General features: G+C 39.9%; 35 protein-coding genes, 5 tRNA genes and 1 pseudogene. 32 read left to right on the top strand and 9 right to left on the bottom strand.

Annotated elements, in window-relative coordinates:
• Positions 1-241: 241 nt before the first annotated feature.
• Positions 242-314, bottom strand: a tRNA-Lys gene (locus AB5150_RS12120).
• Between the two features lie 239 nt (positions 315-553).
• On the opposite strand from AB5150_RS12120, the gene trmB reads away from it, so the two are divergent.
• The 10 genes from trmB (at position 554) to AB5150_RS12070 (ending at position 11,529) form a co-directional block, all read left to right on the top strand.
• On the top strand, positions 554-1,201 hold the full coding sequence (gene trmB, locus AB5150_RS12115; RefSeq protein ID WP_015534422.1) for a tRNA (guanosine(46)-N7)-methyltransferase TrmB: 648 nt from the start codon (positions 554-556) through the stop codon (positions 1,199-1,201).
• 83 nt (positions 1,202-1,284) lie between these two features.
• Positions 1,285-2,415 (top strand): sensor histidine kinase, encoded by a 1,131-nt coding sequence (locus tag AB5150_RS12110; RefSeq protein ID WP_055145981.1) that lies wholly within the window; start codon positions 1,285-1,287, stop codon positions 2,413-2,415.
• Between the two features lie 138 nt (positions 2,416-2,553).
• Positions 2,554-4,245, top strand: a complete 1,692-nt coding sequence (argS, locus tag AB5150_RS12105) for an arginine--tRNA ligase (protein WP_055145978.1) — start codon at positions 2,554-2,556, stop codon at positions 4,243-4,245.
• Between the two features lie 1,363 nt (positions 4,246-5,608).
• Complete coding sequence (locus AB5150_RS12100) at positions 5,609-6,379, top strand: ParA family protein (protein WP_022217394.1); 771 nt, start codon at positions 5,609-5,611, stop codon at positions 6,377-6,379.
• Between the two features lie 12 nt (positions 6,380-6,391).
• Entirely contained in the window at positions 6,392-7,360 is a 969-nt protein-coding gene (locus tag AB5150_RS12095; RefSeq protein WP_022217393.1) for a ParB/RepB/Spo0J family partition protein, read from the top strand.
• A gap of 49 nt (positions 7,361-7,409) precedes the next feature.
• Positions 7,410-7,940 carry a DUF4446 family protein gene (locus AB5150_RS12090; protein WP_022217392.1) on the top strand — a complete coding sequence of 177 codons (531 nt, stop codon included), beginning with the start codon at positions 7,410-7,412 and terminating at the stop codon, positions 7,938-7,940.
• Positions 7,941-8,213: 273 nt separating this feature from the next.
• Complete coding sequence (gene serS / locus AB5150_RS12085) at positions 8,214-9,506, top strand: serine--tRNA ligase (RefSeq protein WP_368291935.1); 1,293 nt, start codon at positions 8,214-8,216, stop codon at positions 9,504-9,506.
• A 38-nt stretch (positions 9,507-9,544) separates the two neighbouring features.
• On the top strand, positions 9,545-10,417 hold the full coding sequence (locus AB5150_RS12080; protein ID WP_015534425.1) for a DUF3881 family protein: 873 nt from the start codon (positions 9,545-9,547) through the stop codon (positions 10,415-10,417).
• Between the two features lie 37 nt (positions 10,418-10,454).
• Positions 10,455-10,528, top strand: a tRNA-Arg gene (locus AB5150_RS12075).
• Positions 10,529-10,566: 38 nt separating this feature from the next.
• On the top strand, positions 10,567-11,529 hold the full coding sequence (locus AB5150_RS12070) for a 3'-5' exonuclease (protein ID WP_022217390.1): 963 nt from the start codon (positions 10,567-10,569) through the stop codon (positions 11,527-11,529).
• A 35-nt stretch (positions 11,530-11,564) separates the two neighbouring features.
• On the opposite strand, the gene rsmG is transcribed toward AB5150_RS12070, so the two are convergent.
• The 8 genes from rsmG to rpmH all read right to left on the bottom strand — a co-directional run bounded on the left by rsmG (position 11,565) and on the right by rpmH (position 18,541).
• The gene (rsmG, locus tag AB5150_RS12065; protein ID WP_368291933.1) at positions 11,565-12,272 is read right to left on the bottom strand and encodes a 16S rRNA (guanine(527)-N(7))-methyltransferase RsmG; all 708 of its coding nucleotides are present in this window, start codon (positions 12,270-12,272) and stop codon (positions 11,565-11,567) included.
• 45 nt (positions 12,273-12,317) lie between these two features.
• Positions 12,318-14,198, bottom strand: a complete 1,881-nt coding sequence (mnmG, locus tag AB5150_RS12060; protein ID WP_022217389.1) for a tRNA uridine-5-carboxymethylaminomethyl(34) synthesis enzyme MnmG — start codon at positions 14,196-14,198, stop codon at positions 12,318-12,320.
• Positions 14,199-14,235: 37 nt separating this feature from the next.
• Positions 14,236-15,615 (bottom strand): tRNA uridine-5-carboxymethylaminomethyl(34) synthesis GTPase MnmE, encoded by a 1,380-nt coding sequence (mnmE, locus tag AB5150_RS12055; protein WP_022217388.1) that lies wholly within the window; start codon positions 15,613-15,615, stop codon positions 14,236-14,238.
• 183 nt (positions 15,616-15,798) lie between these two features.
• Positions 15,799-16,425, bottom strand: coding sequence for an RNA-binding cell elongation regulator Jag/EloR (gene jag, locus AB5150_RS12050; protein ID WP_022217387.1), 627 nt, complete (start codon positions 16,423-16,425; stop codon positions 15,799-15,801).
• A complete protein-coding gene (locus AB5150_RS12045; protein WP_022217386.1) occupies positions 16,425-17,759 on the bottom strand; it encodes a YidC/Oxa1 family membrane protein insertase in 1,335 nt (444 codons plus the stop codon). Before AB5150_RS12045 ends, jag begins: the two co-directional genes overlap by 1 nt.
• Positions 17,760-17,770: 11 nt before the next feature.
• Positions 17,771-17,983 carry a membrane protein insertion efficiency factor YidD gene (gene yidD, locus AB5150_RS12040; protein WP_022217385.1) on the bottom strand — a complete coding sequence of 71 codons (213 nt, stop codon included), beginning with the start codon at positions 17,981-17,983 and terminating at the stop codon, positions 17,771-17,773.
• Between the two features lie 4 nt (positions 17,984-17,987).
• Entirely contained in the window at positions 17,988-18,329 is a 342-nt protein-coding gene (gene rnpA, locus AB5150_RS12035) for a ribonuclease P protein component (protein WP_022217384.1), read from the bottom strand.
• Between the two features lie 77 nt (positions 18,330-18,406).
• The gene (gene rpmH / locus AB5150_RS12030; protein ID WP_004852723.1) at positions 18,407-18,541 is read right to left on the bottom strand and encodes a 50S ribosomal protein L34; all 135 of its coding nucleotides are present in this window, start codon (positions 18,539-18,541) and stop codon (positions 18,407-18,409) included.
• Positions 18,542-19,212: 671 nt separating this feature from the next.
• Here rpmH and dnaA point away from each other — a divergent pair.
• The 22 genes and pseudogenes from dnaA to AB5150_RS11920 form a co-directional block, all read left to right on the top strand.
• Positions 19,213-20,580, top strand: coding sequence for a chromosomal replication initiator protein DnaA (dnaA, locus tag AB5150_RS12025; RefSeq protein WP_022217383.1), 1,368 nt, complete (start codon positions 19,213-19,215; stop codon positions 20,578-20,580).
• A gap of 398 nt (positions 20,581-20,978) precedes the next feature.
• A complete protein-coding gene (gene dnaN / locus AB5150_RS12020) occupies positions 20,979-22,085 on the top strand; it encodes a DNA polymerase III subunit beta (protein WP_022217382.1) in 1,107 nt (368 codons plus the stop codon).
• Between the two features lie 14 nt (positions 22,086-22,099).
• Positions 22,100-22,309 carry an RNA-binding S4 domain-containing protein gene (locus tag AB5150_RS12015; protein ID WP_015534430.1) on the top strand — a complete coding sequence of 70 codons (210 nt, stop codon included), beginning with the start codon at positions 22,100-22,102 and terminating at the stop codon, positions 22,307-22,309.
• A 32-nt stretch (positions 22,310-22,341) separates the two neighbouring features.
• Complete coding sequence (gene recF, locus AB5150_RS12010; protein ID WP_055222370.1) at positions 22,342-23,442, top strand: DNA replication/repair protein RecF; 1,101 nt, start codon at positions 22,342-22,344, stop codon at positions 23,440-23,442.
• Positions 23,443-23,444: 2 nt separating this feature from the next.
• On the top strand, positions 23,445-25,364 hold the full coding sequence (gene gyrB / locus AB5150_RS12005; RefSeq protein WP_368291931.1) for a DNA topoisomerase (ATP-hydrolyzing) subunit B: 1,920 nt from the start codon (positions 23,445-23,447) through the stop codon (positions 25,362-25,364).
• Positions 25,365-25,424: 60 nt separating this feature from the next.
• Complete coding sequence (gyrA, locus tag AB5150_RS12000; RefSeq protein ID WP_368291929.1) at positions 25,425-27,983, top strand: DNA gyrase subunit A; 2,559 nt, start codon at positions 25,425-25,427, stop codon at positions 27,981-27,983.
• Positions 27,984-28,208: 225 nt separating this feature from the next.
• Entirely contained in the window at positions 28,209-28,484 is a 276-nt protein-coding gene (locus tag AB5150_RS11995) for a hypothetical protein (RefSeq protein WP_015534433.1), read from the top strand.
• A 28-nt stretch (positions 28,485-28,512) separates the two neighbouring features.
• Entirely contained in the window at positions 28,513-29,355 is an 843-nt protein-coding gene (locus AB5150_RS11990; protein WP_368291927.1) for a fumarate hydratase, read from the top strand.
• 18 nt (positions 29,356-29,373) lie between these two features.
• A complete protein-coding gene (locus AB5150_RS11985) occupies positions 29,374-29,970 on the top strand; it encodes a Fe-S-containing hydro-lyase (RefSeq protein ID WP_118649525.1) in 597 nt (198 codons plus the stop codon).
• A 192-nt stretch (positions 29,971-30,162) separates the two neighbouring features.
• Positions 30,163-30,405 (top strand): hypothetical protein, encoded by a 243-nt coding sequence (locus AB5150_RS11980; protein WP_368291926.1) that lies wholly within the window; start codon positions 30,163-30,165, stop codon positions 30,403-30,405.
• A gap of 1,209 nt (positions 30,406-31,614) precedes the next feature.
• A tRNA-Ser gene (locus AB5150_RS11975) sits at positions 31,615-31,702 on the top strand.
• A 31-nt stretch (positions 31,703-31,733) separates the two neighbouring features.
• Positions 31,734-31,805 (top strand) — tRNA-Asn (locus AB5150_RS11970).
• A 17-nt stretch (positions 31,806-31,822) separates the two neighbouring features.
• A tRNA-Cys gene (locus AB5150_RS11965) sits at positions 31,823-31,893 on the top strand.
• A gap of 118 nt (positions 31,894-32,011) precedes the next feature.
• Entirely contained in the window at positions 32,012-33,481 is a 1,470-nt protein-coding gene (locus AB5150_RS11960; RefSeq protein WP_368291925.1) for an FHA domain-containing protein, read from the top strand.
• A gap of 140 nt (positions 33,482-33,621) precedes the next feature.
• The gene (locus tag AB5150_RS11955) at positions 33,622-35,313 is read left to right on the top strand and encodes a hypothetical protein (RefSeq protein ID WP_022217378.1); all 1,692 of its coding nucleotides are present in this window, start codon (positions 33,622-33,624) and stop codon (positions 35,311-35,313) included.
• An 18-nt stretch (positions 35,314-35,331) separates the two neighbouring features.
• Positions 35,332-35,655, top strand: coding sequence for a hypothetical protein (locus AB5150_RS11950; RefSeq protein WP_022217377.1), 324 nt, complete (start codon positions 35,332-35,334; stop codon positions 35,653-35,655).
• Positions 35,636-37,027 carry a hypothetical protein gene (locus AB5150_RS11945; protein WP_368291924.1) on the top strand — a complete coding sequence of 464 codons (1,392 nt, stop codon included), beginning with the start codon at positions 35,636-35,638 and terminating at the stop codon, positions 37,025-37,027. Before AB5150_RS11950 ends, AB5150_RS11945 begins: the two co-directional genes overlap by 20 nt.
• 14 nt (positions 37,028-37,041) lie before the next feature.
• The gene (locus AB5150_RS11940) at positions 37,042-38,238 is read left to right on the top strand and encodes an FtsW/RodA/SpoVE family cell cycle protein (protein WP_015534440.1); all 1,197 of its coding nucleotides are present in this window, start codon (positions 37,042-37,044) and stop codon (positions 38,236-38,238) included.
• A 30-nt stretch (positions 38,239-38,268) separates the two neighbouring features.
• A complete protein-coding gene (locus tag AB5150_RS11935) occupies positions 38,269-39,690 on the top strand; it encodes a L,D-transpeptidase (RefSeq protein ID WP_055145928.1) in 1,422 nt (473 codons plus the stop codon).
• A gap of 30 nt (positions 39,691-39,720) precedes the next feature.
• Positions 39,721-40,596 carry a hypothetical protein gene (locus AB5150_RS11930; protein ID WP_015534442.1) on the top strand — a complete coding sequence of 292 codons (876 nt, stop codon included), beginning with the start codon at positions 39,721-39,723 and terminating at the stop codon, positions 40,594-40,596.
• 248 nt (positions 40,597-40,844) lie between these two features.
• On the top strand, positions 40,845-41,504 hold the full coding sequence (locus AB5150_RS11925; protein ID WP_117549944.1) for a helix-turn-helix domain-containing protein: 660 nt from the start codon (positions 40,845-40,847) through the stop codon (positions 41,502-41,504).
• Positions 41,505-41,571: 67 nt separating this feature from the next.
• Positions 41,572-41,898, top strand: a pseudogene (locus AB5150_RS11920) (sensor histidine kinase); the annotation flags it as partial.

Genomic DNA, 41,898 nt, shown 5'->3' with positions numbered 1-41,898 from the left:
CCGCCGGGGGCTCGAACCCCGCACACCCTGATTAAGAGTCAGGTGCTCTACCAAATGAGCTAGCGGCCCGTATTTATTTGTTATGTTCGTCACAACAGAATAGATTATATATCAGTTCTGAGAATAATGCAAGTGTTTTTCTCATTTTTTTCAACTTTTCTGACATCCAGCAAATGATTTCAAACTGAGTGACAAAAAAATGAACCAGCCACAATTATATTGCAGTCAATCCACCTTGTAGTGGGCCGCCGGGGGCTCGAACCCCGCACACCCTGATTAAGAGTCAGGTGCTCTACCAAATGAGCTAGCGGCCCGTATTTATCATGTTGTGTTCGTCACAACAGATTAGAGTATACATTAGTTCTTTTTATAATGCAAGTGTTTTTTTCAACTTTTTTCATTTTTATTTGTTCGGTATTACTCTGCTCCTATCCCATACCAAAATTACCAGTTATATATATTGTTTGAATATCATTTTCGCCTATGTTATTATTATAAGGTATGACTTTTTCAATAAAAAGAAGATTTTTACAATAAATAGATGGAGATTACTATGAGACTGAGAAATGTAAAAGGATCAAGAGAGACTATCGCAGCAAATGACTATGTAGTGCACAATGAAACAGGCATGAAGGGGCATTGGCATGAGTTATTTGACAACGATAACCCTATACATATTGAGATAGGCATGGGCAAGGGACAGTTTATCATGGAGCTTGCAAGACGCAATCCTGATATCAATTACATAGGCATAGAGAAGTATTCAAGTGTCCTGGTGCGTGCCCTTGAGAAAAGAGAGCTTGAACCTGAGATGACGAATCTCTACTTTATAAGAATGGATGCCGAATATATAACTGACGTATTCGATACAAATGAAGTAGATAGAATATATCTCAATTTCTCGGACCCATGGCCAAAGGACAGGCATGCCAAGAGACGTCTCACATCTACACATTTTCTTGGTCTGTATGATCAGCTCCTCGCCCCTGAGGGAAGAGTTATATTTAAGACTGATAACAGAGGTCTCTTTGATTTCTCTCTGGAACAGGTTCCCGAGGCAGGATGGATCCTTGAGAACTACACATATGACCTTCACAATTCAGAATACAACGAAGGCAACATCATGACCGAGTATGAGACCAAATTCTCAGCAATGGGAACACCTATCAACAGACTCGTCGCATACAGAGAAAAGAAATAAACGTTGATTTTGCATTTGTTGACACACAGTTTTTGGTATACTACAATGAAGATTACAGCAAATTTATGGAAAGGAGTTTCATCATGGATACATCTTCTATAGAAAGTCTCAAATTGGTGCGCAAGACCAATCAGGATCTGTTGAATTTCTTCAATGATTCATATATCAGCAAGCTTGAGCAGGTTCAGTCACTCAAAACTGAAGATTTTGAACTCAAGGCAAAAATAGACCAGCTTATAAAGACATTAGATGTATACTCCTTCAAGACAAGCACTGGTCACAATGTATTTTCACCATTCTCAGTAGACACCACCTCACAGCAGGAAAAGGCTACTCAGATAGAGCTTCAGTTAAAAGAGCTTCAGGATATGCAGCAGACTCTTCATCTTCAGATCAAAGAGGACGAAGAAGAAACAGCATTGCTTAAGAAGCGTATAACTGATTTATCCACCTCCAACAGACATATAGATGATCTTCTGACGGAGGTGACTGAGGAAGTATCTACTATTAATAATGAAGATACAACAGAAACAGACGGACCAGATACTGATTCCCTGACAGCAGCGGATCACGGAAAAAATATCCTCAGATTGTACCAATATGAGAAAAAACAGCTTGCGGACAGGATTCAATCCGACATCACAGATGTTCTTGACTCCAATTCACACAAGCTGGATGTACTGTCCTGGCTTATAAGATCAGATATCAACAGAGCTAAGGTCACACTCGAAGAGCTCACCTCGTCAACGGCAAAACTTGCCGACCATGTAGATGAACTTGCCAATTCTCTCTCTGGAGAATCAGACAGCGAAGAGCCTGTATGGAATCATCTTGAGAAACTTTTCCAGGGTTACAGGGATGAACATCCTGAATGTGGCATATCATACGACATCAACTGTGCTGATTATGCCATGAATATTCCAGGTATTGTAGCTACATATCTTTTATCAATAACTAAAGATATTATGGACAACATATTTGTTCATTCAAATGCCAACAAGGTTTCAATCAAGATATATCTGAGCAGTAAGCTCATAGATGTATATATCAACGACAATGGCGTGGGTATAGACAACAATTATGATACCAACAGTCCATGGTACAGCAGTCTCCACAGAATCAAGGAGATCATATATCTGTTAAATGGAACTCTGAAGATCGATGGAGATTCAAAAACCGGAACAAATGTAAGATTTACTATTCCACTTGAATAATAACGTATCTGTTGAAAGACATATATTACTTAGTTTACAGGTTGGATATCTTAAAGTAGCAAAGTGTTATATTGTGTATATGTTGTTTTATCAACACATATATATTTCGAATAAAATAAACATAAAAGGAACATTATCATGAAAGAAAAAATTGCACAGCTTATCTCAAATAACGTAGAAGGAATCGAAATGTCAGATATCATGGCTTCAATCGAGATCCCCCCACGCCCTGATATGGGTGATTTTGCATTTCCTTGCTTCAGACTGGCAAAGGTGCTCAGAAAAGCCCCAAATATGATTGCAGCCGATATAAAGGAAGCCATAGGAGATGTAGATTTCATCGAGAAGATCGATGTAGCAGGTGCATACCTGAACTTCTATATCAAGAAAGATGTATTTGTAAAGACAATGATAGAGGCAGCCAACACAGATGACTTCGGCAAATCCGATATAGGCGAGGGACAGACCATATGTATTGACTACTCATCTCCTAATGTTGCAAAGAATTTCCATGTTGGCCATCTCAGAACTACAATAATCGGTAACTCTCTTTACAAGATTCATTCCAAGCTTGGATACAATGTTGTAAGAATAAATCACCTTGGCGATTGGGGCACACAGTTTGGTAAGCTTATCGTAGCTTACAAGGCATGGGGTTCAAAGGAAGCTGTTGAGAAGGATGGAATCTCAGAGCTCATGAAGCTGTATGTGAAGTTCCATGAAGAGGCTGACAAGAATCCAGAGCTTGTTGACGAGGCAAGAGCATGGTTCAACAAGATGGAAAATGGAGACGAGGAAGCACTCAGCATATGGCAGTGGTTCAAGGATATAAGTCTTGTTGAATACAAGAGAACATACAACCTCCTCGGAATGGATTTCGACTACTATCTTGGAGAGAGTTTCTATAGAGACAAGTGCCAGGCTGTTGTGGACAAGGTTAAGGCTGCCGGTCTTCTGAAGGAGAGCGAAGGTGCTATGATCGTTGATCTCTCAGATTACGATATGGCTCCATGTATCATAACCAAGAAAGACGGAAGCTCAATATACGCAACAAGAGATCTTGCTGCTATATTCTATAGAAAAGACACATATCACTTCTCAAAGTGCTTATATGTAACCGGTCAGGAGCAGAAACTTCATTTTGCACAGGTATTCAAGGTAGTTGAGCTTCTTGGAAACGAATGGGCAAAGGATCAGCTTGTTCACATTCCTTATGGTCTTGTAAGTCTTGAGGGAGCAAAGCTTTCTACCAGAAGCGGTAATATCATATACGCAGAGGATATTCTGAAGGATGCCATTGCAAAGAGTCTTGAGATAATCACCGAAAAGAGCCCAAATCTTCCAAACAAGGAGGATGTAGCCAAGAAAGTTGGTGTTGGTGCTGTTCTTTTCAATGACTTATATAACCAGAGAATCAAGGATGTATCATTTAGCTGGGATAAGGTTCTCAACTTTGATGGTGAGACAGGTCCTTATGTTCAGTATACACATGCAAGATGCTGCAGCGTTGTAAGACTTGCTGAGTCATTCGATCCATCAAAACCGGTTAACTACAGTCTCATTACAGAGCAGGATGCCATAGAGTTATTAAAAGAGATCAACAGATTCCCATCTGTGATCAAGGATGCTGCTGATAAGTATGAGCCATCTGTTGTAGCAAGATATGCAGTTGATGTTGCTCAGGCATTTAACAAGTTCTATAACTCAACAAGAATCAATGTAGATGATGTTGAGCTCAAGAATGCAAGAGTTATGCTCACATATCTCACTAAGAATACAATATCTGAGGCACTTGACCTCCTTGGAATCGAAGCTCCAGAGGCAATGTAATCAGTGTTTCTTCTATATTAATATATGACCAAATAACCTGGTTAAAGAAAAAGAGAATGTTTCACGTGAAACATTCTCTTTTTCTCATATATCTCCAGGAACCATTTTAAATTATATTGTCATAGATATTATTGTTTTTGATACTTTTCTCTAAATAATATTACTCATGATATTTCTGTTCTGAATATTCTTATCTGGCTGTCATTATTCGGAATATTATTGTTCTAAGTATTATCGTTCTGAGTATTATCGTTCTGAATATTCCATTCTGAATATTTCATTCTGAATATTTCATTCTGAATATTGTCTTCTAAACACTATCTTCCAGACATCATTGTTTCGAAATTATTATCCTAGATAATTTTGTTCTGAATATCTTTACTTCAGGTATTTTTTCTTATATCTGAATATTTTTAGGTATTCTTCTCTTGTTTTTCTAAGTTTTACAATTTCTTTGTGAAGAAATTGTTTATTACAATAACAAAATCATATTTCTAACCATATTACGTATTATATAATCTCTTCTGTTCTATTCCTTTATATACTTCTATATTCTACATTGCGTTTTTATGAATACAGAATCTTTAAAGCTGTTAATTAATAAATTATATGGTGATTTAAATAATTTCAATAAATAGATCATTTGTATATTTAATTTTGCTTTAATATTATATATATTTGAATGTTTCACGTGAAACTTTATGATAAACGTATTTCAACTCAAACTTCAGATATCGCATACATTTGTTTTCTACACTTATAAATCTTTTACATCTTGTTTGTTGTTTCTGCTACCTTATTATTCATTTACATTATTACAAAGTATTTTACAACTCAATTATCACTCCATGAACTACTTTTCTGATTTATTTGATAATATTCATGTTTCACGTGAAACATTTTCATCATTACATATAATATTTATATGTCTAAGTAATCCACATATAATAATTGTACTTTCTTGTCTATTATTCTGATTTTTCAAAGAATTTCCAGAACTTTCAAGCATAGTCAATACTTTACTTGCCTTTTTAACCATTAATTCAATTATAAAATGTTTCACGTGAAACTTTACCCATATAACGAATACAAAACATGCACCCACTATTTATCAGATTTTACACAGTTTAATTGCCACTTTGTATACGATATTATCCATTCATTAGATAATAGAATGTTTCACGTGAAACATTTTATTAAACATCATATTTTTTCTGTATTTTGTAGAATTAGCACTTTATAAGTGCTATAATAGACAAGCACTATTTATAACATAAAATATCATCATATTTTATCTATATTAAATAAGCAAACAACAATGTTTCACGTGAAACATTCTTTTTTTGAATGAAAAGGAGACAAAATGGGCAGAATTATAGCGATTGCTAACCAGAAAGGTGGCGTTGGCAAGACAACAACAGCCATAAACCTTGCCGCATGTCTGGCAGCAAAGGGTAAAAAGGTTCTGGCCGTTGATATGGATCCACAGGGCAATATGACAAGTGGATTAGGTGTAGACAGGGATTCTCTTGAATACACAGTCTATGATATGTTGAGAAATGAGTGCAACATAGGAGAATGTATGCTCATAAACGTATATCCTGGTCTTAATCTCATTCCTGCCAACAGAGAACTGGCAGGTGCTGAGGTTGAATTTGTCGGAATGGAGGATATGCAGCACATTCTTAAGACACATATCAAGAAGGTAAAGAACAAATTTGATTACGTTATCATTGATTGTCCTCCTGCACTTGGAATGCTTACTGTAAATGCTCTTACAGCAGCAAATACGGTACTTGTACCTATTCAATGTGAATTTTTCGCACTGGATGGTCTCTCACAGTTGGTATACACTATTGAACTGATAAGAAAAAATCTGAACAGACTTCTTACTATAGAAGGTGTTGTATTTACAATGTTTGACTCAAGAACCAATTTATCAGTTCAGGTTGTTGAAAATGTAAAAGAAAACCTCAAACAACACATATACAACACAGTTATACCAAGAAATGTCAGACTTGCTGAAGCGCCAAGTTACGGAATGCCAATAATTGAGTATGATCCAAGATCAGCCGGAGCTGAGCATTATATGATGTTGGCAGATGAAGTTATAGAAAATGACTACTATAGATAATGGAGGGCTAATATGGCACAGAAAAAAGGTTTAGGAAGAGGTTTGAACGACCTTTTAGGCACTTCAGAGGCTTCAAAGCCGTCCCGAAGTAGAAATAATCAGCAAAACTCCTCTGAAAACACAAGTAAAGAGGTAAAAACAGTTACCAAAGAGGTTGTGAAGGAAGTTGTAAAAGAGGTTGAACAGAAGATTAAGATCAATCTCATTGAGCCAAATAAGTCACAGCCAAGAAAGCAGTTTGATGAAGAGGCATTACAGGAATTATCTGATTCCATTAAGAAATATGGTGTTCTTGAGCCTCTGATTGTCACTAAAAAAGGCGATTATTATGAGATAATTGCAGGTGAAAGACGTTGGAGAGCTGCCAGAATGGCAGGAATAAAGGAAGTTCCTGTAGTTATACGTGATTATACTGACAAAGAAATAATGGAGATTTCTCTTATAGAGAATATTCAGAGAGAAGATCTGAATCCAATTGAAGAAGCTGAGGCTTACGAAGCTCTTATATCGGAATATAATCTCAAGCAGGAAGAAGTTGCAGAGAGAGTATCAAAAAGCAGATCAACAATAACCAATTCTCTCCGACTTCTGAAGCTTTGCGAGGATGTAAGACAGATGGTCATGTATAATATGATATCAACAGGACATGCCAGAGCACTTATTCCTATAGAAGATCCTAAATTACAGTACGAAACGGCTGCAATTGTATACGATCAGAAGCTCAGTGTTAGAGAAACAGAGGCATATGTAAAGGCAATTCTGGAGAAAAAGCCGGAAAAAGAGGAAAAACAGAAGCCTCAAAAGGATTTATCCGTCTTCTATTCTGATATAGAGAACAAATTAAAGTCAATTTTAGGTGCAAAGATAGCTATCAAGGCATCTAATAACGACAAAGGCAAAATTGAGATAAACTACTATTCTCAGGACGAGCTTGACCGAATAACAGAGATGCTTTACTCAATCAATAAAGAAATGATGTAGTAACCATCTGCATCATACATATGCACAATCAAGGAAGGACAATATTATAATGGAAAGTTCCATATTACAAAAAATAGGTATTGATCCTGCCTACATACTAATTGGTATGCTGGTTCTCATAATAGCCTTGTTTGTACTATTATTCATATTGATGGGCAATATTAAAAATAGAAACAAACAGATAAAAAGGCTGTTGAGCGGAACTCAGGCAGGTGATCTTGAAGATATTATCATGAAAAGATTCGCTGAGATGGATGCTGTAAAAAACAATTCCAAGCGACTCACAAAGGAACATAAGGAAATACAGAGTCATCTTTCAGCATGTGTCAGTAAAATTGGTCTTGTAAAGTATAATGCATTTGAAGGAATGGGTGGTAATCTAAGTTTTGCACTTGCTCTTCTGGATACAGAGAACAATGGTGTCGTACTCAACTGTATGCATACCAGAGAAGGCTGTTTTAACTATGCAAAAGAGATCATAGGTGGTGAAGCATATGTTGCACTGTCAGAAGAGGAAAAAGAGGCTATTGAACGAGCTAAAACCCTCGAGGATGAAATAGCTGAAAACAAACTAAAATAACCATATTTCAAAAAAATATTATACAAAACATGCAACGTACAAATGTGTATGAAACACATAAAATAGAAAAGCGTATAAAGCACAAAAGTATATAAAATACAAAAGCGTATAAAACAAAAAAGCGTATAAAACGTAAAATCGCTAAAACGATAAGAACAAGATTTATAAAATAAACAAGAAAATAAAAAGAAACAAAAACATGAAAATATATTATGTAGCTACATTATTATAATATATTTTCAAATAAATTTATATATTTAATAGGAGGATATCATGATTGATATTAAATTCTTAAGAGAAAACCCAGACGTAGTAAAACAGAATATAAAGAATAAATTCCAGAATGACAAACTTCCACTTGTCGATGAAGTAATAGAGCTTGACAAACAGGCTCGCGCTGCTCAGCAGGAAGCTGATACACTCAGAGCAAACAAGAATGCAATAGCAAAGCAGATCGGTGCTCTTATGGCTCAGGGAAATAAGGAAGAGGCTGAGAAAGTTAAGAAGCAGGTTGCTGAGACATCAGCAAGACTCAAGGAGCTTGAAGCTTTAGAGCCTGAGCTCAAGGAGAAGGTTAAGAAGATCATGATGATAATTCCTAACATCATTGATCCATCAGTTCCTATAGGAAAGGATGACTCAGAGAATGTAGAGGTTCAGAAGTATGGTGAGCCTGTTGTTCCTGACTTTGAGATTCCTTATCATGCAGATATCATGGAGGCACTTGGAGGAATTGACCTCGATTCAGCAAGAAAAGTTGCAGGAAACGGCTTCTACTATCTCATGGGCGACATAGCAAGACTTCACTCTGCTATTATCTCATACGCAAGAGATTTCATGATAGACAGAGGATTCACATATTGTATTCCACCTTTCATGATCAGAAGCAACGTTGTCACAGGTGTTATGAGCTTTGCTGAGATGGATGCCATGATGTATAAGATTGAGGGTGAGGATCTGTATCTCATCGGAACTTCAGAGCACTCAATGATCGGTAAGTTCATCGACACTATCATTCCTGAGGATGAGCTTCCAAAGACTCTTACAAGCTACTCACCTTGCTTCAGAAAAGAGAAGGGTGCTCACGGAATTGAGGAGAGAGGTGTATACAGAATCCATCAGTTTGAGAAGCAGGAAATGATCGTTGTATGTAAGCCTGAGGACAGCAAGATGTGGTTTGACAAGCTGTGGCAGAACACAGTTGATCTCTTCAGATCAATGGATATCCCTGTAAGAACACTTGAGTGTTGTTCTGGAGATCTTGCAGATCTCAAGGTTAAGTCTGTAGATGTTGAGGCATGGTCACCTCGTCAGAAGAAATACTTCGAGGTTGGAAGCTGTTCAAACCTTGGCGATGCACAGGCAAGAAGACTTCAGATCAGAGTAAAGGGCGAGGATGGCAAGAAGTATCTCGCTCATACACTCAACAATACAGTTGTTGCTCCACCAAGAATGCTTATCGCTTTCCTTGAGAACAATCTCCAGGCTGACGGAAGAGTCAGAATTCCAGAGAAGCTTCGTCCATACATGGGTGGAAAAGAGTATCTTGAGAAGACAGGAAAGTAATAATATAAATAAAAACATACAACAAGGGAGGTGTCGGAATGCATAGTTTTCTTCCATCTATAGGCTTTACTAACATAAAAAACAGACAGCAGCTTGAACCTATATACAGGCAGATTCTTGAATCGCCTGACAGGAAATTTATATCAACTATAAGTGCTGACACCTGTCTTGTACAATTCAGCAAAGACTTTGGGGAGAGATTTGGAATATCGCTTGTAGGTGAAATGTCAAAGGATGGCTCAATATCCATTGAGTATTATTTTCCTTACGTCACATCAAAGCTTTTGACCGATGACGAAAATATATACGTTGAGAAATATTCTGACAAGAGAGCATATGCCGGTGTTAGCAGTGATTTCAGTCTTGGAATGACTCTTATTTTCTTCATAACCAACATAGCAGACTATGAAAAATCATTGTGGATGAACAGATCAAACAAGTACTTTTCAAAGGCGTATTTTTCCGGTCTGTCAGTAAATGGTATGATCATTCTTGATGTGGATGATCACAGTGATAAAAATACATCCTACGGCAATGCAAAGAGAAGTAAACTCATCGAGGCTGCAAAGAAGGGTGATCCGGACGCAATAGAAAGTCTTACTCTTGAAGATATGGACACCTATAACACCATTGGAAGAAGGACTCACAAAGAGGATGTTCTGTCCATAGTGAAATCAAGCTTCATGCCTGTCGGTATTGAGACTGATCACTACGCAGTTATAGGAACTATCACATCATATATCGAGACAACCAACAGTTATACAAATGAATCGATATATCTGATTGATGTAGAAAGCAATGATCTGACATTTACCGTAGCGATCAACAAAAACCATCTTCTGGGTGAACCTGCTCCGGGAAGAAGATTCAAGGGTGATGTGTGGCTTCAGGGGCATATAGTTAATCCTTGACTATAAACTCTATAAATGTTACACTTATAATTGATGTGCATCTGTAGCTCAGCAGGATAGAGCGTCCGCCTCCTAAGCGGAAGGTCGTGGGTTCGAATCCCGTCAGGTGCACTATTTTTCACTAATAAATTTTCTAAAGGGACATGACTATGAATTATATTGTTATGGATCTTGAATGGAATCAAAGCTACAATGGGCATATGGGTGAACATCCACGTATGCCTTTTGAAATTATAGAGATTGGTGCCGTTAAGGTAGATAAGAATCTCAACATCATTGACGAATACTCAAGTCTTATCAAACCAAAAATTTATAAGAAATTACATTCAAAGATCAGAACAATTCTGAACTATGATGAGGATGACCTGAGTCTCGGAAGAGGATTCAAGGAAGTCTGTTCAGAATTTCTTGACTGGTGTGGAAAAGATTACATATTCTGCACATGGGGACCTATGGACCTCACAGAGCTTCAGACTAATATGGACTTTTATTATATGGACAAGCTTCCTAGGCCACTTAAGTTTCTGAATCTCCAAAGTATATATGCAAGCGTTACGAATACCTCAGGAATACCTCAGAGTATGAGTAAACTTGAAAAAGCGGTCAGTGAGATGAATATTCCAGAAAATGAACCATTTCACACAGCTCTCAACGATGCAAGATACACCGCACTTGTTATGAAAGAGATGAAAGCCAAGAATATAAATCAGCTTTACAGCTTTGATCTCTATATAACACCTAAGAATAAAGAAGAAGAGATTGAAGTATCTCATAATAACCAGTACGAATATATCTCAAGGGGTTTCAGAAATAAACATGCAGCACTGGACGATGAAAAAGTAACTCAGATTCGTTGTTACAAATGCAGCAAGAAGGTCAAGACACATATTGACTGGTTTGCAAATAGTCCATCATCGTACATGTGTGTTGGAAAATGCTGGATGCATGGTTATTTTTGTGGCAAGATAAAATTCAAATCTGTAAACAATAACTATTATGTTCACAAGACAATAAAACCTATCGACAAACAGGGTATAGAGGCAATTAAACAAAAACAGGAAGATATTCGTGAAAAAAGAAAAGAAAAAAGACATATGAAATCTTCAAACTAAAAAATAAAACAGCCATTTGAGGCTGTTTTATTTTTTTATGCTATTGGCTTTTTAGCAGCTCCCGCTTTTCTCGGGTACTTGTTGTCTGTATGTGCAATCTTCTTTACAAACACAAAGCTTCTCTGGTTATTGGTCTCCGGTATATTCGTATTAAATATGTTCTCGACCTGTCCCCCAAGAATCCTGATTGCTTTCTTTCCATCCCGCATCTCTTCCGGCAAAGCATTTGACTTATAAGATACAAAATATCCACCCGGCTTGACAAATGGAATACACCATTCCGACAGAGTTGCAAGATTGGCAACTGCCCTGGATACAGCCAGATCATATTTTTCTCTATGCATCTCATCTCTGCCTCCATCCTCTGCTCTTGAATGAACAGTGTGGATATCCTGCAGTCCAAGTTCATCTATAACTTCATCGAGGAACTTTAATCTCTTATTCAACGAATCCATAAGTGTTATATTCAGCTCTGGAAAAGCAATCTTCAGAGGAATTCCCGGAAATCCTGCACCTGTACCAACATCTATAACGTCAATATTCTCATGAAGATCTTTATACTTTGAAAAAAGCAGACTGTCAGCAAAATGCTTTATTATTACATCTTCCTTTTCAGTTATGGCTGTAAGATTCATTACCTTATTCCACTCAACCAGAATATCATAATATTTTGAAAATTGTTCTATCTGCTTATCACTCAATTCCAGACCAAACTGTTTTGTTATGGAATTTAATCTGTCCATATTGTTCTCCTTCAACAAATTATTCTGAATAACTTCTATACCAGTTTAGTCTCTACCCTTCATCTTGAGATACACCAGCAATACTGATATATCAGCCGGAGAAACTCCTGATATTCTTGACGCCTGTCCAATATTTTCAGGTCTGATGAGAGACAGCTTCTGTCTGGCCTCGATTCTGAGATTTGATATATCATTATAGTCAATATCTGCCGGCAGCTTTTTCTTCTCCAGCTTCTTAAACTGATTTACCTGCTGATTCTGTCTGTCTATATATCCCTGATATTTTATGGTTATATTTATCTGTTCTATAACATCATCCGGAAGTTTGGTTCTTCCCTCATCTATTGGATCAATCGCCTCATATGACAGTTCCGGTCTTCTTATAAGTTCTGCAAGAGATGCAGCAGTCTTAAGTCCTGTACTTCCAAGATTCTCAAGGAACTTCTGTATGGTTGAATTTGCTCCAACCATGGTGCTCTCAAGTCTCTGTATCTCATCCATTATCTGTTGTCTCTTCTTTGTAAATGCAGCATATCTCTTGTCATCTATAAGACCGATCTCATGTCCGATCTCCGTGAGTCTCAGATCAGCGTTATCCTGTCTGAGAAGAAGTCTGTACTCAGCTCTGGATGTCATCATTCTGTATGGCTCCGATGTCTCTTTTGTGACAAGATCATCTATAAGAACTCCTATATATGCCTGTGATCTGTCAAGAACCACCGCTTCTTTGCCCTGTACTTTTCTGGCAGCATTGATTCCTGCCATTATACCCTGGGCTGCAGCCTCCTCATATCCTGAACTTCCATTTATCTGGCCGGCACCAAAAAGTCCTGATACACTCTTAAACTCCAGAGAAGGTTTTAAGTTAATGGCATTTATACAATCATACTCGATGGCATAAGCATTCCTTATTATCTTTGCATTCTCCAGTCCCTTCATGCTGTGTATCATCTCATACTGAACGTCCTCAGGAAGAGAGCTGCTCATTCCACCCATATACATCTCATTCGTATATTCACCCTCAGGCTCAATAAATATCTGATGTCTGGTCTTATCAGGGAATTTCGTAACCTTATCCTCAATGGAAGGGCAGTATCTTGGTCCTGTACCCTCGATCACGCCTGAAAACAGAGGTGATCTGTCTATATTATCTCTGATTATCTCATGTGTCTTCTCATTTGTGTAACAGAGCCAGCATGATATTTGATCACGTCTTATATCCGCCTCAGTATTTGTAAATGAGAATGGAACTATCTTCTCATCGCCCTTCTGTTCCTCCATCTGAGAAAAATCTATCGTTCTTTTATCCAGTCTGGCAGGGGTTCCCGTCTTAAATCTTCTTATCTCTATCCCTGCATTCTTCATGGAATCTGACAAATAATTAGCTGCCATAAGTCCATTAGGTCCGGTGTGATATACGACATCTCCGTATATACATCTCGCCTTGAGGTATGTTCCTGTACACAGAACCACAGCCTTTGCAAAATAAGTTGCTCCCGAATATGTCTTTACACCCTTAACCACATTATCCTCGATAATAATTTCCGACACCTCTGCCTGTCTCAATGTGAGATTATCCGTATTCTCAAGGGTGTGCTTCATGGTTCTGGAATAATTTGCCTTGTCTGCCTGGGCACGAAGAGAGTGAACCGCCGGACCCTTAGACGCATTGAGCATCTTTGACTGAATATACGTCTTGTCTATATTCTTGCCCATCTCTCCGCCAAGTGCATCTATTTCCCTTACCAGATGTCCCTTAGAGCTTCCTCCTACATTCGGATTACATGGCATCATGGCCACACTGTCCATACTCACCGTAAAAATAATAGTATTCAGACCAAGTCTTGCACTTGCAAGAGCTGCCTCACATCCTGCATGTCCTGCCCCCACAACTACCACATCATATTCTTCATTCAAAACAGGCATACAAATGTCCTCCTTCCAGTACCTTATATCCTGCAATCTATTTTCCCATACAGAATTCCTTAAATATCTTATCAGCCAGATCATCTCTGGCAGTTTCACCTATTATCAAACCGAGATGTTCATACGCATCCATGAGATCAATGGAGAAAAAGTCTTCCTCCATTCCCATATCTATGCTTTCTTTAACCTTTAACAGTGCATTTTTGGTGCACACAAGTTCATTTTTGTGCCGGGTATTAGTGATATAAAGCTGATCATTATATGTCAGTGTACCCTCAAAAAACATCCTGTTCAGAAGCTCATACAATTCTTCACTGCCATCACCGGTCAGTGCTGACAACTGAATTATATCTGCATCTATATATTTCTTAATATTCGATTCGTCTATCTTCTTTTCCAGATCAGATTTGTTGAGTATCACAACAACATTCTTATCCTGTATTCTGGACATGATCCTGTGATCGTTCTCATCCAGGTCAATTGAACTGTCTACCACATAGAGCACAAGATCAGCTTTATCCACAGACTCTAATGCCTTATCCACACCTATCTTCTCAACTACATCATCTGTATCTCTTATTCCCGCAGTGTCAACTATGTTCAGAGTTATACCTCTTACATTTATCACTTCACTGAGCGTATCCCTGGTTGTGCCGGCCATATCTGTTACAATCGCCCTTTCTTCGCCCACAAACATATTCATCAGCGAAGACTTACCCGCATTCGGTTTACCAACAATAACCGTATTTATTCCCTCAGACAACACTTTTCCATTGTCAAATGTTGTCAAAAGGTTATCCACACTATCTACAAGGTTATCCACAATTATTTCTAACTTTTGTGGAAAACCATCCAGACTGTAGTGTTCAGGATCATCCAAAGCAGATTCAATAAACGCCACATTGTACAGAATCTGTTCTCTCATATCAATGATCTTATCCCTAAGTCTTCCCTGAAGCTGCTCCACAGACGTTCTGGCTGCAAAGTCATTCTTTGCATTTATTATATCCATGACGGATTCTGCCTGTGACAGATCTATCCTTCCACCGAGGAATGCTCTCTTTGTAAATTCTCCAGGTTCGGCTGCCCTTGCACCACATTTTATTACCAGATCAAGTATCTTTCGGAGAACTACTATACCTCCGTGACACTGAAGTTCACACACATCCTCACATGTGTACGTATGGGGAGCCTTCATGACCAGAAGTATAGCCTCATCTATCATTCTGTCATCCTCATACACACCACCAAATGCAGCAGTGTAAGATTTCATATTTACCGCTTTTTTGTTTTTATTTGCAGCGCGGAACAACATGTCTGTTATCTCACATGCCCTGTCTCCGCTGATCCTTATTATTCCAACTCCGGCATTACTCATACCGGTGGTTATAGCTGCAATGGTATCTTCCTTGAACATATCTGTCTTACACTTTTCCTTTCACCGTGATTAAACAACCTATCTATGTAGTGTACAACATTACCAATTCATTTTCCATATAAAAAGACTAAACTGCAACAAAAAAGAGACCATTTTCTCAAATGATCTCTTTCCTGTCACCATAAAATATTGCGATGATCTTTACACGCATCAGCGTGACTATTATTTCTTCTTGAGATATACAATAACCTTACGATATGGCTCCTCGCCCTCGCTTCTGGTTGCTACATACTTGTCGTTCTGAAGAGTAGCATGGATTATTCTTCTCTCATAAGGATTCATTGGCTCAAGAGCAAATGATCTCTTTGATCTCTTAACCTTGAATGCTATATTCTTGGCAAGATTCTCAAGTGTCTCTTTTCTTCTTGCTCTGTAGTTCTCTGTATCGAGCTTAACTCTGATACGTGACTCGCTCTTCTTATTGATAGCAAGTGTTATAATATACTGAAGAGCATCTAGAGTCTGTCCACGCTTTCCAATCAAAATTCCCATCTCTGGTCCCTCAAGATTGATAGACAGAACATTCTCTTCCTCATCAAAATCCATCTGGATCTCTGTCTGGATATCCATAGCCTTGAACAGGCTGTCAAGGTACTCCTTAACATCGTCCAGGAATGTCTTCTTTTTTCTTGCCTTTATGATACAAGGCTTTGAACCTATACCAAGAAATCCCTTTGTCTCTTCGCTGATAACTTCATACTCAAGATCTGTACTAGGGACTCCAAGTTCAACACTGGCCTGCATAAGGGCTTCATCTTTGGTCTTACCTTTGAATTCTAAGAATTCCATTATTTATTTCCTCCCTTATCGTTGCTATTGTTCTGGTACTTAAGCATTATATTCGCCTTAGCTCCTATACTGCCTGGTTTATAGTTTACATTTTCTCTGCGGGTTACATCATCACTGTCAACATTCACTGAATGTGCAGGATTAACATAACTCTTAAGTCTTGAAGAAGCCATCTTATTTATATTCTCTGACTGACTGTTCTCTGTTGGAACGTTACCATTCTGAGCATCCATCATTCTCTCATAGAAAGATTTCTTGTCAGGGTTCTTCTTCTTTGCCTGCTTCTTGGCAGCCTTCTCGGCACATTTTGCAAGCAGCTCATCCTTGTCCTGATGATTATAATAAGCATCAACTATAAGCTGAGATATTATCATAATAACAGAACCAACTATCCAGTAAAGACCGATAGCTATAGGAAGAGTTATACAGAATATAAGTGACATGATAGGCATGTAGTACATCATACCCTTCATCATGTTGTTGGCTGTCTGCTGATTGCTATCCATGTTGTTATTCTGTGATGACTTCATGGATATCTTTGTCTGTAAGAACTGCAGGAGAGCAGAAACGATAGGAACCACCAAAGCTATTGAAAGCTTCCATCCCGGTGCATCTGCAATATTCAGTCCAAACAGGAACTGATTCATGTTGTGGAACTGGTCAACATAGCTTGTGAGAGTAGCATTGCCTGCAAGATCAAGATTACTTATCAATTTATCCCAGTCGCTCTTGGCAAACTTGTCAAGAACATCAATGATCTGGTTTCTTGTAGGATCATCTCCCATCTGCTTAAGAGCCATTGTCACAGTGCTGACCTTTGACTCTCCGGCTACATCACTTATAGCTTTGATATAATCAGTCTTTGTACTCAATATGTCCACGATCTCGCTGTACTTCTTGGTCATTGAAGGAACATACGCAGGTATGTTCTGGATAACCCTGTACAGACCATAGAATATAGGCAGCTGTATAAGCGAAGTCAGACATCCTGATGCCATGCTGACACCATATTTTTTCTGGATCTTCTGAGTTTCCTGCTGCTGCTTCATCATTGAGTCCTGATCAGTCTTGCCTTTATATTTCTTTGTTGCCTTGGCAATTTCAGGCTGGATGAAACTCATGATCTTGGTAGATCTCTGCTGTTTGAAATATAATGGGAACAGTGCACCTCTCAGTACAAATGTGAACAATATAACACACACGCTTAAATTGACATATGTGATTCCCATATGATTTCCGATAAATCCAACGAACATATATATCCAGTTGAATATCTTACCGAGAACCCAACAAACTGGTCCGAGTATCATACCATCTTCTCTAGTTAGAAACATAATTTTCTCCTTTATGGAACTGGATCATATCCTCCTTTTGAAAAAGGATTGCATCTAAGTATCCTCCATACTGCAAGGAGACCACCTTTTAAAACTCCATACTTTTCGATAGCCTCAATTGCATACTGCGAACAAGTAGGAAAATACTTGCAGGTAGCATGTCCCTTAAGCGGTGACAAATACTTCCTGTAAAATTTGATTAAACCAATAAATATTTTTTTCATTTTTTTACCCTATGTGGCTTATCTTCTTTAACCCACACAAATGCATCAAAGCACTCTCAATGTCCTGACATTTCTTGTCCTTTGATGACGGTCTGGCTACTATCACTATGTCATAGCCAACATCAATATTTGCTCTGTTTAATCGGTAAGCTTCTCTAATCAATCTGGTTACCCTGTGTCTTACCACACTGTTACCAACTTTCTTACTAACAGAGATTCCGAGTCTGTTGTAATCCAAGCCGTTGCTTCTCAGATACATAACTAAATATTTATTGGCTACCGAATTCTTTGTGCTGTACACACTGCCAAACTCTCTGCTGTTTTTTAATGTAATCATCTTACTCATTGTGTAACCACCGAAACTTTGATTATTAGAAAAACTGTTGCTGTGACCCTATAAAAAAAGGTCACAACCATGTGACCTTACGCTGATAATTTCTTTCTTCCCTTAGCTCTTCTAGCGGCCAGTACCTTTCTGCCATTAGCAGTACTCATTCTCTTTCTAAAGCCATGAACCTTAGATCTCTGTCTCTTCTTAGGCTGGAATGTCATCTTCATTACAAAACACCTCCTTCTTTACAAATTTACTTGCCTATTATAAATAAATAGGTAATGTGAGTCAAGCCTTTTTTGCCGTTTTTCCTATATTTTATAAGGATTTCAGCCACTATTTGATAAAGGTGACGAATCGTTCTGGATTAATTAGGTGGATACATTAATATTAATCACAAAATGTTGTGGTTTCATAAATTAATCACATTTTTGTAAGCATTTAATTTTTGTTACCAGTCGCTTTACATAATGTTATCCACAATTTGTTGGTAACTTGTTGATAACTTTTTACTTTTGTGGGTTTAATTCTAAAAAACCCAGTATTTATCGCTGTTTGTGATGTTCACAAATATAAAACAGTCATTTTTTTATATTTACATAAGTTTGAAAATAATAATTATTATGAAACTTATGTAACAAAGTTATCAACATTCCATGTGGATTATACACAAATAAGATTTTTTATTAACTTTTTCATTTTTTGCCCCTTATTCTCGTTTATTTTGATTTTACCCCCAAATACGTGTACCTAACCGTATAAGCATGTAAAATCAAAATAAAGGCAATTTATCTTGTTTTTGACCTTAATATGCTTGAAATAGGGGTGCATTTATTATAAAATGTAATAGTGTTATTAATAATAGGAAGAATTATTTTTTTGAGGAAGGTTTTTTACGATGAAGGACTTAATATTAGCCAAGTGGAATGACATTTTGAATATACTTGAAAATGAACATGGAATTTCCCATATCATGATCCATACATGGATCGAACCTCTCAAGATATATTCAGTTGAGGATAACAAGGTCTATTTCACTCTGGACGAGGATTACGGACAGAGAGGCGTAGAATTTCTCAAGAGAAAATTATTTGATATATATCTTGAAACAGTTCTCAGAGAGCTCTTTCAGGACGATTCAATTCAGGTTATATTCACACTCGAGAGTCAGATGAGAAAGGATGAAAAGTCCCCTACATATTCAGAGGACTACAACGATGCCATTGCCAAGAGCAATCTCAGACCTGACTACACATTTGAGAACTTTATTGTTGGTGAGAGTAACAAGCACGCTCACGCAACATGTCTGGCAGTTGCCGATTCACCTGGACAGGACAAGTTCAATCCGCTTTTCCTGTATGGAGGATCAGGACTGGGCAAGACTCATCTTATGCAGTCCATAGCCCACTATATACTCCAGCACAATAGTAATATGAAGGTTCTCTATGTGCCATCGAACAAATTCACGAATGAGATCATAGAAGCAATCTCCAAGAATAAAACTGAAGAATTCAGAAACAAATACAGAACAGTGGATGTTCTTCTGATCGATGATATCCAGTACCTGATCGGTAAGGCAAGTACGCAGCAGGAATTTTTTGACACCTTCAACGCTCTTCATGACGAAGGTAAGCAGATAATCCTGTCGTCGGATAAGCCACCAAAGGAGATTAAGACTCTGGATGAGAGATTCAGATCAAGATTTGAGTGGGGTGTTCCTATCGACATCCACGCTCCTGATTACGAGACACGTATGGCTATCCTCAAGAACAAGGCTGAGATAAAGGGACTTACCGATATCATCAGCGAGGAGATATTTGAGTATATCGCCAACAATATAACCTACAACGTACGTGAGCTTGAGGGTGCGCTCAACAAGCTCAGCGTATATTCAGAGCTCGGAGATATCAAGATCACTGAGGAACTTGCCAAGAACGTCCTCAAGGATTTCATATCCAAGGATTCCAAGGTTACCATAACACCTGAGCTCATTATCAACACTGTTTCAGAGCACACTAATATATCAGTCAGTGACATCGTATCCACGAAGAGAAGCCAGGATATAGCCACTGCCCGTCAGATATCCATGTACCTGTGCAGAAAGTACACGGACAAGGGGCTGAAGAGTATAGGAGATGCATTTGGAGGAAAGGATCACTCCACCGTGCACAGCAATATACAGAAGGTTGAAGATAAGATTGAGAAGGATCCGGAATTTGCTGAGATGGTTGACGTCATAATCAAGAAGCTTAATCCACAAAAATAGCAAGTTATCCACATTTTTATATTATAAACTCACTTATTTGTTTATAACCTTACAAACATAACGTGATTGTATATTGTTATTTGATGTTTGTTACATGTTGTTATGTGTTTGAGAATTGTTCTTACTCCTGATGAACAGGATTTTGCCATGTTGGTAAATGGTCAGTTTATGAACAGATTAAAATTGATTAGTAACATGGACACATAATTCTCAAAGCCTTGATTTGTAAGGGCTTGATACACTTTCAACATTATCAAAAGCACTACTACTGATACTACTAATTATCTTAATATATTTATAGTTAAACGCTCGCACTGTTTGTTGTTATTTGAAGTTATACACACATATCATATTTTGATGATCATTATATTTGGACATGAAAGGAGATCACACTTAAAATGAAAATTTCCATAAGAAAATCTAACTTACTTCAGGGTATAAATATCGTATCAAAGGCTGTCTCCAACAAGACGACCCATCCGATACTGTCTTGTATCCTGGTTGAAGCTGCAGGCGGTGTTATTAAGCTCACAGCTAATGACATGGAGATAGGAATAGAAAGTTATGTTGACGGTACTGTTATAGAGGACGGAAAGGTTGCACTCGAGGCAAAGCTTTTCTCAGATTTCATAAGAAAGCTTCCTGACAGTGACATAACTATAGAGAGTGATAAGGACAGCAAGACACTTATCAAGTGTGAGAGACTTGAGTTCAACATACCTGGAAAGTCAGGAGAGGATTTCTCCAATCTTCCTGTTGTATCAAAGGATAAGTTCATAACCATATCTCAGTTTGCGCTGAGAGAGGTTATCAATCAGACAATATTCTCTATATCAGATAATGAGAACAATAAGCTTATGACCGGTGAGTTATTTGAGGTATCAAACAATAAGCTCAGCGTGGTTTCTCTGGATGGACACAGAATATCCATCAGATATATAGAGCTCAAGGGAGATAATTCAGACATTAAGGTTGTAGTTCCAGGAAAATCCCTCAGCGACATAAGTAAGATCATGAACGGTGGAGTTGATGATCCTGTAAATATTTATTTCACTGACAACAATATATTATTTGAGTTTGACAATACAAAGGTTGTTTCAAGACTGATAGAGGGCGAGTATTTCAGAATAAGCCATATGCTCTCAGTTGATTATCAGATCAAGATGAAGATAAACAAGAGAGAGTTCCTTGACAGTTTGGACAGAGCAACTCTTCTTATAAAGGATTCAGACAAGAAGCCTATCAGACTCAGTATTGATGACAGAACTCTCGGTCTCAAGATCAGTTCTCTCATCGGTTCTCTGAATGAGGAGATAGATATCGAGAAGGAAGGTAACAATCTTGTCATTGGATTTAATCCAAAGCTTATAATAGATGCACTCAGAGTAATTGACGATGAGAATGTAACTATTTATTTCAACAATACAAAATCTCCATGTGTTATCAAGGATGATGCAGAGACATATATCTACCTTATCCTTCCTATGGGAATCAACGAAGAGTAAGAAGGGGTGAGAATATGGAGATAATCAAGTTAAGAGATGAGTTCATAAAGCTTGGACAGGCGCTTAAGGCTGCCGGTCTGGTGGAGTCAGGAGTTGACGCAAAGGAGGTCATAGTTCAGGGACTGGTTGTGGTTAACGGTGAGATAGAGACCAGACGTGGAAGAAAGCTTTATGATGGTGATGAAGTAGAATTTGATGGTGATAAGATAAGTATTCAGAAATAATTGTGGTCGCCATCTTGCAGATGGTGAAGGTTATGTATATAGAGTCGATAGAGCTGAGTAATTACAGAAATTACAGTAATGTGAAAGTAGAATTTGGAAAAAATACGAATATCCTGTACGGCGATAACGCCCAGGGCAAGACAAATATACTTGAATCCATATACATGGCAGCGACTACGAAGTCACACAGAAAAAATACGCAGGATAAAGATATCATAAAGATAGGTGAAGATGAGAGCCATATAAGATTATTTGTCAACAAGAAAGACATATCGCACAAGATAGATATGCATCTTCGAAAGAGCAAAAATAAGGGAGTGGCGATCGATGGCATACCCATAAGGAGGGCCACGGAATTATATGGTCTTCTCAATGTCATATTCTTTTCACCTGAAGATCTGACTATCATTAAAAATGGACCAGCCGAGAGGAGAAGGTTCATGGATCTTGAATTGTGTCAGATAAGCAGATTGTATTATCAGAATCTGGCATCATATAACAGGATACTCAATCAGCGAAATAATCTGTTAAAGCAGATTTATCATAACAGAAGTCTCATAGATACACTGGATGTGTGGAATATGCAGCTTGTGGACTATGGGTCGAGGATAATAAAAGAGAGAAGAAATTTTATCGACATGATGAATGAGATAATTGGGGAGATCCACAGTCATCTCACATCGGGCAAGGAAAAGCTAGAGATAGTGTATGAGTGCAATGTCGATGAAGATAAATTCGATGAGACACTTCAGGAAAAGACTGAGATGGATATCAGATATTCAAGTACACAATCTGGTCCACACAGAGATGATATAAGTTTTCTCATAAATGGAATAGACGCTAGAAAATATGGTTCACAGGGACAGCAGAGAACAGTTGCCCTGTCACTCAAGATGGCGGAGATAAAACTTGTAAAAAGGATAATCAATGATAATCCGATATTGCTTCTGGACGATGTCATGAGCGAGCTGGACACCAGCAGACGTGATGCATTGATAGAAGAGATAAAAGATATACAGACTATCATAACCTGTACGGGATATGATGATTTTGTTAAAGAGCAGGTAATAATCAACAATGTTTATAGAGTGGTAGAGGGAACGGCCACCAGAGTAAGAACGGAGGAAGCATGACAATGGAAAATGATAATTATGGAGCTGAACAGATACAGGTTCTGGAGGGACTGGAAGCAGTCAGAAAGAGACCTGGTATGTACATAGGAAGTACATCCTCCACTGGACTTCACCATCTTGTATACGAGATAGTTGATAATTCTGTAGATGAGGCTCTGGCAGGATATTGTACCCACATTCAGGTGTATATAAATGAGGATAACTCCATCACCGTAGTGGATGATGGACGAGGAATTCCTGTTGGAATACATAAAAAGCAGGGAATACCTGCTGTTGAGGTGGTATTTACCATACTTCATGCCGGCGGAAAGTTCGGCGGTGGAGGATATAAGGTATCCGGAGGACTTCACGGTGTTGGAGCATCAGTTGTAAATGCACTTTCAACATGGCTTGAAGTCGAGATTACCAGAGATGGCAAGGTGTACAAGCAGAGATATGAGAAGGGCAAGGTTATGTACAAGCTTCAGGTTATAGGTGAAGCACCTGAGGGAGTATCAGGAACAAAGGTTACATTCCTGCCGGATCATACAATATTTGAAGATAACATATACGATTACGATATACTGAGAAACAGACTTCGTGAGATGGCATTCCTTACAAAGGGCCTGAAGATAAGTCTTACAGATAAGAGACTTATTCCTGAGAAGGTAAGATCATTCCACTATGAGGGTGGTATAAAGGAGTTTGTAACATATCTGAACAGACACAGAGATCCTCTGTACAATGAGGTAATCTACTGTGAGGGAGTCAGAGATGGAATAAGTGTTGAGGTGGCACTTCAGCACAATGATTCATACAATGAATCCACATACAGCTTTGTAAATAACATCAACACACCTGAGGGTGGAACACATCTGACAGGATTTAAGTCAGCCATAACAAAGGTGTTCAATGATTATGCAAGAAAGAATAATATTATCAAGGAGAAGGATGACAATCTCTCGGGTGATGATCTGAGAGAGGGACTTGCAGCCATTGTATCTATCAAGATAAGTGATCCTCAGTTCGAGGGTCAGACAAAGCAGAAGCTTGGTAATTCAGAGGCAAGACCTGCAGTTGAGAGTGTTGTAACTGAGCAGCTTACATATTATCTTGAGCAGAATCCGCAGATTGCTAAGATAATTGTGAATAAAGCGGCTGTTGCACAGAGAGCCAGAATAGCTGCAAGAAAGGCAAGGGATGTTGCAAGAAAGGCAAATCTTTCAGACAACATGGCACTTCCTGGAAAGCTTGCGGATTGTTCAGACAAGGATCCAAAGAACTGTGAGATCTACATAGTCGAGGGAGATTCCGCCGGTGGTTCAGCTAAGACAGCGAGATCAAGAGCAACACAGGCCATACTTCCACTCAGAGGTAAGATCCTTAATGTTGAGAAGGCAAGAATAGACAGAATCCTTGGAAATGAAGAGATCAAAGCCATGATCACCGCATTTGGAACAGGTATCCATGAGAACTTCAATATAGAGAAGCTTAGATATAACAAGATCATCATCATGACCGATGCCGATGTGGATGGAGCTCATATAGCAACTCTTCTCCTCACATTCTTCTACAGATTCATGCCTGATCTTATTAGAAAGGGACATGTATATCTGGCACAGCCACCACTTTACAAGCTGGAGAAGAACAAGAAGGTATGGTATGCGTACAGTGATGATGGGCTGAACAGTATACTTGATGAAGTCGGAAGAGATCAGAACAACAAGATACAGCGATACAAGGGACTTGGAGAGATGGATGCAGAACAGCTCTGGGAGACAACCATGGATCCAGAAAAACGAATTCTTCTCAGAGTGGCAATTGATGATGACGATGAGTCAGAAATCGATATGACATTCAATGTACTCATGGGAGATAAGGTTGAACCACGTCGTGAGTTTATAGAGACAAATGCCAAGTATGTAAAGAATCTCGATATATAGTATATTGATTAAATAAATGTGATAGAACATAACCAATATCGAGAGAAAGGAAATCAAAAAATGGATGACGATAAGATTTTTGATAAAATAGATGAAGTTGGTCTGAAAAAAACAATGGAGCGTTCATATATAGATTATGCCATGAGCGTTATCGCTGCCAGAGCTCTTCCTGATGTAAGAGATGGTCTTAAACCTGTTCAGCGAAGAATACTTCATTCTATGATAGAACTTAACAATGGACCTGATAAGCCACACCGTAAATGTGCCCGTATCGTCGGTGATACAATGGGTAAATATCATCCACATGGAGACAGTTCAATATACGAGGCACTTGTAAAGCTGGCTCAGGAGTGGAATACCAGATATCCACTTGTGGATGGACATGGAAACTTTGGATCGGTCGACGGTGACCATGCCGCTGCCATGCGATATACAGAGGCAAGACTTTCCAAGATATCCATGGAAATGATGGCAGATATAAACAAAGATACAGTTGATTTCACACCTAACTTTGATGGTACAGAGAAAGAACCTGTGGTACTACCATCACGTTATCCCAACCTATTGGTAAATGGTACATCAGGTATCGCAGTAGGTATGGCTACCAATATTCCACCACATAATTTAAAGGAAACTATCAATGCAGCCATAAAGATCATCGATAACAGAGTGGAAGAAGGACGTGAGACAGAGATAGATGAGATCATGGACATAGTAAAGGGTCCGGATTTTCCTACAGGCGCACAGATACTGGGCAGACAGGGAATAAACGATGCATATAGAACAGGTCGAGGCAAGATAAAAGTACGTGCAATCACAGAAATCGAAACAATGAACAACGGAAAGCACCGTATTGTTGTAACCGAACTACCATATATGGTAAATAAATCACTTCTTATAAAGAATATGGTCGATCTTGTCAAGAACAAGAGAATCGATGGAATCACAGATATAAGAGATGAGTCTTCAAGAGAGGGAATGAGAGTTGTCATTGAGCTTAGAAAGGATGTCAATGCCAACGTAATACTCAACCAGCTCTTCAAACACACACAGCTCCAGGATACATTTGGATGTATCATGCTGGCTCTGGTGGATGGAGTACCTAAGATACTCAACATCAAGGACATGCTCACATACTACCTGAAGCATCAGGAGGATGTTGTCACAAGAAGAACAAAGTATGATCTGAACAAGGCTGAGGAGAGAGCCCACATATTACAGGGTTATCTCATAGCACTGGACAACATAGATGAGGTCATCACGATCATCAGAAATTCAAAGAATGTTGGAGAGGCTAAGGCAAAGCTGATCGAAAGATTTGGACTTTCCGAGGCACAGGCCGGAGCAATCGTTGATATGAGACTCCGTGCTCTGACAGGTCTGGAAAGAGAGAAGATCGAGAACGAGTACAATGAGCTTATTGCGAAGATAGCTGAGTACAAGGAGATACTTGCAGATGAGAATAAGCTTCTTGGAGTTATCAAGACTGAGCTTGCAGCGATAGCTGACAAGTACGGTGATGAGAGAAGAACATCCATAACTGCATATTCAGATGATATAACAGATGAAGAGCTTATCAAGAGAGAAGAGATAGTTATCTCCATGACAAAGCTCGGATATATCAAGAGAATGCCAAAGGATACCTTCAAGGTACAGAACAGAGGCGGCAAGGGTATCAAGGGAATGAACACCATCGACAACGATATAATCGATGAGATATTCCTTACTAATACCCACAACTTCATAATGTTCTTCACCAATATGGGAAGAGTATACAGAATGAAGGGATACGAGATACCTGAGTCGGGACGTAATGCAAGGGGTGTTGCGATAGTCAACCTTCTTCAGCTTCTTCCTGGTGAGAAGGTAACAGCCATAATCCCTATAGCCGGATTTGACAAGAAGTATCTCATGATGGCTACAAAGAATGGTATTGTAAAGAAGACCAAGATAGAGGCATTTGAGAATATAAGAAAGACCGGTCTGGCTGCCATAACACTGAATGAGGGAGATGAACTCATAGAGGTTAAGGCAACGAGCGGTGAGAATGATGTATTCCTTGTAACTGCCAAGGGTATGTGTATCAGATTCAATGAGGAATGTGTCCGTGATACAGGACGTACATCCATGGGTGTACGTGGAATAAGATGCGACAAGGGAGATGAAGTCATAGCAATGCAGCTTGATGTTCAGGGCGATGAGATTCTCTTCGTAACCACAAAGGGTATGGGTAAGAGAACTGAACTGTCAGAATTTGCCCCTCAGATGAGAGGCGGTAAGGGTGTCAAATGTTACAGGATAACCGATAAAACCGGTGACATCGTCAGCGCAAAGGCCGTGACAAATGACCATGACATTATGATGATGACCAATGAGGGAATCATGATTAGAATGCATTGTTCAGATATAACTGTAATAGGAAGAATAACCTCAGGTGTCAAGCTTATGAATATCGGCAAGGATGGCAACACATTTGTGGCATCTGTTGCAAAGCTTGCAAGAAGTGATGAAGATGAAGAGGCAGAGGACTCAGAGAATCCAGAATCAGCAGAAAATGAAGTATCAGAGAATGTAGAGAACGATACGGAGAATGATGCCGAGAGTAATTCAGAGGAGTAATTATAATCACAAATAAAGATAGATGTACTGTGTTGTAATATGCAAGACAGTACATCTTTTTTTATGTCCATGGATGTTTACAGATTGTGTGCAAATAGCCGTTATGATATACTTATCTTGGATTACACATAGGGAGAAAATAATCCTGAACGCAGGATTTTGAAGGTTATTATAAAGAGATTGAAATTATGGGAAAATACAACAAAATTATTGGGGGTAAAAGGCATGACGGCGAATGTGATACAGGTAGTGGCATCGGCAGCTACAACGGCTGCATCTACGGTTACAGAGGCAACAACGGAAGGAAAACTGGACAAGATATTCCAGAGCTCCGAGAAGGCGTCTGAACTTTCTTACAGTATAATGAACATCATATATATATTGGCGGCGATGATCATAGTTGTTGCGATATTTACAGTGGTGTTATACATATACAAATTCATCATGAACAGGAGAGATCCAAACTACAAAAAGAACGATGATACGTTCCTGGATGATTAAAAAAAATTTATAAAATGGCGGTGAAGAGATGAGAGTTATTGCAGCAGAAGAGATTACCAAAAATGTAAGGGAGATGTGCATCGAAGCAAATGTAAATCTGTCTGAGGATATGGAGAAGGCAATCAGGGATTCAGTAGAATCTGAGGACAGTCCGCTCGGAAAACAGATACTTGGACAGTTATGTGAGAATCTGGATATAGCAAAGGAGAATGATATTCCTATCTGTCAGGATACGGGAATGGCTGTTTTCTTTGTGAATGTTGGACAGGATGTACATATAGAAGGAATGAACATAACTGATGCCATAAACGAAGGTGTGAGACAGGGATACACTGACGGATACCTGAGAAAATCAGTGGTAAAGGATCCTCTTATCAGAGAAAATACAAAGGACAATACCCCGGCGATCATACATTATGATATAGTTCCGGGAGATAAAATAGAGATAACTATAGCTCCAAAGGGATTTGGAAGCGAGAATATGAGCAAGGTGTACATGCTCAAGCCGGCAGATGGAGAAGAGGGCGTGAAAGCTGCTGTTCTTCAGGCTGTAAAGGATGCCGGACCAAATGCATGTCCTCCCGTATTTGTAGGTGTGGGTCTTGGAGGAGACTTTGAGCTCGCTGCGAAGCTTGCAAAGAAGGCTCTTACAAGAAAGGTCGGAGTTCACTCAGACAGAGAGCATATAGCAAGGATAGAGAGTGAGCTTCTGGAGATGATCAACAACACTGGAATAGGACCTGGCGGTCTTGGAGGAAAGACCACGGCACTGGCTGTGAACATAGAGACATATGCCACTCACATAGCCGGAATGCCATTGGCAGTTAATATGTGCTGTCATGTGAACAGACACGTTACGAGAGTATTATAGGAGGAGGTTAGGTTCATCATGGATAGACATATAAAGGCACCATTTGACAGAGAAGAGGTAAAGACCCTCAAGGCAGGGGATTATGTATATATAGATGGAATAGTGTACAGTGCCAGGGATGCCGCACACAAGAGAATGTATGATGCCATCATGGAATCAGGATGCGTGGACGCCAGTGGAACTGAGTTATACGAGAAGGGCATAGTTCCTATAGACCTTAACGGCAATGTGATATATTATCTCGGACCGACACCGGCAAAACCTGGACAGGTCATAGGCTCGGCGGGACCGACAACCAGCAGCAGAATGGACAAATACACTCCACTCATTCTCAGCAAGGGTCTGTGTGGAATGATAGGAAAGGGAAAGAGAAGCCAGGAGGTTATACAGGCAATAATAGCCAACAAGGCTGTGTATCTGGCAGCCGTTGGCGGTGCAGGAGCGCTTCTCTCCAAATGTATCAAGAAATCCGAGGTGATCGCGTACGATGATCTCGGAACAGAGGCTATAAGGAAGATGACAGTGGAGAATTTCCCAGCTATTGTGGTTATAGATTCAGAGGGACACAACCTGTATGAAACAGCGGTAAAGGATTATCTTGAGCAGAATAAATAATACAGGAATAAAATAAAAAGTATACAGAATCTCAACAATGAATTAGCAAAAATGCACAAAATAATTGTTGAATATTACAGTCACAATAATGTTGACTAAAATATATTAAACTTGTAAAATTTTAATATGAGTTAGTCTCATATTAAATTAATTGTTGTATTAACAAGGGAAAGAAGAAAAAGGAGAGATTTAATGAGAAGAGAAAAAGTTTTCAACAGATCGTTATTGATCCTTGCAATCATGTCAATCATGCTCTTTGCAATGACAATAACAGCATCGGCAGCATCAGGAAGAGCAGTAACAAATCTTCAGCAGACAGATGATACCAAGACAGGTGTCACAGTTCAGTGGAGCGGTAATTATGGAGAGGAATACTTAGTGTATTTATCCCAGGATAGATCTTCAGGATATCAGGCATTAAGTTCTTATACTTAAACATCAAATAAGAAGTATATTTACAATCTTCAGGCCGGCAGAGCATACTATGTAATAGTTCAGACATATGTCAACAAGCAGCTTGTTGGACAGTCAGATCCTCTTCAGGTCATAACAACTCCTGAGAGCGTAGATTACAAGTCAATAAAGCAGACTTCAGGCACAAAGAATAAGATCGGTTTACAGTGGAACAGAGTTTCAGGTGTAACAGGATATGTAGTTGCCAAGATCAGCGGTTCAAAGGTTGAGGCTCAGTATAATGTTACTACAAACAAGGCAACTGTACCTGCAAAGGCCGGAACACATTATAGTGGATATTATGTATATTCATATAAGAGATCAGAGTCAAACTACATAGCACTTGGTTATGGACAGTCAACAGGTACACTCTACTCAGCACCTGTTAACCCACAGTATGTTGCCGATGCAAAGGCAGGAACTCTTATATGGAGTCCAGCTAAGAGTGGAAATGTAATAACAATCGGATGGAAGGCAAATCCAAACTATGACTATCCTACAGGATATCAGGTTCAGATCTACTCTCTCAACGGAAAGACCAGATTATACACAACAAAGGCTACAACAAAGACCAGAGTTAAGATCAACAACGCAAAGGTTCGTAAGGCAATCAACAACAAGGGATTCAAGGTAAGAATCCGTGCATACAAAGAGGCAAATGGTGGTGCTAAGTGCTGGAGCGATTGGTCAGCATTCAAGACAATCATACCTCAGGCATGTGTAAAGAAGAGTAATGTAACTTCTGTAAGCAGCACTGCTGCAAAGGTTAAATGGAAGAAAGTAGCAAATACAAAGTATTATCTTGTATACTATACAAAGAATCCATACGCTTCAAATGCAAAATGGATAAAGAAAAAGGTAAGTGCTAAGAGCAGCTCTTATACAATAAGAGGTCTTAAGGCATATTCTACATTTGGAGTATATGTTATCCCTGTTGTCAAGGTAAGAGGAAAGACCTACAGAGGACAGGCTTGTGAGTATATAAGATGCAGTTACTACTATAGATAAGATAGTAAGAAACATCTACAAAACGATAAGAGGGCGGATACAAAAAAGTATCCGCCTTTTTGTCGATTTTAGGCTTATTATTTTCTTGTAAAAACTCCTTGACATTCACTGCCAGGTTTGGTATTATAAACAAGCGTCAAAAATTAAATACTCTTTGGTAGGAGATTTTTATTTAGGCATTTTGCAGAAGTACTCAAGTGGCTGAAGAGGCGCCCCTGCTAAGGGTGTAGGCCGTTTGCGCGGCGCGAGGGTTCAAATCCCTCCTTCTGCGTTTCCTTTTTTGGAGATGCTTATGACGTTATTCCTCGATAGCTCAATGGTAGAGCACTCGGCTGTTAACCGAGGGGTTGTAGGTTCGAGCCCTACTCGGGGAGCTTTAATTAAATAATATGGTGCGATAGCCAAGTGGTAAGGCCCCGGTCTGCAACACCGTCATCGCCGGTTCAAATCCGGCTCGCACCTCTCAAGCGGAAGATATATGTAATATATATCTTCCTTTTTTTTTGTAACCTTGAATATGCTTTTTTTGTCTGTTATACTGTAGAGGTATATTGGCTATTGAAATAGTAGGAGGTGGGGTATGACTCAAATTTTAAAAGATTCAATAAAAATTGAATACAAACTTGATCAGGTTACTCCTATTAGCAAATATGAAATGAATGCCTATAATGTGCCTTTTGCAGGCAACACAAGCATGTGCAGGGAAGTGTTTGTTAAGGGGGAAAGAAAACTCGAATTCTCAATAGATGGGGATATGAGTCTTAGTCAGATAATGCAGAAACCGGTTTTCAGGGATGAACTGGTGGAATACATATTCAGCATAAGCAAGCAGCTTGTGTCAGTCATACAGAATGGACTAGCACTCGAGAAGGTAGTGTGGGATACGAATTATATGTATGTGAGATTTAGTGACTTCTCCATACAGCTTCTGTATCTTCCATTTGAAAGCAAATTTGACAAGAAGGACATTGGGGAGTTCGTGAAGAGAATCTTGTCAGGATTTGTCTATGCACACACACCAGCCATAGAATGTGCTAACCAGATAGTTGATTATTTCAACGATCACAGGGAGTTTGATGCATTTCATTTCAATGAATTTGTGTCAGATCTCAGAGCATCAAGTCAGCTCCTTATAATACAGGGTGAAAAGGGCAAGAGTAAGGTACTCACTTCAAATGAGAATAATAAAGAGCTTGCAATCCACAAAGCCGAGGAGGCAGCCAGAAAGGCTGAAGAGGCAAGAATGCAGGCCGAGAATGAGGTAAAGAGACAGATAGAGGAAGCAAAGTATCAGGCGGAAGTTGCCAGACAGGCAGAGGAGACCCGTATGAAGGCCGAGGCGGCAAGGGTCGAAGCCGAGATATGGAGACAGAAGGTCACTGCTGAGGCAAAGGATTATGAGCAGACAGCGGTACTCACAGCTCAGGATATGTACTCATATCAGGGCAATTCCGATGACAGTGAGAGGCTTAAGGCTGAAGAAATGTTCAGGAATGCCGAGGAGGAGCGAATCAGGGCAGAGAAGGTTTCATCGCAGTATGCAGATGAGATAAGACGTGCCAGAGAGCAGGAGATGCATGCTGAGGAGGCTAGAATGCAGGCAGAATTTGCAGCCCGCAAGAATGCTGAGGAGGCTAAGAGACAGGCAGGCCTTGCAAAGCTCAAGGCGGAGGAAGCCAAGAGACTTAGCGAGCAGCCGGATGAGGAGCCACCTACAACACTGTTCAGCAACAGAACACTTGTCACAGGCAGCAAGCCGACCCTCACCAGAAAGACTACGGGTGAGAGCGTTCAGATTAATAAACAGGTATTCTGTATTGGCAAGGCTGATCAGGGTGTTGACTATAAGGTAACAGGAAACAAGTCTATAAGTAGAAGACACGCCTATATCACCAGTATCAATGGAACACATTATCTGAGAGATAACAACTCAACAAACCATACATTCCTGAACGGAACTCAGGTGTACAGCAATGTTGATGTGGCTATCCCTGATAACAGTGTGATAAGGCTTTCAAACGAGGAGTTCATATTCAGGATAAATTCTTAAATATGGAGTTCGATAAATGTAATAAATCAGGTTGATCCGTAAGGGATGTGTCAAGTTTTCTATGAAAACTTGACATGTAGCTCCAGCCATTTGCCGAAGGCAAATTTTGAATGGCTGGAGTTCAAGATGGAGGAAGAGATATGTATTGTGATAATTGTGGTTGTGAATTGGGGGAGAACGTAAGAAAGTGTCCTGTCTGTGGAAAAGAATTTCCTTTGATAGAGCCGGAAGTTGACGACAGCACAACTGTGCTTACAAGTGAGCCGGATGTCGATGAGGACGATGACAGCACAACTGTCCTGACAGGCGGAACACAGGGCATGCCTCAGATGATGCAGCAGCCACAGGGTAATCCTGTGCCACCGCAGCAGCCTCAGATGGGAATGCCACAACCTCAGATAATGCCACAGGAAGGCGCCGATATAATGATAAAGAAAAAGGGCGAGAAGAAGGGTATGAGCAAGGGTGCAAAGGCCGCACTCATAGCTATACCAGTGGTTATCGTCATCGCTATAGGCGTCCTTGCATTTATATTTGTTCCAAAGTTTAGAAAGTATAACGAGGCCAACGACCTCATGGACCAGGGAAAGGTTGAAGAGGCCGTGACACTGTATAAGGATCTTGGAAAATTCAAGGATTCCTATAAAAAGGCAAACGGAGACGCTTATTATGAGTATGCCGAGGGTCTTGAAAAAGAAGGCAAGAACCTTGAGGCGGCTGAATATTATAAGAAGTCAGGCAACAGCAGAAAGGCTGCAGAGAACTACAGCAAGTCATCTGACGGTGACGAGGAGAGTTTCAGCAGCGATGACGCATTTGATAAGGCTTATCAGTGTTATTACAATGCGGGAATGGATCAGATGAATGCGGCATCCTACGATGCAGCCATAGATGCATTCAACAATGCAGGCTCATACAAGGATGCATCGGACAAGGTTATCGAGTGTACATATAAGAAGGCGGAGGCACTTATAACAGCCAAGAAGTACGATGACGCCATCAGTATTCTGTCAACCATAGAGGAGTACAGCGATTCCCAGACTCTTCTTGCAAAGTGCTATTACAACAAGGCATCAGAGCTGCTCGACAGCGGCAAATATGACGATGCGTATGATATGTACATGAAGTCAGAATTTAATGACTACAAGAACAAGGCCAGTGAGTGTACATACAAGAAGGCAGAGCAGTATTACAAGAACAAGGATTACGAGAATGCCATCAAGAGCTATGATAAGGTGGACAAGGATTACAAGGACTGTGTAGCTGAGAAAGACAAGTGTTATCAGGCACTTGGAGCCCAGGCATACAAGGACAAGGAATACAAGAAGTCAGTTGATTACTATGAGAAGGTAGTCAAGACTGATGTGTCCAAGAAGATAGCAAATGGAAAGCTTGCATTTGCAAATGCAAATAAGAACGCAGCCAATGAGACTACAATGACATATCTCGGAGAACTCAGATACGACGGCAACGAGAAGGCTCAGAAGCTGTATTCAGAGCTTGTGAAGTGGAATATAGAATCATTTGTAAACAGCAGTGAAAAAGATCTTGATAAGGGATCTAACAGCATCAAGACAAAGGATGGATCAGATATATATATTCATACGTCATTTGGATTTGACGGTGATGACTCTATGAAGATATCGGGATACGTTGTGTATGCGGATGGAAACAAGTCTGACGTCATAACATTCTCAGATCCTGTGGTTGACGGCTGGTCAACATGGGTCAAGATATCAGGTGACAGTGCACCTAAGGGTGTAACATATCTGTATCTTCAGAACGAGACAACCAAGAAGATCATAGAGGTATATCCGTTCACAATAAAGTAAAGAGACAGGGTGATATATGTGATAAACAGACCTGAATTGCTGGCTCTGGAATTCTACAAGTCGCGGCCTTTTAAGGGCAGTGACAAGGGTATCCGTTACATGATACAGAAGGATGTTGTGGAGATTGAGCCGGAGGGTGAAAAAGATCAGACAGAGGAAGATGCACCGAAGGAGACAAAGACTGTACTCACGGCATTTATATGGCCGGAGCCATTCTGTTTTGAGGTCACACCGGATGAACAGAAGGGATCGAAGCAGTTTGATTTTTCCGAGGAAGGATTGTGTGAGGCCATAGCCTGGTTGAATGAAAATCATGATACATATGCACAAAAAAAACAATAATAAACTACTTAAAAGAATAATTGGAATAACAGCGACTGTCATCATTCTGATGGCAGCAGTTGTTGCAATTATTTTTTTTCATCTTATGAGAAAACCTCAGATAAAGCTTGTGGAGGCCATGGTAAATACCATCAATTCTTCCAGAGAGTCGGAGATGAATCAGCAGTATGGCACATTTGACATGGGTATGAACATGATAAATGGCAGTCAGAGCTTTTCATTTGAGGATAATTCTGATCACAGCGTTGACATATCGCTGAAGAGAAGTGCTTCGGATCACAATTTTCTTGCGGAGGCAGGAGTTGATGACAAGACATTCAAGCTCTATGCAAATAAGAGGACTTCTCTCATATATATAGATGATATGGCAATCAGAATACAGTACGCTGACAATCTCATCACGAACATGAGCAATTCTCAGGTGGTATCACTGCTTGGGATAGACAGCGACACAGTGTACTCATTTGGCACTGCCTATGAGAACTGTATGAGGATGGCTGCAAATAATTATGCGGACATCAACGGTGACGATATCCAGACAGATATTATCCAGAAGACACTTAAGTATTTCTTCAATATGGAGGGTACGAGTGAGGGAAAACAGACTGTGGTTACTGGGGATAGTACACAGGACTGCAAGGTGTACTCGGTCATCTTCAATGTGGATGATTTCTATAGTTATCTGGATGACTGTTTTGGCACACATGATATAGATCTTCAGGAAGTGTATGACATGTTTGGCAAATACATACCGGAGATAGATACCATTGACAATACGGCAGAATTGGTACATGATATAAAGCAATTTGTGGATGAAATGTTAGACGGCAGGGATATCACGCTCTATTTTGCTGTGAACAGTAAAAATGAGCTGGTCAAGCTGTATGCGGATCATGTGTCCGACAGGGATATGAGCATGTCGCTGACATTTTACGGAGACAAATATACAGCACAGTCGTATGAGTTCACTGTTACTGACAATTCTGACAACCATCTTGTGATAAAAAAGAGGGATGTGAGCAGTGACGGAGAGACAGGAGTGGTGTTTGATGTGGATATATCGGCAGCCGATCTCATGGATTCCATGAAGCCTGTCAGTATAAGTGCATCGCTGGAGCTTAGATTGTCTGGAAGTGATGCACTTCTTGGTATACAGGTTGGAGATGCCGTGTTCAGAAAAAATGCGGAGATCACCGGATATGATAAGGGTAAAAGCATTGATCTTGCGTGGAGCGGGGACAGTGATGGAAGCATGCATATCGGCTGTGATTCAGGATCGATAGAGAAACCAGAATACAGGGACAGCCTGGATATATTTGACACAGATGTGATAAGTGCGTATAAATTTATAAAAGAGATAATGAACAGATAGATGGAGATTTGTATATGAGTGATACATCAGTTGTGGATAACTCCACGGGCAAAGAAAAAAGCAGATATACATCGGGAACCATATATAAGATGATAATTGCTATAACGTTCCTTCTGGCATTTGGACTGATAATGATATTCAGCGCATCCAGTTACGGCACGGCTGCCAGCAATTTCAGAAGCCAGTTGGTGTTTATCGTTTTCGGAGCATTGGCAATATGGGGATTGGCGTTTTTCCCATACGGTCTGTATAAGAAGCTTACATGGCCTGCATATTTTCTGTCATTGATACTGACATTTTTGCTTCTCACGCCATTGGGAGTAAATGTAAATGGTGCGACGAGATGGATCCAGATCCCTCACATACCATTCAGAATCCAGATCGCTGATATAGTGAAGACTCTCATGATCATATTCATAGCTTCATTTATAAGCAGCAAATGGAGAGAGATGCACAAGTGGCAGACTGTCATAATACTGTGGGTGCTTGTGGGACTCCAGGCGGGACTTTTGCTCGTCATATCCACAAACCTGAGTTCGTGTCTGGTCGTTCTTGGAATATGTTACTGTTCAACATTTATAGCCAGCAAGAACTGGAAACTGCATTTGGGAATATTGCTGATAGCTGTGGTGGTGGCGGTGGTCTATGTGAAGGTAGCCACGAGCTACCTGCCTACGGAGGAAGAACTTCTGTCAAATGACAACTTCCGTGCAAAGCGAATCCTGGGATGGCTGTACACAGAGAAATATGAGAAGAGTGCAGGATATCAGGTCATACAGTCGCTGTATGCCATAGGAAGCGGATCTTTCTTCGGCAAGGGACTTGGAAATGGAACACAGAAGCTTTCGGCTATACCGGAGGCCCAGAATGATATGATCTTCGCGATAATCTGCGAGGAGCTTGGTGTGGCAGGAGCAATCATGTTATTTCTTCTGTATGGCTATCTGTTATACCAGATGTATGTTATAGTTAAAGAGTCATCGAACGTATTTGGAAGCATGATGGTCATAGGTGTGATGGTACACCTTGTATGCCAGATAGTGATCAACGTAAGCGTTGCGACAAATGTAATTCCGAATACAGGTGTCACTCTTCCTTTCATAAGCTCGGGAGGTTCCGCACTTCTCATGACCATGGTCGAGTGTGGTATGTGTATAGGAATCAGAAGGCAGCAGACGAGAAGAGTGTATCAGAAGCATTTGAATGAATAAAATCCATGTGAGGAATAAGAGAGGTAGTATATGGTAAAGTTTAGAAAAATTGCGTTTTTGACAATGGCAGCAGTATTGTTGTCAACTTGTGCGACAGGAATCTCAAATCTGTCAGAAAGCAGGGTCGGCGGACAGTACACGGTGTACGCTGCGGAGACTCAGGCTGATGCCGGAGAGAGTGTTGCGACATTGACGGATGCAACTGCCACTGTGAAGAATAAGAAGGGCTGGTATACCAAGAACGGTAAGACATATTATTACGATGAGAACGGCAAGGCGTTAAAGAGCAAGTTCCTTACATACAAGGGCGACAAATATTATTTTAACAGATATGGCCGCATGGTGAGAGGTCTTAACAAGATCCAGAATAATTACTATTACTTCAGAACAAATGGCAAGGCACTGGTGAATACCTGGAAGAAAATAAAGGGTAAGAAGTATTACTTTGGTTCTGATGGAAAAGCCTATAAGGGTGCACATAAGGTAAAGAATAGCAAGTATTACTATAATTTCTCAAGTAATGGTTATCTTGCGGAGGGTGTCAGAAAGATAAATGGCGTGACATACAGATTTGGTTCCAATGGAAAGCCATATACAGGATGGTATACTACAAAGCTTGGAAACAGACAGTATTACAGCGCTTCAGGTGTTGCATACAAAGGACCTAAGAAGGTAAATGGCAAGCTGTATCTGTTTGACAAGAATGGTGCACTGGTGAAGGGCAGAGGCTGGAAATATTACAACGGCAAGCGTTACTTCGTAAGCGTCAAGGGAACATTACTCACCGGATACAGATATGTGGATGGAGCATACTATTACTTCAGTAAGAGCGGTGCCATGTATAGAAGCAAGTGGGCATATGCGAATGGATATAAGTTCTATTTCAACAGAGGTGGCAAGAGACTCACAGATGTTGATAAGATCCTCGGAAAACAGGATTCCTATGAGATAAAGGTCAACAAGACCACAAATGTTGTGACTGTATATGCAAAGGATGGCAACAAGGGATATATCATTCCGGTAAAGGCATTTGTATGTTCAGGCGGTGACACAACACCTCTTGGAACATTCTGTACCCCGGCAAAGGGAAGATGGTGGACACTGATGGGGCCATGCTATGGACAGTGGGATACACTTATAACAGGTGATATACTTTTCCACTCTGTGTATTACGGAGAGGAGGATCCTACCACATTATCAGTCAGCGCTTATAACATGCTCGGAACGACATGCTCACACGGATGTATAAGACTTAAGGCAGGAGATGCAAAGTGGATATATGATAACTGCGATCTTGGAACAAAGGTAACTATATTCGAGAGCAATAAGAGCGGCCCGTTCCCTAAGCCTACATCAGTTCAGCTTGATTACAGCCATACATGGGATCCTACAGATCCAACCATGGCATACAAGTGTAGAGAGAACGGATGTCATAAGGGAATAGCATGGTAATATCGTGTTCAATGTGGAGAGAATAGATATATGAAAAAAGCGTCGTGGATGGACATGGGCAGAAAATATATATTATTTATGATTGCGGTCATCTGTTTTGCAGGTATCTGCATGGGATGCGGGAAGGTGGATGACGGTCAGGAGGAGAGTACCGGTATCCAGATAAAGAGCGGTGATGTTGAATCCGCGGAGGATATGACTCAGATAGGAGTGTATCTCGATGTGGATAAGAACAGTTCCGAGATAACGGATGTGAAGTACAAGATATCCGGTGACATAGGTATCGTGAGTTTCAGGTACAGCGGAGTGAAGGTTGAACTCAGAGGCTCCTGCAAATACGAGATGTACGATCTGGCGGGCGTTGAGAACACCAGCAATGGTGACATGATAACCGGCAACATCCAGGGATACAGTGCTACTTATTACACTCTGACTCCCGGACGTATAGCTTTCTGGAGCGATGGAACAATTAACTATTCGCTATATATATACGTCACAGCCAGTGATGAGGTACTCAATGAAGTGCTGTCACATATAGTATTTGAGAACAGATATACGGACAGGGCTGATGTCCAGCAGCAGATAGAGACGGACAGCAGAGCATTTGCTGAGAAGATCGTGAAGGTGTTCAATGATGAAGATCTTGAGACCATGAAGGATATGGTTTTATATCCTCAGGAGACAAGTGGTGGACAGTCCATAGCAAATGAAAATGAGCTGTTGAATGTTGATAAGAAGGCGCTGTTCACTGACATTCTTATGAAGGCTCTGAACGATGAGAATGCACTGGATAATCTGAGAAAAACCAACGACGGCTCCGAATATGTAATTGGAACAAACTATAAAAATGTACATTTCAGACTGAACGACGATGGACAGTTTGTCATCACAAAAATAAATAACTGATATTTATCCCCTGCGCATAAGGGCAAACTGATATGTGCAGGGGATTTTTCTGTTTAAAAATACTGAAAAAGTTCTATTTGCCACGGATAAGTTCAGAATGTGATAAGTATGGGAGAATAAACAAGTATAGTGGGAAAATTTAGAGGACGATTCGCGTTGAGACTGTGTATCAAAGTCCTTAGAATTGTATCAGGACAGGAAATAACTTAAGACAGAACCTGATCTGAGACAAGGAGGAGATATACACGATGACAGAGAGAGTTTACAGTATAAGTGAGGCAGCAGCCAAGGTTGAGGTTGAGTCACATGTGCTTAGGTATTGGGAGGAAGAGCTTGAGATCGATATCAAGAGAAATGACATGGGTCACAGGTGCTACAGTGAGAAGGATGTAAAGATACTTCAGAGGGTTAAGACTTTGAAGGATAAGGGGATACAGCTCAAGGCGATAAAGGATATGGTTCACAGAATGTATGAACTTCTTGACGAGGGAGAGAGCACAGAGGAAAAAAATGCGGATGATGCGGTGACGGAGCTTATCGCAGAGAGTGAAAATACAGAGAAGAAGACCATAGAAACAATAAGGGTGAGCAGCGATGTGGGGGATGATTCAAGAATAGTTGATTTCAAGATGGCACAATTCCAGAATATCATGGACAAGATAATCAGCAACTCCATAAAGGACAACCTTAAGGTGATAACACAGTCAGTGTCCGCTGCGGTGTCCGATGACGTGGTAAAACAGATGGATGTGCTGATGAAGGAGAAGGAGGATCAGGAGGAAGCGAGATACAGAAAGCTTGACGCCACCATAAGAGAACTTCAGCAGACCAGACAGGAGGTTGCGGCAACGGAGATAAAGAGGAAGAAAAAGGGCATTTTCAGAAGAAAACAGAGAGAGAGTTTATAAAAACTTCACACACTAACAATAGGGATTAATGCTATAATTAGCGCTAGTAAGATGGGAGTTAACACGAATGAAGATTACTAAGAAAGTTAAGATAGCGATAATTTTTATATGGATAGCAGCGATATTGTCCATGGTTATAGGTACGGCTATCATAGGGCGATATTTTATCACTGGAACTTATGGCCGTAATCACTCACTGCAGCTTTTATATTCGGAGGACGATCCGGTCAATGATGTGTACAAATCTCTGTCCACATTGCGTGAGGAAGTTATAAGCAAGGTGAAGAAGGATCCTTCATACTATACAACCCAGGATAATGCAGATGCCCTGGATGAAAAGAGCTCGGTATTAAATACTCATATAGCAGTTAAGAAGGATGGAGAGTACATATAT

The organism is Coprococcus sp. RTP21281st1_F1_RTP21281_210402 (assembly GCF_040915325.1).
Taxonomy (GTDB): Bacteria; Bacillota; Clostridia; order Lachnospirales; family Lachnospiraceae; genus Coprococcus; species Coprococcus aceti.
The sequence above is the reverse complement of the archived record's forward strand: the minus strand, read 5'-3'. Positions and strand labels throughout refer to the sequence as shown.

Bases quoted from the DNA above. Each gene is read 5' to 3' on its own strand.
- mnmE (WP_022217388.1), bottom strand. From the start codon at position 15,615: ATGTTCAAGGAAGATACCATTGCAGCTATAACCACCGGTATGAGTAAT.
- AB5150_RS12095 (WP_022217393.1), top strand. From the start codon at position 6,392: ATGGCACAGAAAAAAGGTTTAGGAAGAGGTTTGAACGACCTTTTAGGC.
- AB5150_RS12110 (WP_055145981.1), top strand. From the start codon at position 1,285: ATGGATACATCTTCTATAGAAAGTCTCAAATTGGTGCGCAAGACCAAT.
- gyrA (WP_368291929.1), top strand. From the start codon at position 25,425: ATGGATGACGATAAGATTTTTGATAAAATAGATGAAGTTGGTCTGAAA.
- recF (WP_055222370.1), top strand. From the start codon at position 22,342: ATGTATATAGAGTCGATAGAGCTGAGTAATTACAGAAATTACAGTAAT.
- rnpA (WP_022217384.1), bottom strand. From the start codon at position 18,329: ATGAGTAAGATGATTACATTAAAAAACAGCAGAGAGTTTGGCAGTGTG.
- serS (WP_368291935.1), top strand. From the start codon at position 8,214: ATGATTGATATTAAATTCTTAAGAGAAAACCCAGACGTAGTAAAACAG.
- AB5150_RS11980 (WP_368291926.1), top strand. From the start codon at position 30,163: ATGAGAAGAGAAAAAGTTTTCAACAGATCGTTATTGATCCTTGCAATC.
- argS (WP_055145978.1), top strand. From the start codon at position 2,554: ATGAAAGAAAAAATTGCACAGCTTATCTCAAATAACGTAGAAGGAATC.
- AB5150_RS12070 (WP_022217390.1), top strand. From the start codon at position 10,567: ATGAATTATATTGTTATGGATCTTGAATGGAATCAAAGCTACAATGGG.
- rpmH (WP_004852723.1), bottom strand. From the start codon at position 18,541: ATGAAGATGACATTCCAGCCTAAGAAGAGACAGAGATCTAAGGTTCAT.
- AB5150_RS11940 (WP_015534440.1), top strand. From the start codon at position 37,042: ATGAGTGATACATCAGTTGTGGATAACTCCACGGGCAAAGAAAAAAGC.
- AB5150_RS11990 (WP_368291927.1), top strand. From the start codon at position 28,513: ATGAGAGTTATTGCAGCAGAAGAGATTACCAAAAATGTAAGGGAGATG.
- trmB (WP_015534422.1), top strand. From the start codon at position 554: ATGAGACTGAGAAATGTAAAAGGATCAAGAGAGACTATCGCAGCAAAT.
- dnaN (WP_022217382.1), top strand. From the start codon at position 20,979: ATGAAAATTTCCATAAGAAAATCTAACTTACTTCAGGGTATAAATATC.
- mnmG (WP_022217389.1), bottom strand. From the start codon at position 14,198: ATGCCTGTTTTGAATGAAGAATATGATGTGGTAGTTGTGGGGGCAGGA.
- AB5150_RS12045 (WP_022217386.1), bottom strand. From the start codon at position 17,759: ATGTTTCTAACTAGAGAAGATGGTATGATACTCGGACCAGTTTGTTGG.
- AB5150_RS12015 (WP_015534430.1), top strand. From the start codon at position 22,100: ATGGAGATAATCAAGTTAAGAGATGAGTTCATAAAGCTTGGACAGGCG.
- gyrB (WP_368291931.1), top strand. From the start codon at position 23,445: ATGGAAAATGATAATTATGGAGCTGAACAGATACAGGTTCTGGAGGGA.
- AB5150_RS12080 (WP_015534425.1), top strand. From the start codon at position 9,545: ATGCATAGTTTTCTTCCATCTATAGGCTTTACTAACATAAAAAACAGA.
- AB5150_RS11925 (WP_117549944.1), top strand. From the start codon at position 40,845: ATGACAGAGAGAGTTTACAGTATAAGTGAGGCAGCAGCCAAGGTTGAG.
- rsmG (WP_368291933.1), bottom strand. From the start codon at position 12,272: ATGGACAGATTAAATTCCATAACAAAACAGTTTGGTCTGGAATTGAGT.
- jag (WP_022217387.1), bottom strand. From the start codon at position 16,425: ATGGAATTCTTAGAATTCAAAGGTAAGACCAAAGATGAAGCCCTTATG.
- AB5150_RS11960 (WP_368291925.1), top strand. From the start codon at position 32,012: ATGACTCAAATTTTAAAAGATTCAATAAAAATTGAATACAAACTTGAT.
- AB5150_RS11995 (WP_015534433.1), top strand. From the start codon at position 28,209: ATGACGGCGAATGTGATACAGGTAGTGGCATCGGCAGCTACAACGGCT.
- AB5150_RS11985 (WP_118649525.1), top strand. From the start codon at position 29,374: ATGGATAGACATATAAAGGCACCATTTGACAGAGAAGAGGTAAAGACC.
- AB5150_RS11945 (WP_368291924.1), top strand. From the start codon at position 35,636: ATGCACAAAAAAAACAATAATAAACTACTTAAAAGAATAATTGGAATA.
- AB5150_RS11930 (WP_015534442.1), top strand. From the start codon at position 39,721: ATGAAAAAAGCGTCGTGGATGGACATGGGCAGAAAATATATATTATTT.
- AB5150_RS12090 (WP_022217392.1), top strand. From the start codon at position 7,410: ATGGAAAGTTCCATATTACAAAAAATAGGTATTGATCCTGCCTACATA.
- AB5150_RS12100 (WP_022217394.1), top strand. From the start codon at position 5,609: ATGGGCAGAATTATAGCGATTGCTAACCAGAAAGGTGGCGTTGGCAAG.
- dnaA (WP_022217383.1), top strand. From the start codon at position 19,213: ATGAAGGACTTAATATTAGCCAAGTGGAATGACATTTTGAATATACTT.
- AB5150_RS11955 (WP_022217378.1), top strand. From the start codon at position 33,622: ATGTATTGTGATAATTGTGGTTGTGAATTGGGGGAGAACGTAAGAAAG.
- AB5150_RS11935 (WP_055145928.1), top strand. From the start codon at position 38,269: ATGGTAAAGTTTAGAAAAATTGCGTTTTTGACAATGGCAGCAGTATTG.
- yidD (WP_022217385.1), bottom strand. From the start codon at position 17,983: ATGAAAAAAATATTTATTGGTTTAATCAAATTTTACAGGAAGTATTTG.